This window comes from Cupriavidus phytorum (assembly GCF_003254285.1).
Classification (GTDB): domain Bacteria; phylum Pseudomonadota; class Gammaproteobacteria; order Burkholderiales; family Burkholderiaceae; genus Cupriavidus; species Cupriavidus phytorum.
Window position 1 is genome coordinate 1 of sequence record NZ_QKZN01000012.1, and the last position, 55211, is coordinate 55211.

The following is a 55211-nucleotide window of genomic DNA, read 5'->3' on the forward strand; positions in this document are numbered from 1 at the left end:
ACTCATGGTGTCTCGGGCGCTCCACGGCATGGTTCGTTCTCCCGGGCAGATATCTGCCCGGGAGTGTCAACCATGTCCTCGCACACCTGTCACCTATGTCCCCGGTCCATACAGCGGGAGAGGGGTTGGGGGAGAGGGCCGGCGCCAGCAAGAACGAAATGCTCGACTCCGTAGTGGCTCCCGCCCTCTCCCCCGCCCCTCTCCCGCAGGCGGGAGAGGGAAGAAAACCAGCAGCGGTTTTTACTCTGCCTTCTTGCTCGGACGCTTGCGCGTCTTGCGCGCCGGTGCCGGTGCCGGAGCGGTTTCCGCTTCGGCAGCGGACGGTTGCGGCTCCGCTTCCACCGTCGCCGTCAGCACGGTCGTGCCCGGCGCCGCGAACACCGACTGGTCGATCGGCCACGGCGTCTCGCTCAGAGTCACCTCGGGCCGGCGCGCCGCGCGCTTGCGCGCGCCGGTGCGGCTGCCCGCCTTCGGCTCGGGATCCGGCTGCGGCGCGGCTTCCAGCGGCGGCACCGGTTGCGGCTCGGGCTCTGACTGCACCGCGTCGGCCGCGACAAAGGGCGGCTCGGCTTGCGCAGGCGCCTCGGGTTCGGGAGCAACCGTCTCCGGCGTCGGCAGCGGCTCGACCCCGCGGGCCGGCTCCGGCGCTTGCGCCGGCGCGGGAGCGGGCTGGCGCCGCGCCGGCTCGGCATGCTGGGCCGGCGGCTGCGGCGGTCGCTGCTGAGGCTCGCCGCCCTTGGCGCGCTTCTTCAGCCGCACCCAGATGGTCTTGTTGTTGCCGCCGTTGCGGGTTTCGACCTCGAACAGGCCGGTCGCCACGACCAGCTCCGACAGCTTGCCGTAGCCATAGTTGCGCGAGTCGAATTCCGGCGCCTGCTTGGCGATGTGGTTGCCCATGCTGCCCAGCGTCAGCCAGCCGTCTTCGTCCGACACCGCCTGCGCCGCGTTCTGCAGCAGGCGCACCAGGCGCGAGTCCTGGCGCAGCTCGCCGGTGCTGCGCTTGCGCGTGGGCGCGGCGGCGCCGTCGGCACCGTCCGCGCCGTCGGTGTCGACCTCGGCGCGCAGCACGTCGGAGTAGATGAACTTGTCGCAGGCGGTGACGAACGGCTTGGGCGTCTTGCGCTCGCCAAAGCCGTACACGATCAGACCCTGCTCGCGGATGCGCGAGGCCAGCCGGGTGAAGTCGCTGTCGCTGGAAACAATGCAGAAGCCATCGAAGCGCCCGGTGTAGAGCAGGTCCATGGCGTCGATGATCATCGCGCTGTCGGTCGCGTTCTTGCCGACGGTGTAGCGGAACTGCTGGATCGGCTGGATCGAGTGCGACAGCAGCCGCTCCTTCCAGCCGGCCAGGTTGGGCCGGGTCCAGTCGCCGTAGATGCGCTTGACGGCGGCCACGCCGTACTTGGCGACCTCGGCCAGCAGGCCTTCGACGATGGCGGGCGCCGCGTTGTCGGCGTCGATCAGCACGGCCAGGGTCGCGGTGCCCTGGCGGGGGGAATTGGTCATGTTCGGATATTCGCTGGCAAGCCGCGCACCGGCGCGGGCGGACTAGGGATCGGGTTGCACCTGGATGGCAACGCAGATATGACGCACAAGAGACCGCCCGGCTTCGACGCGGGCGGTCTCGATGCAACGCAGTGTACACGCCAGGCCCTGTCGATACGGGAAATCACGGCCATGACCGGCACGCTTTGTGCTGCATTGCAAGGTACCGCCGCTTTTGTGGCGGTGCTACCATGCCGCGCAGAGACACAGCCACCCGGCGCCTTCACAAGAGGCGACCAGGCGGTTGCCCACAACTGCAGGTTTCGGTGATCCCGACAGCACGCCCATAGAGGAGCACGCATGAATGCCCCCCTGACCTCGCCGGTCAGCGACGCCATCCGCCAGGCGCTCGCCAACGTTTCCCTCGAAGACAAATACACGCTCGAACGCGGCCGCATCTATATCAGCGGCACGCAGGCGCTGGTGCGCCTGCCGATGCTGCAGCAGGAGCGCGACCACGCCGCCGGGCTGAACACCGCCGGCTTTATCTCCGGCTACCGCGGCTCGCCGCTGGGCGCGCTCGACCAGTCGCTGTGGAAGGCCAAGAAGCACCTGGCCGCGCACAACATCGTGTTCCAGGCCGGCCTGAACGAAGACCTCGCCGCGACCTCGGTATGGGGCTCGCAGCAGGTCAACATGTACCCCGACGCGAAGTTCGACGGCGTCTTCGGCATGTGGTACGGCAAGGGGCCGGGCGTGGACCGCACCGGCGACGTGTTCAAGCACGCCAACTCGGCGGGCTCCTCGCAGCACGGCGGCGTGCTGGTGCTGGCCGGCGACGACCACTCGGCCAAGTCGTCGACGCTGGCGCACCAGTCCGAGCACATCTTCAAGGCCTGCGGCCTGCCGGTGCTGTATCCGTCCAACGTGCAGGAGTACCTGGACTACGGCCTGCACGGCTGGGCCATGAGCCGCTACTCCGGGCTGTGGGTGGCGATGAAGTGCGTGACCGACGTGGTCGAATCGTCGGCCTCGGTCGAGCTCGACCCGCATCGCGTGCAGATCGCGCTGCCGGACGACTTCATCATGCCGCCGGGCGGCCTCAACATCCGCTGGCCCGATCCGCCGCTGGAGCAGGAAGCGCGGCTGCTCGACTACAAGTGGTACGCCGGGCTGGCCTATGTGCGCGCCAACAAGCTGGACCGCATCGAGATCGACTCGCCGCACGCGCGCTTCGGCATCATGACCGGCGGCAAGGCCTACCTGGACACGCGCCAGGCGCTGGCCGACCTGGGCCTGGACGACGCCACCTGCGCGCAGATCGGCATCCGGCTGTACAAGGTGGGATGCGTGTGGCCGCTCGAGGCGCACGGCGCGCGCGCCTTTGCCGAAGGCCTGCAGGAAATCCTGGTGGTCGAGGAGAAGCGCCAGATCATGGAGTACGCGCTCAAGGAAGAGCTGTACAACTGGCGCGACGATGTCCGCCCCAAGGTCTACGGCAAGTTCGACGAGAAAGACAACGCCGGCGGCGAATGGTCGATCCCGCAAAGCAACTGGCTGCTGCCGGCGCACTACGAGCTGTCGCCGGCGATCATCGCCAAGGCCATCGCCACGCGGCTGGACAAGTTCGACCTGCCGGTGGACGTGCGCGCGCGCATCACCGCGCGCCTGGCCATTATCGAGGCCAAGGAAAAGGCGCTGGCCACGCCGCGCGTGGTGGGCCAGGGCAAGGACCAGCCGAAGGCCGAGCGCAAGCCGTGGTTCTGCTCGGGCTGCCCGCACAACACCTCGACCAACGTGCCCGAGGGCTCGCGCGCGCTGGCCGGCATCGGCTGCCACTACATGACGGTGTGGATGGACCGCAGCACCAGCACCTTCAGCCAGATGGGCGGCGAAGGCGTGGCGTGGATCGGCCAGGCGCCGTTTGCCGGCGACAAGCATGTGTTCGCCAACCTCGGCGACGGCACCTACTTCCATTCCGGGCTGCTGGCGATCCGCGCGTCGATCGCCGCGGGCGTCAACATCACCTACAAGATCCTGTACAACGACGCGGTGGCGATGACCGGCGGCCAGCCGGTCGACGGCCAGCTGTCGGTGCAGGACATCGCCTGGCAGGTGCACAGCGAGGGCGCGAAGCAGATCGTCATCGTCAGCGACCAGCCCGAGAAATACAACGCGGCGATCAAGCTGCCGGCAGGCATCGACATCCACCACCGCGACCAGCTCGACCGCGTGCAGCGCGAATTGCGCGAGGTGCCGGGCTGCACCATCCTGATCTACGACCAGACCTGCGCCACCGAGAAGCGCCGCCGCCGCAAGCGCGGCACGATGGAAGACCCGCCGCGCCGCGCCTTTATCAACGACGCGGTCTGCGAAGGTTGCGGCGACTGCTCGGTCAAGTCCAACTGCCTGTCGGTGGAACCGCTGGAAACCGAGTTCGGCACCAAGCGCCAGATCAACCAGTCGTCGTGCAACAAGGACTTCTCGTGCGTGAACGGCTTCTGCCCCAGCTTCGTCACGGCCGAGGGCGCGCAGGTGCGCAAGCCCGAGCAGCATGGCGTGTCGATGGACAGCCTGCCGCCGCTGCCTGAGCCGCAACTGCCGGCGATCCGCCGCGCCTACGGCATCCTCGTGACCGGCGTCGGCGGCACCGGCGTGGTGACCATCGGCGGCTTGCTCGGCATGGCCGCTCACCTGGAGAACAAGGGCGTCACCGTGCTCGACATGGCTGGGCTGGCGCAGAAGGGTGGCGCGGTGCTGTCGCACGTGCAGCTAGCCGCGCGCCCCGAAGACCTGCATGCCACCCGTATCGCCATGGGCGAGGCCGACCTGGTGATCGGCTGCGACGCCATCGTGTCGGCCTCCGACGAGGTCATCTCCAAGACCCAGGCCGGCCGCACCCGCGCCGTGGTCAACACCGCGCAAACCCCGACCGCCGACTTCATCAAGAACCCGAAGTGGCAATTCCCGGGTCTGTCGGCCGAGCAGGACGTGCGCAATGCGGTGGGCGAGAAGTGCGACTTCATCAATGCCTCTGGGCTGGCCGTGGCGCTGCTGGGCGATGCCATCTACACCAACCCGCTGGTGCTGGGCTACGCCTGGCAGAAGGGCTGGATCCCGCTGACGCTGCAGGCGCTGGAGCGCGCCATCGAGCTGAACGGGGTGGCGGTGGAAAAGAACAAGGCCGCGTTCGACTGGGGCCGCCATATGGCGCACGACCCGGAGCACGTGCTGTCGCTGAGCGGCAAGCTCAGGAGCACCGCCGAAGGGGCAGCCGTGGTCAAGCTGCCGGCGTCGACCGGCGCCTTGCTCGACAAGCTGATCGCGCGCCGCGTGGAACACCTGACTGCGTACCAGGATGCGGCTTATGCCAGCCGCTACCGCGAAGCGATCGAGCGCGTGCGCGCGGCCGAGAGCGCGCTGCTGGGCAGCGGCAAGGCCCTGCCGCTGACCGAGGCGGCGGCGCGCAACCTGGCCAAGCTGATGGCGTACAAGGACGAGTACGAAGTGGCGCGTCTTTATACGGACCCGGCCTTCCTGGACAAGCTGCGGGCGCAGTTCGAGGGCGAGCCAGGGCGCGACTACCAGCTCAACTTCTGGCTGGCGCCGCCGCTGAACGCGAAGCGCGACGACAAGGGACAGCTGGTCAAGCGCAAGTTCGGCTCGTCGACGATGAAGCTGTTCCGCGTGCTGGCAAAGATGAAGGGGCTGCGCGGCGGCATCTTCGACATCTTCGGCAAGACCGAAGAGCGCCGCACCGAGCGCGCGCTGATCGGCGAGTACCGCGCCCTGCTGGATGAACTGGTGGCGGGCCTCAATGCCACCAACCACGGCACCGCGGTGGCGCTGGCCAACCTGCCCGACGATATCCGCGGCTTCGGCCACGTGAAGGAAAACAACCTGAAGGCGGTGCGGGCGCGCTGGGCGAAGCTGCTGGAGCAGTTCCGGCATCCGGAGACGGCACAGCGGGCGGCTTGAGGCTCAAGCTTTTGCAGATCCCGCTGTTTGCTCCCCTCTCCCGCTTGCGGGAGAGGGGCCGGGGGAGAGGGCCGGCGTTTCTCGATGCGTGGCCCCTAGCCAAACCACCCCTCACCCTGCCCTCTCCCCATGCGGGGAGAGGGAACACCATCGGTACGGGTGTGTCGTCGCCTTATGCCTGCGCCAGCGTCGTTTCCCCGGGCTTCACATACATCGAGTGCTTTGGCTGCGATAGCACCCGGCGCACCATCGGCTCGAAGAACGACAGCGGCAGCGTGTCGTAGTCGGTCATGAAGGCGGCGGCGTCGTACTTGCGGCAGAACTCCGCGGTGCGCTCGAACAGTTCGGGCTGGCTGCGGTATTGCTCGCGCAGGTTGCGATCGAGGCCGAGATGATGGAAGAAGTAGTAGCCCTGGAATACGCCGTGCTTTTCCACCATCCACAGGTTCTCGGCGCTGACGAAGGGCTTGAGGATGGCGGCGGCGATGTCGGGATGGTTGAAGCTGCCCAGCGTATCGCCGATATCGTGCAGCAGCGCGCAGACCACGTATTCCTCGTCCTGGCCGTCGCGGTGCGCCAGCGTCGCGGTCTGCAAGGAATGCGTGAGCCGGTCCACCGGGAAGCCGCCGCAGTCGCCGTCGAGCAGGCGCAGGTGCGCCAGCACCCGGTCAGGCAGCGCACGTGCGAACGGCATGAACTCGGCGGAGATGGCGGCCCAGTCCTCGCGGGTGCCGTGTTCCATATGGCTGAAGCTGGCGCGTGCCGGCGCGTGGGTGTCGCTCATGCGGGTCTCCTTTGATGGGATGGGGCGCGGTGGCCGCGCGTGTCGTTGTCTTTTGCCGGCATTGTGGCACCCGTGGCCGGACTACACTGTCAAAAACCAAACAATGTGCCGGCATATTGCGGCGCAGCAGCGTTGCTGTGATCCCGGGTCGAACGGACCCTGTCGCAAGGAGAATGACATGACCTTCAACGGAAGCTGCCATTGCGGCAACATCGCCTTCGCGGTCGAGGCCGACAGCATCCCCAGCGTGAACCGCTGCAACTGCTCGATCTGCCGGCGGCGCGGCCACCTGCTGTGGTTCGTGCCGCGCGCGTCCTTCAAGCTGGACACGCCCGAGAGCAACGCCTCCACCTACCGCTTCAACACCATGAAGATCGCGCACCGCTTCTGCCCGGTGTGCGGCTGCGGCCCGTATGCGGACGGGCAGGACAAGGACGGCAAGCCGATGGCCGCGGTCAATGTGCGCTGCCTGGACAATGTCGACCTGGATAACCTCAAGATCATCGACTATGACGGACTGCACCACTGACGCGACGTTCCGCATCCTCGGCATCGACCACCTGGTGTTGCGCAGCGCCGATGTGGCCGCGCTGCGGCGCTTCTATGTCGACGTGCTCGGCTGCAGCGTCGAGCGCGAGCAGGCCGACCTGGGCCTGACCCAGCTGCGCGCCGGTGCCAGCCTGATCGACCTGGTCACGCTCGATGGTCCGCTGGGCCGCGCGGGTGGCGCCGGGCCGGGCGCGCAGGGCCGCAACCTCGACCATTTCTGCCTGCGCATCGAGCCGTTCGACGCGCAGGCGCTGCGCGCGCTCCTGGCGCGGCATGGCGTCGACGCGGGCGAGGTGGCGCAGCGCTTCGGCGCCGAAGGCAAGGGACCGTCGCTCTATGTGCAGGACCCGGACGGCAACGTGGTCGAGCTGAAGGGACCTCCGACGCCGGTGACCGCACAGTAACGCGCGTCGCGGCCAGTACGCCGCGAGCAGCCGGCGCGCAGCATCGCTACAATTTCCGACTGGCCCAAGGCGCGCCGCTTCCGTGGCGGCCATCCCCCGCCGGGCCCGCCATGACCACACTCGAAGCCAGCCCCGGCACGGAAGCTGCCGACTCCGATCCTGACGCCAGCCCAGCCCGCGCCGGGCCCGCGCAGCCCGCCACGCCGCCGCGCCGGCTGGTGTGGATCCTCGGCCTGACCGAGACCATCTCCTGGGGCACGCTGTTCTTCGCCTTCACCGTCTTCATCGACCCGATGATCCGCAGCCTGGGCTGGTCCAAGCCTTTCCTGGCGGGCGGCTATTCGCTGGGGCTGCTGGTGTGGGCGCTGTGCTCGTTCGCGGTCGGGCGGCTGCTGGACCGCGCGCCGGCGCGCAAGGTGATGGGCACGGGCTCGGTGCTGGCCGGGCTGGGCCTGCTGCTGTGGGCGTGGACGCCGTCGCAGTCCGTGTTCCTGCTGATGTGGGTGCCGCTCGGGCTGGCCATGGCGACCACGCTGTACGAGCCCGCCTTCGTGGTGCTGCGCCAGGCCTATGGCGACCAGTACCAGAAGCCGATCGTCGCGGTCACGCTGATGGCCGGCTTTGCCAGCACGATCTTCGTGCCGCTGGCGCAATGGCTGGTGCTGCATGTCGGCTGGCGCCCGACGCTGGTCGGCTTTGCCTTGCTGAACCTGCTGGTCTGCGCGCCGCTGCATGCGCGCATGCGCTACGCCCTGCATCCCTCTTACTCCGGCGCCGGCGCCGGCACGACTCCCGCCGGCGGCCGCGACATTGCCCGCGCCACGCTGCGCCAGCCGGTGTTCTGGGCGGTGGTGCTGGCCTTTACCGCGACCGCGGTGGTGGCGTCGCTGCTGGGTGCGCACCTGATCCCGATGCTGACCGAGAAAGGCATGCCGGTGGCGCAGCAGCTGGCGGTCGCGGCGCTGATCGGTCCGGCCCAGGTGGCGGGCCGCATGCTGATGATGCGCGCCGGCGTGCGCCACCCGGTGCGGCTGTCGCTGCCGGTCTATGCGCTGATGAGCGTCGGCCTGCTGTGCTTCGCGCTGGGACATGGCGCCTGGCTGATGGTGGCGGCCGTGCTGTACGGCTGCGCCAACGGCGTCAACACCATGCTGCGCGCGATGGCGATGCCGGAGCTGATCTCGCGCCACCACTACGCCACCCTCAACGGTCTGATGATGACGCCGGTGCTGCTGATGCAGGCGGCGGCGCCATGGCTGGGCGCGCTGCTGTGGCGCGCGGCCGGGGGCTACTGGCTGATGCTATGGGTGATGCTGGCACTGGCGCTGGGTGCGCTGCTGGCGTTCGGCTACGCGCTGCACCGGCGCGGGCTGCTGCGCGTGGAGGCGGGCCGCCCATGACCGGCTTGCCGGCGTCCGCCGCGGCGCTGCCTGCCGGCCAGGTTGCGCGCGCCACGCGCGGCACCATGGCGCTGTTCTTCGTCAATGGCGCTACCTTCGCCACCTGGGGCGTGCATATCCCCACCATCAAGGCGCGCTTCGGGCTGTCCGACGCGATGCTGTCGCTGGCGATGCTGGCGGTGGCGGGCGGCGCCATCGTGGCAATGGGCCCGGTCGGCCGCTGGGTGGCGCGCGCCGGCAGCGCGCGCGCCTCGATGGCCGGCGGGCTGCTGTTCGCGCTGGCCACGGTAGCGATCCTGGCGATGCCGTCGTTCTGGCTGCTGCTGCCCGCGCTGCTGGTCTTCGGCATGACCAACGCGGCGTTCGATGTCGCCATGAACGCGCAGGCCGCCACGGTCGAGGCCAGCCGCACGCGGCCGGTGATGTCGTCGCTGCACGGCATGTTCAGCCTGGGCGGGATGGCAGGCGCGGGCTTTGGCGGCGTGATGCTGGCCTGGGACGTGCCGCCGCTGGCGCATGCGGCCATGATGGCCGGCGTGACCGCCGTGGTAGCGGTGGCCACGCTGCCGGGGCTGCTGGCCGACCACCCGGTGCCGCCTTCCGCGCCCCACCATCGCGACCATGCGGTGCGGGCGCTATGGCTGCTGGGGCTGCTGGCCTTTCTCGGGCTGATCGGCGAAGGCGCGATGTACGACTGGACCAGCGTCTACATGCGCGACGTGGCACGCGCGCCCGACGGCTGGGTCAGCCTGGGCTATGCCGCGTTCTCGGGCGGCATGGCGTGCGGGCGCTTCGGCGGCGACCGCCTACGCGCGCGCCTGGGCGACAGCGCCACGCTGACCGGCAGCGCCTGGCTGGGCTTTGCCGGCATTGCGCTGGCGCTGGCCGTGCCGCTGCCGCTGGCCGCGCTGGCAGGCTTTGCGCTGATGGGGCTGGGCGCGGCCAATATGGTGCCGATCTTCTTTGTCGCCGCGTCGCGGCTGCCCGGCGTGGCGCCGGCGGAAGCGATTGCGCGCGTGGCGCGCTTCGCCTACGTCGGGCTGCTGCTGGGCCCGGTGCTGATCGGCGGCGTGGCGCACCTGGCCAGCCTGCGCGCCGGCCTGGCGCTGGTAGCGCTGACCATGGGCTGGATCGCAGTGGCGGGAGCGCGCTCGGCGCGGCGCTACCTGCCGCCGCGCGCGCTGTCGCGCCGGTAAGCCTTCAGGCCGCGGCGCGCAGCGGCGCCCCGGCACCCATGCCTTCGAACACGAAGCTGTCCATCGCCAGCACGCCATAGGTGACCTCGTCCGCCACCCGGGACACCGTGGCCGGCTCCGGCAAGGCCGGGCCCATACCCTCCGGGCCGAGCGCCGCGCCCAGCGCCACATAGAACGGCAGCAGGTGCTCGTCGGTCGGATGTGCCCGGCGCGCATAGGGCGCCTGGGCCCGGTAGTCGGCAATCAGGCGGGTGTCGCCGGTGGCCAGCGCCTGGTCCAGCGCGTCGGCCATCCATTTGCGGAACGCCTCGACGTACGGCTCGGCCTGCGGGCCGTGCTGTTCGCGCCGGCCGCCGCCAAACACTTCCTGCAGGTTATGGGTAAAGCTGCCCGAGGCCAGCACCAGCACGCCTTCGTCGCGCAGCGGCGCCAGCGCCCGCCCGATCGCGATCTGCGTCGCGGGCGGCAGGTAGGGATTCAGCGCCAGCTGTACTACCGGCATGTCGGCATCGGGGAAGAAGTGGCGCATCGGCATCCAGGCGCCATGGTCGAGCGGACGCTCGTCGTCGTGGCCGACAAAGCCCGCGCCGGGAATCGCCGCCGACTCGACCAGCGCCTTCACCCGCGCCGCCAGTTCCGGCGAACCCGGGGCGTCGTAGCGCAAGGCATACAGCTCGCGCGGAAAGCCGCCGAAATCGTGCCAGGCCTCCTGGCGTTCGCGGCTGGTGACGGCCAGCGTGCTGTAGATCCAGTGCGCCGAAATCACCAGCACCGCGCGCGGGCGCTGCGCGCGCAGCCGGGCGCCCAGCGCCTCGAACGCGGCGCCGGTGGGGCCGGGATCGATGGCCAGCATCGGCGAGCCGTGGGAGATATAGAGCGAGGGAAGCATGGCAATACCGCCTTCAAACGGTTTGTGTACTGGCTTCCAGTTTGGCAAAGAACGGCGGCGCTCGCGGACGCCGTTTGCGGACACTTCATGCAAAAAAATTGAATCCGGGGGCCGATCCGTGGCGCGGCCCACATAACCCGCGCCGAGCCCGCACCGCGGCGGATGCAAGGGACTTATGCTGCAGCCGGAAGCCCCTCATGCGGGCGCTCCGCAGGAAATTCCGCAACAGGAGACTAGGGTGGCATCGCGCAATCCGCGCCGCACCGGACGGCACAGCCGCATTCCCGGCCAATGGTGGCAGCCGGGCGTCTACGGCAGCCTACCCGCCGTCGCGCTGTGGATCCTGGCGCGGTTGCCGGCCGGCCTGCTGCTGTCCGTGACCGGCATGCCGGCCGCGTCAACCTGGCTGAACCGGGCCGGGGACACCGTGTTCGTCGCCGGCTGGGTCGCCAGCGCCGTGCTGCTGTGGCTCACCCGCCACCGCCCTGCCCCTGCCGTGGATGCCGCCCCGGCTTCGCAGGCCCCCGTCGAAGCTGCCCCAGGCCAGGCGCAGCCCAGGCCATCGGATGCCTGAAACCGCACGCCACAACTGAGTTGCGCCGCTGGCGCCGAGGTCCGGGATTAAGGAATCGCTTAATATGGCGGTTTCCCCGCATGACCAACGCTTCATGACCGCGACTACCGCCCCCGTTCCAGAACTGACCAACGCCACCCGACGCAAGGCGATCATCGCCGCCACCATCGGCAATGGCCTGGAGTGGTTCGACTTCACCGTCTACAGCTTCTTTGCCGTCATCATCGCCAAGCTGTTCTTTCCCACCGGCAATGACCTGACCTCGTTCCTGCTTACCGTCGCCACCTTCGGCGTGGGCTTCTTCATGCGCCCGGTCGGCGCCATCGTGCTGGGCGTCTATGCCGACCGCGTCGGCCGCAAGGCGGCGCTGACGCTGACCATCCTGCTGATGGCGCTGGGCACGGCCATCATCGGCCTGGCCCCGACCTACGACCAGATCGGCCTGTGGGCGCCGGCACTGATCGTGGTCGCGCGGCTGATCCAGGGCTTTTCCGCCGGCGGCGAAGTCGGCGGCGCCACCGCCTTCCTGATCGAGCACGCGCCCGACGCCGAGCGCGGCGCCTACGCCAGCTGGCAGCAGGCCAGCCAGGGCATCTCGTTCATGCTGGGCGCGGCCATGGGCGCGCTGGTCACCAACAGCCTGTCGCCGGAGCAGATCGACGCCTGGGGCTGGCGCATCCCGTTCCTGTTCGGCCTGCTGATCGGCCCGGTGGGCATGTATATCCGCTCGCACCTGCACGAGCCGCCCGAGTTCGAGGCGCGCCAGGCCGCCCGCAAGGCCGCGCAGGTGAAGTTCTCGCCGTTGTCGCAGGTGCTGCGCGACCACCCGCGCGAAGTGCTGGCGGGCCTCGGCGTGACCATCCTGTGGACGGTCTGCACCTATGTGCTGGTGTTCTACATGCCGTCGTACGCCAAGCAGCAGCTGGGCCTGCCGCTGGGCGCCACATTCCAGTCGACCGCGCTGTGCGGCGCCATCATCCTGGTGCTGTGCCCGCTGATGGGCATGCTGTCGGACCGCGTCGGGCGCAAGCGCATGCTGGGCGTGGTGGCGCTGCTGATCGGCGTGCTCGCCTATCCGCTGTTCCACTGGCTCAACGTGGCGCCGACCACGCAGACGCTGCTGCAGGTGCAGATCGTGCTGGGCATCCTGCTCGCGGCGTTTACCGGCCCGGCCCCGGCGGTGCTGGCCGAGCAGTTCCCGACCGAAGTGCGCTCCACCGGCCTGTCGCTGGCCTATAACTTCGCCGTGACCATCTTCGGCGGCTTCGCCCCGCTGATCGTGACCTGGCTGATCGAGTCGACCCAGAACAAGCTGGCGCCGGCCTACTATGTGATCGCCGCCGCCGTGGTCAGCTTTGTCGCGCTGGTGTTCATGCACGACCGGACCGGCAAGCGGCTGGCCTGAGCGCGCCGCGCGTGTCCATCGAAAAAGCCAGCCGCGAGGCTGGCTTTTTTGTGGCCGGCGGCTGGTCGCGCAAATACGGCTCAGGCGTCCTCGTCCCCTTCCCGATAGATATGGATGACGTGCCGGGCCTCGAAACACAGCGGCATGCCGGGCTTCATCTCGTCGGTGCAGTACGGCTGGTTGTCGAGTTCGCCGGTATAGAAGGCGCCTTCGCGCCCGGTCACATTGACCCACATCCGCTCGACGTGGACTTCCTCGTTGCCATCCTCGTCGGCGACCAGGATGCGGAAGATCAGCTTGACCTGCTGGCCGGCGGCAAGCGCGTCGCGTTCGGCGCGCGGCGGCATCCAGAAGGTGTCGGGGTGGGCGGCGGCAATGGGCTCGGCGTCGTCGAGCTCCCATCCGTCCTCGTCCAGGGTAGTCAATCGCATGTCCATTTTCAGCCTTCCGCTATCTCTCAGGTGCGGGCATGATCGCAGCAAATGCGCCGGCCGGCGAGAGCCCGAGCGGCGCCCCCTTCATTCAATACTGGAAAGGTACGCATGACGAGCAACAAGGAAGCGCTGGCCGCGCCGGTGCGCTGCGGCTGGTGCGGCACGCTGGAGGACTATTGCCACTACCACGACACCGAGTGGGGCTTTCCGGTCGCCGACGACCGCCGGCTGTTCGAGAAACTGTGCCTGGAAGGGTTCCAGTCCGGCCTCAGCTGGCTGACCATCCTGCGCAAGCGCGAAGCCTTCCGCAAGGCGTTTGCCAATTTCGACATCGAGAAAGTCGCGCGCTTCACCGAGCGCGATATCGCGCGCCTGCTGGGCGATGCCGGCATCGTGCGCCATCGCGGCAAGATCGAGGCCGCGATCAACAATGCCCAGCGGGCCCGCGAACTGCTGGAATCGGAGTCCTCGCTGGCGGCCTACTTCTGGCGCTTCGAGCCCGATCCGGCCAGCCGGCCGAAGGTGCTGACGCCCGAGGTACTGCGCACCATGGCCATTTCGCCCGAGTCCACCGCGCTGTCCAAGGACCTGAAGAAGCGCGGCTGGCGCTTTGTCGGGCCCACCACGATGTATGCGCTGATGCAGGCCATGGGCCTGGTCAACGACCACCAGGAGGGCTGCGCCACGCGCGCGCAGGTGCTGGCGGCGCGCAAGGCGTTCAAGGTGCCGCGCTAGGCGGTATACGGACCGCCGCGTATACGTCGTGCAAGCCAACGTGCCAACCAGGCACCATCGTCTGGCGCAAAGGTCCTGGCTGTCGTCTTTATATTGTTTACGTATGTAAACATAGTAGTAGTAGGTAAACCGGGCTCCGGGCCGTGGATAAGTCACCTTTTCCCTTGCGGGTCAGTGACTTGCAGCAAAGATAACGGCTCCGGGATAACCCTGATTTGCCGGGACAAGACGGCGGCAACGTATACATCTACCGCGCGCCCCCGCGAGTTGTTCGTATACGTCCCACAACGCGTCCCCAGGCGCGGCACAGCTTGTCCGGCCGGTTATCCCCAGGCTTGGGCCAGGCTGTCCACAGCCCCGGCTCAGCCATCGGCAGTGGTTGCGCCCACGTATACCGGGTCGACGTGCGTCATCACGTTGAGCACATGGTGGTGTTCCAGCGTGCGGCGCCGCGCTTCCACCGCGATGGCATGACCCTGCGCCACGGTCAGGGTGGCGTCGATCTCGAGATGCACGTCGACCAGCACCTGGTCGCCCATCTTGCGCGTGCGCAGTTCGTGCAGGCCGAGCACGCCGGGCGTGGCCAGCATGGTGGCGCGGATCGCGGCGACGGTCTCCTCGTCGGCGGCGCGGTCCATCAGGTCGTTGAGCGCGTCCCAGCCGAAGCGCAGCCCCATGCGCGCCACCATCAGCCCGACCACGATCGCCGCGATCGGGTCGAGCACGTGATAGCCCAGCAGATTGCCGCCGATGCCGAGCGCCACCACCAGCGACGACGCCGCATCCGAGCGCGCATGCCAGGCGTTGGCCACCAGCATGCTCGACCGCACCCGCCGCGCCACGGCCAGCATGTACCGGAACAGCAGTTCCTTGGACGCCAGCGTGGCCAGCGCCACCCACAGCGCCACGGGCTGCACCGCCTGCGCGCCGCCCGCGGACTGCAGCTTGCCCAGCGCCGCCCACAGCATGCCGGCCCCCACCGTCAGCAGCAGCACGCCAAGGGCCAGCGAGGCGGCGGTCTCGAAGCGCAGGTGGCCGTACTGGTGGTCGGCATCCGGGTCCTTGCGGCTCTGCCAGCCGGCGGCCAGCACGACGAAGTCCGAAAGCAGGTCGGACAGCGAATGCGCGGCGTCGGCGATCAGGGCCTGCGAGCCGGAGATCACTCCCGCCACCCCCTGCACCGCGGTCAGGCCGATATTGACTGCGACGCTGACCAGCGTGCTGTTCCGGCCGGCGCGATGGCGCACCTCGGCTTGCGCGGCGGGAGTGGCGGCGTCGTCGGGCAGACTGCCCGGTTTTGCGCGCATGCGGGACGGGTGCGAATCCATCGGGTGACTATAGCCGAACCTGCGGGCAGCGCGGCGCGGCAGCGGGCTGCGGTCGGGCCGCGCCACCGTGCCGATTTCGTAACAGCGCTGGCTAACTTATTGCGCCGCCTTTACCGTAGAAAGGACGGGCACCGCACGAAGCGTGCGGACCAGCGCCAGCGGGCGCACCCGGTCTTTGCAAGGAGGGCTCTCACGATGGCGATCCGTTCGCTAGCCTCGCACAGCACATCCCAGCTACGCCGCCTGGTCGGACAGATGCAGGCGGAAGTCGACGCACTCGAAAACCTTTCCACCCCCGATGCCGATGCGCAAAGCCGCCTGGGCTATGCCACCGGCCGCCTGCGCGACGGCATCGAAGCGGTCGAGGATGCCCTGCAGTCACTGCGCGCGCTGCAACAGGTACGCCCGTCCGCGATGAAGGCCAGGCGGCCGACGCGCGTGGCCTAGCCCGCCTTTGGTGGCCTAAGCGCCTGCCAGGGCCGCAGCCGGCGAATCCGCCGGTCCCTGGCGCGGCGCCAGGCCGAGGGCCCGGGCCAGCGCTTCGCATGCGGCCGGGATCGGCCCGATCACGGGTACGGCGAAGCGCTGTTCCAGCGCCCGCGCGGCCTCGCCCAGCGGCCCGCCGCCGATGATCACGGCCTGCGCGCCATCGTCGATGCACGCCTGCACCGCGCCCGCGAGCCGTTCCTCTTGTTGCTGCGGCGCGCTGCCCAGCGCGCGCGGGTCGCCATCGGTGAAGCGCGCGCCGGTAAACCAGGCCTCCAGCCCGTGCCGGCGCACGCCGGATTCGATCGACGCCGCCAGCCGCGGCGTGGTGGTGGCGATGCCGAAGCGCCGCTCGCCCGCCGCGGCGGCGCGCATCGCGGCCTCGCCGATGCCCACTACCGGCACTGCCAGCTGAGCGCGCAGGACTTCCAGGCCCGGATCCCCGAAGGCGCCGACGATCACGCCCCCGGCAAGGCCAGCCAGGCGCACCATGTCCGCGTCATTGACCGCGCCGGCGGCCACCGCCAGATCGTTATCGTCGACGATCATCGGCGCACCGCGCGCCACCGTCGCGCCGACCACGGCCGGCGGCGCGGCCAGGCGCTGCGCCAGCCAGGCGCGGGCGATGCCGACCATCATCTGCGTGGTGGCGCTGGAAGTATTCGGGTTGATCAGCAGAATATGGCTCATTCACGTCTCGGGATTCAGGAGTGCTGGCTGGCGGCGGGCTGGCCTGCCGGATGCCGCGAGGCGTTGCCGGGCTCGCCGCCGGGCTCATCGTCGGCGCCGTCCAGCGCCCGGCCGAAGGTCTCGGGGGCGAACTGCAGCACCAGCGCGAACACCGCGTACATGCCGGCCATCATCCCGAACATGCCGCCGATGCCGTACTGGTCGAACACGCGCCCGGCGACCAGCGGCATGGCCGCGCCGGCCATGGTGCCGAGCGCGAGGATGAAGGCGGTGCCGAAGGCGCGCACGCGGGTCGGATACAGCTCCGGCGCGTAGATCCAGATCGAGGTGTTCAGCAGCAGCACGCAGAACTGGAAGGCCGCGCCGAACAGCAGCACCAGCGCGGCGGAGCTGGACAGGAAGCCGAAGCACAGCCCGATCACGCAGCCCAGCAGCGCGCCCAATGTGAGCACACGCTTGCGCGGAAAACGGTAACCGAAGTACGACGCCGCCACCGCACCCAGCAGGCTGCCGGACTGCATCACGATGGTGAAGGCAAAGCTTTTGGTCAGGGTATAGCCCTGCGCCATCAGGATCGTCGGCATCAGCGTCAGTACCGAGATCTGCGCGCCGTAGGTCATGCACACGGCGATCCCCACCGCGATCGTGCGGCGTGCCAGGCGACCGGTGAAGACCTCGCTCAGACGGACCTTTTCCGGCGGGATATCGCCCTCGCGCGCGGCACTCAGGTATTCCGTCGACTGCGCCGTGCGCCGCGACAGCTTGCCCGAGGCGAGGATATTGAGCACGTGGTTGGCCTCGTCGACGCACCCCTTGGACAGCAGGAAGCGCGGCGTCTCCGGGATAAAGCGCCGGTACAGCAGCACGAAAAACGCCGGCAGCACCAGGCAGCCGAACAGCCAGCGCCAGCTGTCCGGGCCGGGAAACAAGGCGAACACCGCCAGCCCGAAGGCCGGCGCCAGCATATTGCCCAGCCCGCCGCCCGCCACGTTGATGGCGCCGACCGCCACGCCGCGGAAACGCGACGAGCAGAACTCGGCCAGCATGGTCACCGCGATCGAGATTTCGCCGCCCAGCCCGAAGCCGACAATGAAACGCCCCGCGGCCAGCACCGCGTAATTCGGCGCCAGCGCGCAGATCAGCGCACCCAGCGTGAACAGCATCAGGTTGATGCTCAGCATCGCGCGGCGCCCATACCGGTCGGCGATATAGCCGGAACCCAGCCGGCCCAGCGCCGCCGCGCCGAAGGTCAGGGTGTTGAGAAAGCCGATTTCCGCCGCCGACACGCCCCAGTGTTCCCGCAGCAGCGGCCCCACCAGGCCCACGGCATTCTGCTCGAACACGTCGAACAGCACGCCGAACAAAATCAGCGCCAGGATTTTCTTGTGCGACGGAGTGACGCCGATATCGTCCAGCGCCCGTTCGAGTTGCTGCAGCCGCGGCTGCGTCGAAGAAACCATGACTTCCGCACCCATGCCTTGCCTCCATGCGCACGCCGGCGCTTTTTTTACCGGCCGGGATTCAGCCGCTCCCGACGTAATGTTTTGATTTTTTCATATGATAAATATTTGAAAATAATTTTTCATACGGGTTTATACCGACGTGTGGCGGCTGCGTGCGGCCGCATGCCGCTTTTCGGTCGGCCGGCAACACGGCGGAACGTCGGAATCGGGATGGCATCGCGCCGCCGGCGGCTGGCGCTGGCGCTCAGAGTTCGTCGAGCGCGTCGTGGAATGCCTCGACCAGGCCAAGATGCCGCCGGCCCGGCGTCCCGGCCAGTTCCATTACCTGGGTGACGATCAGGTGGCACAGGCCGATTACGGCGGCATGGTTGTCCAGCACGCCGGGGGCCTGCACGTCGCAGCGCAGCACCCACCGGGCCGGCACCTTGGCGGTCGCGCCCTGCTCGGTGATGTAGAGCAGCCTGGGACAAGCCTTCGCCGCCTGCGCCACCACCGACGGCAGTTCGCGCACGCGCCGGCGCAAGGCCAGCACGATCACCATGTCGTCCTCGGCCATGCCGGCGAGGTGTTCGCCCATGGTCTCGCCCGCACCCGGCACCGCCTGCGCGCTCGGCACGATCTGCAGCAGCTGCCAGCGCAGGTACATGGCCAGCGGCTGGCTCGAGCGAAAACCGACGATCCACACCTTGCGCGCATTCAGGATGGCCTGGGCGATTTCCCGCAGCTGCGCCTCGGACAGGCGCCGGTAAGTGGCGCCGAGGTTGGCCAGGCCCTGCTGCAGGTGCGCGCCGAGCGAGCCGGAATCGGTCGCGCCGGGCGCGCCAGACGCGCTTTCGGTGCCGGCCAGCAGCAGCGGCGAGCCTGCGCTCTTTTCCGAGCGCACATGCTTGCGCGCGTCGTCATACGAGGCATAGCCCATGCGCCGCACGAAGCGCGTCACGGTGGCATTCGACACATTGGCCAGCCCGGCCAGTTCCGAGGCGGTATAGCCCGCGAGATCGCCGGGGAAATCCAGCGCGAACTCCGCCAGCCGGCGCTCCGAGGGCGACAACTGGTCCAGCTGTTCGCGGATGCGTCCGACGAACGATTTCCTGGTGGCTTGCATGGGACGAGGCGGCTTCGGTGCGCACGGTCGGTCGATTAATCCCGGCGCGCGCGCGGGGCTCCAAGGGGCTCAACGATAACGTATGGCGCGGCCCGAAGCGAGTCGCTGGCGCCGGCCTGCCCGACCGCCGCACGTGGCGCTTAACGCCGCGCGCGGCTGGCATTCATGTGGAATTCAGGTGGCATTAACCATCGCCTTGCTGGCGTTGCGCCGGCATTAAATGCCCGCCCTGGCCTCCTCCACACCCCGCCAATTAGCAGTTCTTCTAGCCCCGAAAATCGCGCGCGATGATATTGGCGCGTACGGAAGACTGTCCACAAATCGAACAAATCCTTACATGTGATCCACGGTCGAGTAATCGTTACGCCGCAACCGCGCACCGCAATAGTGCACAGGTGCCCCGCCCGGAAATCACACGTAACCCATTGTTACCAGCCTGTACGGTGTCGGATGGGTACCCCTAGTATCGCCGCTGCCGGGTTTTCCAAGGGGTTAACCCGATCCGCTTTTTATGCCACTGCAATTGGTCGTGCACACTGCAAACCGGCACAAGAACGGGCGTGGTGATGTTTATTCACTTTCATCTTTTATCCATTCACTTAAAAATCAATGACTGGGAAAAATCTACCTCGCGATAACCCATCCGACCTGCGCCGAGCGCGCAATTCTTACATTCTGCCGAGCCTGAACTTCCTGGCTGCTGCCTGCGCCGCTGTGGTGCTTACGGCATGCGGCGGCGGTGGCGACGGCAGCGATGCAACCACCTCCGGTAGCACCTCGTCGAGCGAAGCCTCGCGCAGCCCGACCACCCCGGCCGAATCCACCCAGGTTGCCGACGAGATTTTCGATGGCTCTGGCAATTTGAATGCCGACGAATATGTCGCCATTGCCTCGGATTATTCCGGCGAAAAAGCCATGGCTTATCGCTACGGCCCGAGTAATTCCGCCGCCGCAGCAGTTGGTACGGTCTGGAAACCCGAGGACAAGACCTTTTACCCGCACGGCAATACCTGTTTCCAGCAGGATTACCCGGGCGCCACGATGGATACCAGCACCAACGTGATCTATCAGCTGGGTAATATCGACTGCGCCCGCAACGACTACGGCAGCAACATGGGCGACGTGATTTTCCGCGCGGACTCCGCTTCGGACTCCGGCGTCACGCCGCTGCTGACGCTGGCGCTGAGCGCCGGCACCATTGCCGAAAAGCCGCAGACCCCGTGGTTCTGGGGCCATACCACCACCAATCCGCTGCTGAAGGAACACGTCACGGCCAACGGTGGCGCGATGCCGACGCAGCCGATCGCCATGGGCCGCTGCAGCGAGCACGATTGTGCACAATCGCTGGTGGCTTTCCAGAACGGCCTGATTGCCTCGGTCGGCATGAATACGGCTTCGCACTCGGCTTCGGTGAAGCTGCCGGAGGGCAAGGTGCCCACCGCCATCGCCATTACGTCGAATTCCGAATTTGCCCTGGTGACCATCTGGGACACCAAGAACCTGAAGGGCCAGGTGGCGGTGATTGCGCTGGGCAGCCTCGCCGACGGCAGCCAGGTGGGCGGTCCGTATGACTCCAGCGATATGTCGTGGCATGGCCTCTATCCGGGCTTCCGCAACATGTCGAACTTCGTCTTCATGAAGCTGCTGGGCTTCGTTGACCTGCCGGATATGAAGGCCCCGACGGAGATTTCCGCCGTGACCGACTTCAGCGTCATGCAGGACAACACCACCCAGGGCTGGATGCGTGACCCGGTGGGTGACCGCGGCGCGAGCCTGGGTCGCGACGAAGCGACGCCTGGCCTGAGCGAAGCCAACCAGAAGAGCTACGCCGTGGGTGGCGTCAACGCCGACCTGATCTCCCGTGCCGGCGTGGCCGCAGTGATCTCGAAGTCGGAAAAGAAGGTGGTGTTCCTGGACCTGAAGCCGCTGTTCGACAAGGTCAACAACACCTACTTCGAAGGCAGCTTCAGCGATCTGCAGAACACCCTGAACAATACCGGCCTGGAAGACTCGCAATGGCCGCAGACGTTCTCGGTGGACAACTACGCTCCGACCATCGTCAAGACCATGAGCCTGGCCGAAAAGCCGACCGCGGTGAGGGTCTCGTTGCTGGCCAACCCCGGCCAGGCCTGGGTGGCGACGGAAGACGGCGTGATCCACGCGATCTCGGTGGCTGGCGTGCAGTCGGGTACCAACCTCGATCCGGAACTGATCAAGGAAGTGACCAGCCTGCAAGTGGGCAAGAATCCGACCAGCATGATCCACCAGGTGAATCGCGAGAGCTTCGGCAACTCGAACACCAAGCTGTGGGTGGTGTCGCGTGGCGAGCAGAAGGTCCAGCTGGTCGACATGGCAACGCTGACGGTCGAAAAGACGCTGCAGGATTCGCGTATGATCGATCCGATCACGGTGTCTGAAACCCAGCAAAGCCCGCTGCTGACCAGCGTGTTCTCGGTGACCGACTATGCCGGCAAGCAGGTGCTGAACTATCGCTATGCCCCGATCAACCTCCAGGGCGGAAACACCCCGCTGTATATCGGCGTGGGCCAGTCGGGCAATGACGAGTTCGAGTTCGGCGGTTCCTATGCGGTGGCCGGCAAGCCGTTCAACTTCACCCAGAGCAATGTACCCTGAGCGCCATGTCAGCCTGAAGCGCGCCGGTTGATCCCGGCAAGCTTCTCCCCCTGATAGCGCTTGTTCGAGGCCCGCACGGTTCGCCGTGCGGGCCTTTTCCATTTGGGCCGACGCCGCCCGCGCCGTGACGCGGCGTGCGCTGGAGCACAGATTGCCTGCCCGGGGACATGACAACCTCGCCATATGCGCAAGGAGCACTGTCCCATGCCGAATCCGTCCGCCTACGACCCGACCGCCCGCGGCACCGGCGCCCCGATCACCCTGGTCGCGCCCGGCGAAGGTGGCGTCAGGGACTATGCCGCGACGCTCAACGGGCTGCTGCAGGGGCAGCTGGTCGAAGCCACGCCCGACCTGCAAGCCACCGCGCTGGCCGGTGCCGACGTGATCCTCCATTACGTCGGCTACGGCTACGCCCGGCGCGGCACGCCGCTGTGGCTGCTGCGGCGCCTGCGCGAGGCCCGGCCGCACATGCGCCGCCTCGGCATCTTCTTCCACGAACTGTATGCCGACGGCGCGCCATGGCGCTCGGCGTTCTGGCTCTCACCGGTGCAGCGCTACATTGCCGCCGAACTCGCATCGCTGGCGGACTTCTGGGTCACCAACCGCGAGGGGTCGGCGCACTGGCTCAACGCCCATGCGCCAGCCCGGCCGTACCGGGTGCTGCCGGTGTGCTCCAACCTGGGCGAAAGCGGCGCGCAGCAGCGGGAGCGGCAGGCGGCCGTGGTGGTGCTGGGTGGCTCCGCGCTGCGCGCCCTGACTTACCAGGAGGCGGGCGAGGCGCTGTTCGACTGGGTCGCCCGTGCCGGCTTCACGCTGCATGACGTCGGGCCGCCGCTGGGCGATACCGGCCTCGCCGCCCGCATCGCACGGCGTGGCGCGGTGGTGCACGGCCGCCTCGACGCCGCCGAAGCGGCGCGGCTGCTGTCGGTGTCGACCTACGGCGTGCTGGCCTACCCGGTCGACTATGCGGCCAAGAGCGGGGTCTTCGCCGCGTACTGCGCCCACGCGGTCTGCCCCGTGCTGCTGTCCCGCAGCAGCGGCGTGCACGATGGCATCACGCCCGCGCACTACCTGCCTTCGATCGAGGCCATGACGCCGGACCTGGACGCGGCCTGGCGCATCGGCCGGTCGGCCAACGCCTGGTATGCGCCGCATGCGCTGCGGCATCACGAGGCCGGGTTCAGAGAGTTGCTGGGGCTGGAAACGCTGCCGGTGCAGGTCGCTGCGGCATTGTGAGGAGGGACCGCGGCAACGCCGCCAACAAAAAACCCCGGCAGCCTGGCGGCTCCGGGGTATTCGTTCGAATGACGGGATCTTGCGAAGAATTCTGGTGGACCGAAGGAGGATCGAACTCCCGACCTCTGCATTGCGAACGCAGCGCTCTCCCAGCTGAGCTATCGGCCCGTCGCGGAGGATTGTAGCGTACTTGGGTGGCGCGCTTCAATCCTCCGCGCCCCCATGCGTGCTGTTTGCCACATCACGCCGCGATGCCGGCATTGCCGTCCATGCCGCGCACGCGCGGCAGGTTCAGCGGGCGCGCGCTGACTTCGCGGGTGCTGCGCAGCCACTGCGCCATCACGTCCCAGACCGGCGCCCCGCCGGATTCGCGCGCTTCCTCCGCCACCGGTGCCCAGCCGGCCACCTTGTAGGTCTTGCCGGCCTCGAGCGGCTTGCCCGCCAGGCGCATGTCGGTGATGCGCTTGCCCATGCCGGCGGCGGGATCGATGGTGTACTGCAGGCCGCCGACGCGCACCATGTCGCCGCCCTGCTGATAGTACGGATCGGGATTGAACAGGTTGTCGGCGACGTCTTCGAGGATGGTCTTGATGGTCTCGCCGCTCATCTGCGTCACCGTGGTGTACGGGTAGGTGATGGCGGTCTGATCCATCAGGTGTTCCATGGTGATGGCCTGCCCCGGCAGCAGCGTGGTGCCCCAGCGGAAACCGGGCGAGAACGCGATCTGTGCGCCCTGCACCTGCATCAGGCCGTCGAGGATCAGCTGGTCGAAGGTGCCGTTGAAATTGCCGCGACGGTACAGCAGGCCACGGTTGACGGCGAGGACTTCGGACAGCTTCTTTTCATACGGCGCCCGTACCTTGTGGATGAGCGCATCCATGGCCGGGTCGGCCGGCAGGTAGTTGGCGAATACCGGCAGCAGCCGGTAGCGGAAGTCCGCCACCTTGCCGTTCCTGACGTCGAAATCGAGCACGCCGAGGAACTTGCCATTGGAGCCGGCATTGGTCACCAGCGTGGTGCCGCCGGCGTTCTTCACCGCCACCGGCGCGGGCACGCCGTCATGGGTGTGGCCGCCGAGGATGGCGTCGAGCCCGCGCACGCGCGAGGCCAGTTTCAGGTCGACGTCCATGCCGTTGTGCGACAGCAGCACCACCGCCTGCGCGCCCTTGCCGCGCGCAGCGTCGATGACCTGCTGCAGGTTCTCCTCCTGGATGCCGAAGGTCCAGTCCGGCACGAAATAGCGCGGGTTGGCGATCGGCGTGTAGGGGAACGCCTGGCCGATGATGGCCACCGGCACGCCGTTGATCTCGCGGATCACGTAAGGATCGAACACCGGGTCGCCGAAATCGTTGGTCTTGATGTTCTGCGCCAGGAACGCGACCTTGCCCTTGAAGTCCTTGTCGACGATCTCCTTGACGCGCTCGGCGCCCAGCGTCATCTCCCAGTGCGGCGTCATCACGTCCACGCCCAGCGCCAGCGCGGCATCGACCATGTCCTGACCCCTGGTCCACAGCGCCGTGGCCGAGCCTTGCCAGGTATCGCCGCCGTCGAGCAGCAGCGCGCCCGGCCGGCCCGCCTTGAGCCGCTTGACCAGCGTCGCCAGGTGCGCAAACCCGCCGACCTTGCCATAGCGTCGCGCCGCCTCGTTGAAATCGAGATAGGTGAACGCATGCGCCTGCGGCGTGCCGGGGCGGATGCCGTAATGGCGCAGCAGCGCCTCGCCGACCAGATGCGGCGGCTTGCCGGCATAGTCGCCGATGCCGAGGTTGACGTTGGGCTCGCGGAAGTACACCGGCCGCAGCTGCGCATGGCAGTCGGTGAAGTGCAGCAGGTGGACGTTGCCGAAGCGCGGCAGGTCGTACATGGCCTCGGCGGCCTGCGCGGCGTGCGCATCCTGGTGGGGGAACGTCATGCCGCCGGCGCCGGCGATGGCCAGCACCTGCAGGAACTCGCGTCGGTTCATGTCTCTTCCTGTGGATAAGTGCGTGCCGGTGGGCGCTGGGCTTCCGGCATCGGTTGGCTATGGCGTGGCTATGGCGTGGCTATGGCGTGGCGTAGCGCTCCAGCGCGGCCACGTCTTCTTCGAGCATTTCGCCCACTTCCTTCTGCACCACGCGGCCGCGCGCGTCGATCACGTACAGTTCCGGCAGCCCCTTGCGCTTGCCGAACACCGCCTGCAGCGCGGGCGAGTCCATGGTCGCGGCGAAGGTGTAGCCGCGCTTCTTCATGTAGTCGGCGGCCTCGCGCGGGTCCTTGTCGATGCTGATGGCCAGCACCTGCAGCGGCGTGCCGCGCGTGCGCTCGTACAGCTTCTGCAGGCGCGGGTTCTGCATCGCGCAGAACGGGCACCAGGTGGCCCAGTATTCGACCACCAGCGGCTTGCCGGCCAGCGCGGCCGCGCTCAGCGTGCGGCCGTCGAGAGTGCGGACCTCGGGCAGGCGCACGGTGTCGCCCACCTCCAGCGCGGCGGCGCCGGCCGCGGCCAGCATCAGGCTCGCGGCCAGCAGCGCGCGCAGCAGCATGGCGGGCGCGCGCATCGGCGTTACTGGTTGACCGGCGAGGCCGGGTCGAGCAGCAGCGCCATCACGTCGCGGATCTGGGCCTCGGTCAGGATGCCCTTGTGGCCGAAGCGCGGCATGTTGGAGCAGGCCGCGTAGGCACTGGAATCCCAGATCTTGCCCCAGGTGTACTTGATGACCTCCTGGGAGTTGCCACGCAGCTTGCCGTACTGGTACAGCGACGGACCGATATTGCCGAACGAGATCTCGGCCTTGGTCATCTGGTGGCAGGCGTAGCAGTTGCCGCCGTTGGTGCCGCCGACCTGGTCGGTGAACTGCATGCCGCGGCCGTTCTGGGCGACCTTCTCGCCTTCCTTCCAGTCGCCCAGCCATTTGTCGTCGGTTGGGTACTTGACCTGCTTCAGCTCGGCGGCCTCGATCTTCTTTGCCAGCTTGGCCGGCACCCGGGTGCGGTCGGGATACTGGCTGCAGGCCTGCTGCATGCCGTCCTGGTTCAGCACGCCCTCGACCGTGACCGGGCCGCGCGAAGAGAACGAGTCTTCGATCAGCTGCTTCATGTCGGCGCCGCTGACGGCGGCGGGCTTGCCCTTGACGGTGCGGGCCTTCCCGCTGTCTTGCGCATACGCGCCGGTTGCCAGCAGGGCGGACAGGGCCGCGACGGCCACTGCCTTGGTATGTCGTTGCATGGTGTCTCTCCCGTACTGGTCAGCGCTTCATCGCCGGGCCGTCGTAGGTGCCGCCGTTGGCGTTTTTCGCCAGGAACATGGTCAGCGCGGTGATCACGTCCGAGCCATAGGCGGGTTCGGGAAAGCGCTGCTGGCGCAGGCAGTCGTACAGGCGGTGCTGCATGGTGCGGACCTCGCCCTGCGACACGCGGTACGCCGGCCAGGTGGTGTAGGCCGCCTGCGCGCCCTTGTCGGTCAGCAGGTTGGGCAGGTCCTGCAGGCGGATGCGCTGGCCGTCCACCGCATGGCAGGTGGCACAGGCAAAGTCGTAGGCGCCGCCGCGGTAGAAGAACATCTTCTCGCCCAGCGCATAGGTGCGCTTCTCTTCCGGATGGCCGAGCTGCACGTTCATCTTCACGCCGCGCGACTCGCCGGTCAGGTAGGCCACCAGGCGTTCGATCTCGGACGGCTTGCCCGACGACGAGAACGGGTTCTTGGTGGCCTCTTCCTTGCTCAGCCCCTGCAGCGTCATGCGGCAGTGGGCCAGCCGCTGCTCCAGGTCCATCACCTTGTTGGTGTCCTTGAAGTAGCGCGGCAGCTCGGCGTAGGCGCCCTTGGTCACGCCCGGGCCCTTGCCCAGGTCGCATTGCTCGAGCGACGCGTTCTTCGGCCCCGCGGGCTTTTTCCACAGCTCTTCGCCAGCGGCTTCCCACAGCTCGGCGGGATTGCCTTCGGCCAGCATCTGGCGGTATTTGGCGATTTCGTCGGCGGTGCTGCCCTGCGCGTGCACGGCGGCGGCGCCCGCGGCCGCCGCGGTGGCGGCCAGCGCCAGCGCTGCGCGCCGGGCCAGGCTTGGGATCGGTTTCATGGGGCTTCCTCCTCGCGGCCGCGCCTTGCGGGACGGGCCACTCTTTTCTCGATTCTTCTCTCTTGTCTTGCCGTCAGGCCGCGCCAGCCCGGCTCAGGGCTTGATGTACGCGTAGCCTTCCTCGGCCTGCAGGCGGGCGATCTCGACCACGCCGGCCTGGACCACCTTGGCTTCCATCAACAGCTGCGATTCACTGATCTTGCGCGCGGTCAGCGTATTGCGGCAGACGCGGAACTCCACGCCTTCGGCGGCCAGCGCGCCCACCGGGCTCTCGAAGCTGTTGCCGCGCGAGTCCTTGGCGCCTTCCACCAGGAAGTCGACGCCGTAGCCGAACGCGACCACCACGATCCTGGTGCCGGGGGCGCCATTCAGGTGGTTGCGCAGGTTGCCCATCGCGCGCACCGCCTGGTCGATGCCTTCCGACAACTGGTACACCACCTTCACGCGCCCGCCCTTGCCCGCCCCGGCCGGCCCTGACTGGCCGGACTGTGCCGAGGCCTTCGCCGCCAGGCCGATGGCGGCCAGCGCCGCCGATGCTCGAATAAATGCTCGCCGCATAATGCTCCTTCGGGCCGGGTCGGTCCCGGCATTCCGCCCCGAACCTTAGCAGAGGACGGCGCGGCGTGCCGGCGGCCTGCCAGCGTGGCGCGCGGCCTCAGGCGATGGTGGCCTCGTCGGTGCGCTTGTCGCCCTTGTTGTCGGTCCAGGTCACGGCGACCTTGTCGCCCTTGGCGCCGCCCTTGAACTTGAAGTTCAGGAACGGGTCCTTGGACACCGCCGGCCCGAACTGGGCGCGGAACACTTCCTTGCCCTTGCACTGGGCGCTCACGGTCTGGATATGCCAGGCCGGGACGACCTTGCCGGACGCATCCTTGCGCTGGCCGGTCTCCATGTCGTGCTTCATCAGAATCTTGACGTCCACCACGCCGCCGTTTTCGGTGGCGCGTACGCGCATCGGGTCTGCCATGTGTTTCTCCTGTTGCAGTTTGGCGGGAATCTCGGTCCGGGGTCCGGGGCGCGGCGTCAGCCGCCGCAGCCGCCCAGCGTGACCTTGATTTCCTTCGATGCCACGTACCACTTGCCGCCGGCCTTGACCGCGGCGTGCACCACCGAAGTCTGGCCCATCTTCACGCGCGTGGAGACGAACGGCTCGGTGCCGGCCGGGATGATGAAGTCGGCGGCCAGGGTGTTGGGGTTCTTTTCCACCAGGATCGCGATCTGCTCGGTATCCGGCAGGGTGCTGGTCACGGCCACCGGCACCACGGCACCGTTCTCGGCGATATCGGGGGCGGTGAAGGTGATGGCGGTGCTTTTCTCGGTGCCGCTGCCGCCGAGGGCCTTGATCACGTCGGCAACGCTCTTGCCGTCAAAGGCGTTCTTGTTCCACTCGGCCGCCTGCGCTTCGCTGATCAGGCCGGTGGCGGCCATCAGCGACAGGACAGCGGTGACCCGCAGCACTTCTCGTCGTTTGGAATTCATTGCTTGCTCTCCGGCTACTCCGTTCCAGTCGGTCGTGGACCGTTTCAGGGGTGTTGCATGCGGCCGGTACATGGCCGGCCGCTGGTTGTCCCAGGCCGCGCGGCATTCACCGCCCGGCCCGGTGCATCGGCGGACTGCCCGCGATGGCAGTCGGTCTTACTTGGCGGGGGCGCCTGCCAGCACCCACTCGACCACGGTCTTCAGGTCGGCGTCGCTGATGGCGGCGTTGGCCGGCATCGGCACCGGACCCCAGACGCCCGAGCCACCGCTCTTGACCTTCTTGCTCAGGGTCGCCAGGGCGTTCTTGTCGCCCTTGTACTTGGCCGCCACTTCCTTGTAGGACGGGCCGACCAGCTTCTTGTCGACCTGGTGGCAACCCATGCAGGCGTTCTTGTTGGCGATCTCCTGTGCCTTGGCGGCATCGACCGCGTGGGCCGATGCGGCGGCGCCGAGCATCAGCGCTGCGATGACAAACTGCTTCATTGTTAAGCTCTCCAAGCTCTGTAAAGCCGTGGGGACGGCAAAGGCCGCGCGGCCGTGCTGCAATGGCCTGGCGGCACACACCGGCCGCCGCCTGGGGGCACTGCGGCGGCCAGTCCGCTATTTTGCCTCAAGAATCCAGCCCACCATGGCCTGCACGTCCGAATCCGGGATTTGCGGCTGCGGCGGCATCGGCACCGCGCCCCAGGCGCCCTGCCCACCCGCCTTGACCTTGCGCGCCAGTGCCGCATGCGCATCCTGTCCCTTGTACTTGCCCGCGATGTCGGCGAACGACGGCCCCACCAGCTTGCGGTCCATCGCGTGGCAGGCCACGCACTGGTACTGGCTGGCCAGGCGCGCGCCCGGCGCAGGCGCCGCCGCGGCCACGGCAGCGCCGCCTGGCCTGGCCGCGCCGGCGGCCGCGATGCCGCGCACCGGGCCGAACGCGCGCTGCTGCTGTGCCAGGTCGCCATGGGCGTCGCGGGCGTAGTCCGGCATCGACGAAGCGATCGTGACCTGCTCCGCGCAGCGCGACATGCATGCGGTGTTGCCGGTATCCGGCCGGCCGCGCCCCGGCCACAGGCCGTGGTCGGTGGTCATGCCGGCGCGGTTGGGCATGCGCCGCTGGACCTCGGCGATATTGGTGTCGGACAGCGCAAAATCGGCCGGCACGATTTCGCCCAGGTGTAGCAGGTAGGCAGTGACCGCATAGACCTCGTTCGCGCTCAGGCTCTTGGGCGCGTTCCACGGCATCGCGCGGTGGATGTAGTCCCACAGCGTGCTGACGGTGCTGACCTTCATCAGCGTGGTGCGGTACGGCTGGTTGCCGGTCATGCCGGCGACACGACCGCGCTTGATGTCCTCGGCGGTGGTGCCGCCGACCAGCGGCGTGAACACCTCGTTGGATTCGCCGAAGTCGCCGTGGCACGACGCGCACTTGCCGTCCCAAACCTTCTGCCCCTGCGGCACCGTGCCGCTGCCCTTGGGCAGGCCCTTGAAGTCCGGACGCACGTCGATGTCCCACGCGGCCAGCTCTGCCGGCGTGGCGGTGCGGCCAAGTGCCGCACGCGCTTCACTCGTGCCGGCTGCCGCCGCGGATGGCGGCACGGCGCACCCGGCCGCCAGCAGCAGCGCCGCCGCGACCCTGAGCTCAGCCCACATGGACATTGGTCACCTCGCCGCCGGCCGCGACCTGCCAGCTTTGGATCGCGTTGTTGTGATAGATCGAGCGCGTGCCGCGCACCGCGCGCAACTGCCCCAGCTTCGGCTGCACGTAGCCGGTCTCGTCGATGGCGCGGCTTTGCAGGATGGCCGGGCCGCTGTCCCCTCCATCCCAGACCCAGTCCAGGTTGAAGCGCGTCAGGCATTTGGACAGCACCGGCGCCTCCAGCCGCGCGGTGCGCCAGTTGCGCCCGCCGTCGGTCGAGACATCGACCCGCTTGATACGTCCGCGCCCCGACCACGCCAGGCCGCTGATGTTGTAGAAGCCCTTGCCCACCAGTTGCTGGCCGCCCGACGGCGTGGTGATGACCGACTTGCACTCCTGGATCGAGGTGTACTGGCGCAGCTTGCCGTCGGGCATCATGTCGACGTAGTGGATGGTCTCGTCCTTGGCGTTCCAGGGCTGGTCGCCCAGCTCCAGCCGGCGCAGCCACTTGACCCACGACACGCCCTGCACGCCAGGCACCACCAGCCGCAGCGGGTAGCCGTTCTCGGGACGCAGCATCTCGCCGTTCATGCCCCAGGCGACGATGATCTCGTCGGCCAGCTCCATCGGGATGGTGCGCGTCATCGACGAGCCGTCGCCGCCCTCGGCCAGCAGGTAGCGGCCGCGGCGCAGGTCGGCGCCGGCGTCGTCCAGCAGCACCCGCAGCGGCACCCCGGTGAATTCGCAGCACGACAGCATGCCGTGGGTGTACTGCACCGTCGGCACCGCGACGTTGCCCCACTCCATGCCGGTATTGGCGCCGCATTCGATGAAATGCATGCGCGACACCGCCGGCAGGCGCATCAGGTCGTCCATGGTGTAGACCCGCGGCGTGCGCACCAGGCCGTTGATCATCAGCCGGTGGCGGGCCGGGTCGATATCGTGCCAGCCCTGGTGGTGGCGCTCGAAGTGCAGGCCGTTGGGGGTGATGATGCCGAAGAAGCCCTGCAGCGGCGCGAACGCCACCGAGGCCGCCGACACCCGGGTCAGGCCGGGCGACTCGCGCCGGATCAGGTTTTTCTCATGGACCGAGGGCTGGCCGTAGGGGCGCGCCGCGACCGGCTGTCCCAGCGACGTGGCCCACGGCTGCGGCTGCAGGATGGCCGGATCGCCATTCGCGCCGTCCGCGGCCAGCGCGTGCCGGCCCGCCGCCGCCGTGGCAATGCCCGCGGCGGCCCCCAGGAAGCTCTTGCGCAGGAAGTCGCGCCGCGGCGCGTCCAGGCCGTGCCGGCCGATGTCCTGCTGCAGCGATGCGCTGACGAAGTGCTCGGGCGCGGGCACGATGCGCCCGGGCCGGTTCCGTTCCTGCAATGCGGTCTCCTCCGGCGCGCTCGCCCCGGTCGGTCAGACCGGTCGGCGTGCCTGTTGTACCGGGCGCCGCAACGGGTGCGGCGCCGCCGTTTGCTGCCGGAAGAGTGGTGGCGCGGCTAGCCTGCGGTGCGCCGCCGGCGCGCCGGGGCTTCCGGCGCCGGCTGTGCCATGAAGCGGTCGACCACGCCGGAGGGCAAGGCGTTGTCCTCCAGCCGGCTCGCCACCTGCACGCAGACCGTGCGGCACAGCTCGATCACGCTTTCGTCCGCAATGGCGTAGAACACCAGGTTCGCCTCCTTGCGGCGCGACAGCACGCCCGAGCGGTACATCGCGTTGAGATGCCGCGACACGTTGGTCTGCGACGAACCCACCGTCTCGACCACCGTGCTGACCGGCTTCTCGCCATCGCACAAGGCGTGCAGGATCTTCAGCCGCGTCGGCTCCGCCAGCAGGCTGAAGTAACCCGATACCTTTTCGAACACGCGATCCAGCTCTTCCATGCCGTCCAATATATTCGTATATGCGTGAATGCGCATATAGTGTTTACCCATTGATGCAGCACAACATGCTGCCTCCCTGCACCCCTTGCGCCGGCTCAGCGGCGCGCCAGCGCCCTGCCCGCCCACAGGCGCTGGCCGAACACGTTGAGCAGCAGCCCCGCCATCACCACCGCGGCGCCGATCCACTGCAGGCCGGACAGGTCTTCGCCCAGCAGCACGTGCGCCGACAACAGCCCCACCACCGGCACCAGCAGCGTCAGCGGCGCCACCTGGCTGGCCGGATAGCGCGTCAGCAGCCGGCCCCACATGGTGTAGCCGAACACCGTCGCCGCGAATGCCAGGTACACCACCGCAAACACCGCCATGCCGGACACCTGCGTCACGCTTTGCACGATGCGCGCCGGCCCCTCGAACCACAGCGACAGCAGCGCGAACGGCACGATCGGCACCAGCGCGCCCCAGATTACCAGCCCGAGCAGGTCCACGGGGCCGATCTTCTTGCTGACGATATTGCCGCTGGCCCAGCAGAACGCCGCGCACAGCGTCAGCACGAAGCCCGCCGCGCTCATGCCGCCCATGCTACCCGCGCCGGCACCGGCGCCGATCAGGGCCAGCCCGCCGGCCGCCACCGCCATGCCGGCGAAGTTGTGCCAGCGCACCGGCTCGCCCAGCCACAGCGCGGCGATCGCCAGCGTGAAGAAGGCCTGCGACTGCAGCACCAGCGACGCCAGGCCGGCCGGCATGCCGACCGCCATGGCGTAGAACAGGAAGGCAAACTGGCCCAGGCTGATGGTGGCGCCATAGGCCAGCAGCAGCCGCCACGGCACACGCGGGCGCGGCATGAAGAAGATGGCCGGGAACGCCACCAGCAGGAAGCGCAGCGCCCCCAGCAGCATCGGCGGCATGCCCGCCAGCCCGACCTTGATCACAACGAAGTTGACGCCCCAGACGCAGACGATGGCGAGGGCGAGGAGACGGTCTCTGGCTTGCATGGGGGATGCCGGGCGCGGGCGCGAGTTCGATCGGGACGCCTAGCGTAGCAGCGCAGGCGCGCGCGGCATTGCACGTTCTTGCGGTTTTGTGCGGGCAGCCGTGCCGCCGGCAGCGCAGGCAGCGCCGCCACCGTCAGGCCAGCATCTCCGCCCAGATTCCCCGCGCCCAGGCGAGCGCGTAGTCACCTTCCAGCACCGTCGGCGCCGGCGACAGCCCACCCGAGCCCGGCACCGTGACCATGGTCTTCTGCGCCGCGTCGTAGCGATGCACGCTGGACACATGCACCGCCTCGCGGTCGGAGGTGAAGCTGTAGCAGGTGTTGTTGTACAGCGGCTCCGGGTCCGGGGCGCGGTCCGACAGCAGCGCCACCAGCGCCGCCGCCGCGACCTTGCCGTGCTGGTTGGCCATATGGCCGGACTTGGGCATCAGCGGCGCGATCTGAATGGCGTCGCCGATCACATGGATATTTGCCGCGGCGCGCGACTCGAAGCTGAGGAAGTCCACCTCGCACCACTTGCCATTGGCCGTGGCCAGCCCGGCCGACACCGCGATGGCGCCGGCCCGCTGCGGCGGCAGGACGTTGAGCACGTCGGCGCGCACATCGTCCTGCACCTCGAACTTGAGCGTGCGCGTGGCGGGGTCGACATCGGCCACCTCGTGCTGCGGCCGGTATTCCACCATGCCCGGGTATTGCGTGGCCCACACCTGGCGGAACAGCGCGGCCTTGGAGGTGATGTCGGCATTGGCGTCCAGGATCAGCACCTTGCTGCGCGGCTTGTGCTGCCTGAAATAGTGCGCGACCTGGCAGGCGCGCTCGTACGGGCCGGGCGGGCAGCGGTACGGCGCCAGCGGCACGCTGATGGCATAGGTGCCGCCGTCGGGCATCGCCTCCAGCTGGCGGCGCAGCGCGACGGTCTCGGGGCCGGCCTTCCAGGCATGCAGGATCTGCTCGCCGCCGGGCCGCTTCAGCCCCGGCAGCGCGTCGCGCATCATCTCGACGCCAGGCGACAGCAGCAGGCGGTCATAGGGCAGCACGCTGCCGCCCGCGAGGCGCACGGTCCGCCGGGCCGGGTCGATGGCGACCGCGGTGTCGCGCGCAAGCCGCACGCCGTGGCGGCGCACCAGCGCGTCGTACGGCAGCGTCAGGTCGCCGAGCTGGCGGCTGCCGCCCAGCACCAGGTTCGACAGCGGGCACGAGACAAAGGCCGGATTCGGTTCGACCAGCGTCACCTCGATCGCCTGCCCGCTCCATTCGCGCAGGTAGCGCGCCGCCGTGGCGCCGCCATAGCCGCCGCCGACCACCACCACCCGAGCGCGGGCCGCGGCGCGTGCCGGCCGGATCCCGGCCGTACCCAGTACTGCGGCGCCCGCGGCGCCGAGGAAGCTTCGTCTGTGCATGGCTCGCTCCTGTCAGCGCACGGCGGCAAACCACGCCGCGATCGCGGCGATCTGGTCGTCGCTGTAACCCTTGGCAATCTGGTGCATCACGGTGGCCGGGCGCGTGCCGGCCTTGAAGGCCTGCATCTGCGCGGCCAGCTCCGCCTGCGGGCGGCCGGCCAGCGGCGGGATCGTGCTGCCAGCCGGGGCCCGGCCGGCCGGGCCGTGGCAGCTGGTGCAGGCGGCGGCCTGGCTGCGCGCGCGCAGCGCGGCATCGGTGGCCTGGGTGGGAGCACCGGCGGGTTCAGCCGACAGCGCCGGCTGGGCGCACAGCATCGCTGCGAGCAGCGCCAGTCGGCGCGGTATATGCCAGGCAGGCCGGGGGATCGTTGTTGTCATGGTCTCGCTCCGTCTGGGGGCCGGCGCAGCGCTATCGCAGTCAGCGCACTCAGCGCAATCCGCCAGCGTGGCAACCGTAGCACATCGGCCGGGCCCGGTGTGCGTTGCAAACCGCAGAACGAAAAACGGCGCCCGCATATGCGGGCGCCGTCCTGACCGGCCGAAGCCGGGCGAGCGCTGCGCGCTTCAGGGCAGGTTGCGGCCGGGCGGCAGCGCCACCGGCGAAGTGACCGGGGCCGCGACCGGCGCGGTGGTGGCGCCCGCGCTGCCGGCGGTACCCGGTGCCGCACCCGCCGGCGCATCGATCGGCCCGCCCACGCCCGGCACCGACTGCACCGGCGCCGGCGTGCCGACGCTGCCGTCGAACGACGGGTTCTCCGAGGTCGAGGCCGCGTCCAGGCGCGCGCGCTCGGTGTCGTTGACGTAGTCGAAGGCCTTGACCACCTTGGTCACGCCCGAGGCATTGCGCGCCACGTCGGTGGCGCGGTCGCCCTCGGCGCTGGTGACCACGCCAAGCAGGTAGACCACGCTCTTTTCCGTGGTGACCTTGATCGAGTTGGACGGCACGCCTTCGGCGGTCATCAGCAGCGTCTTGACCTTGCTGGTCAGGTAGGCGTCCTGGCTCTGGGTCATGAAGCCGGGCGAGTTGACCACCTCGAGCTCGTTGATCACCACGCGCGCATTCTGCAGGCCGCGCACGTACTGCTCGATCTGTTGCTTGACGCTGTCGTTCCTGGCCTCGCCGGTCAGCAGCACCTTGCGGTTGAAGACGGTCACGTTGACGCGCGCCTGGCCGCTGTAGCGCGAGTTGATGGTGCTCTCGGCCTCCAGCTGCAGGCCGCGGTCGACGGTCTGGGTGGCGGCCGGGCGGCGGTCGGTGGCCATGGCCACGCCGGTGCCCATGGCGCCGGCGATCACCGGGAAGCAGCCGGCCAGCTGCGTGGCGCACACCATCGCGGCCGCGGCCAGGCCGGCGCGGCCCAGGCCAGAGCCAGCCAGGGGGCGGGAAGGATGGCGCGCGGCCGCGCCGTTCCGGGGAGCTTGCGTAGTGGGCAGATGGGTCATGCGGTCCTTGCTGTGTCGGGATATTGGGAATGGGAGGGTCGGCGGATGCCCGGCATCACGCCTCGCCGAGCAGTGCCTCGTCGATGCCGTTGCACAGGCAGTGCAGCGTCAGCAGGTGCACTTCCTGGATGCGCGCGGTGCGCTCGCTCGGCACGCACAGGTGGATGTCGAATTCATCGAGCAGGCCGGCGGTGGCCCCGCCGCCCTTGCCGGTCAGCGCCACCACCGCCATCTCGCGCTGGCGCGCGGCGGCGACGGCGGCCATCACGTTGTCCGAGTTGCCCGACGTGGAAATCGCCAGCAGGATGTCGCCGGGCTGGCCGAGCGCCTCGACCTGCTTGGCGAACACCTTGCTGAAGTCGTAGTCGTTGCCGATCGCGGTCAGGATCGAGCCGTCGGTGCTCAGCGCGATCGCGGCCAGGCCGGGCCGTTCGCGCTCGAAGCGCCCGACCAGCTCGGCGGCGAAATGCTGCGCCTGCGCCGCCGAGCCGCCATTGCCGCACGCCAGGATCTTGTTGCCGCTGGTCAGCGCGCCGACCATGCGTTCCACCGCGGCGTCGATATAGGGGGCCATCACCGCCGCGGCCTGTCGCTTGGCTTCGGCACTGTCTAGGAACTGTTGCTGGATACTGTCGATACTCATGGCTCTGGGGCCGGTTTGTTGCGATGGCGATCCGCGAATCGCCTCTCATGTTTGCCGCTCATGTCTGCCGTGCATTATGACCCAGCCCCGGCGGCATCCAGGTCAAAGGCGTGCTGCAGCCACTCCAGCCGGCCGGGCTCCAGCGCCACCACGTCGAAGCGGCATGGCGGCACCCGGGCCAGCGTGGCCAGGTAGTGCCCGGCGGCCAGCAGCACGCGTCGCTGCTTGGCCGGCGTGACGCTGGCCGCGGCGCCGCCGAAGCCGCGCCCGCTACGCTGGCGCACCTCGACGAACACCAGCGTGCCATCGGGCGCGCGCATTACCAGGTCGATCTCGCCGCCTTTGCAGCGATAATTGCGCACCACGGGCTCCAGGCCCTGGCGCCGCAAATGGGCCAGGGCCCGGTCCTCTGCCTGCGCCCCGCGTGCCTGGCGGCTTGGCGCCTGCCTGAGCGGGGCCTGCCTGAGCGGCACCTGCGTGGTGGATTTGAATGATGGCATCAACGGAAGTTCTCAAGCATGAGTGACTGGATCTCCCTGGCGGCAAGCCAGTCGTACCCGGCCGGCACGCTCTATGTCGTGGCCACGCCCATCGGCAATGTCGCCGACCTGTCGCTGCGCGCGCTGCATGTGCTGGGACTGGCCGACGCGGTGGCCTGCGAAGACACCCGCAACACCGGCCAGCTGCTGTCGCGCGTCGGCCTGCAGCGCCCGCTGGTGGCAGTGCACGAGCACAACGAGCGCGAGGCCGCGGGTCGCATCGCCGAACGCCTGGCGGCGGGCGAGCGCATCGCCTACGTCTCGGACGCCGGCACGCCCGGTATCTCCGACCCCGGCGCGCGGCTGGTCGAGGCGGTGCGCGCCGCCGGCCATCCGGTGGTGCCCCTGCCCGGTCCCAGTGCGGCGGTGGCGGCGCTGTCGGTGGCGGGCGACCTGCTCGATGCCGGCGCGGGCCGCTTCACCTTTGCCGGCTTCCTGCCGCCCAAAACCAAGGCGCGCGCCGAGGCCATCTCTCGCCTGGCGGCACTGGACCACGCCTGGGTCTGCTACGAGGCGCCGCACCGCATCGCCGATACACTTGCGGCGCTTGCCGCGGGCCTGCCGGGCGAGCGCCGGCTGCTGGTCGGGCGTGAACTGACCAAGCTGTTCGAGGACATCGCCGTGATGCCGGTGGCGCAGGCGCCGGCCTGGCTCGCGGCCGACCCGAACCGGGCCAAGGGGGAATTCGTGCTGGTGGTGGAAGGTGCCGGCAGCGCGGCCGCCGAGGGCCTGCCGGATGCCGAAGCGCAGCGCGTGCTGGCGCTGCTGCTGGCGGAGTTGCCGGCCAAGCGCGCCGCCAAGCTGGCGGCCGCGATCACCGGCGCGGACACCGGCGCGCTGTATCAGCTGGCGCTGGCGCAGCGTGCCGGCGACGATTGATGCCATGGCCCGCGCGCGGGCCTGCAGGTCAGAATGTAAGGAGGAAGTGTCAGCGCGCGGCGGCATGCGGCGGCGCTGGCGCGCTCAGCGGCGCTTGCGCTTGACGGTCTTGCCGCTGGCCTTGGACGCCTTGCCCGCCTTGGCGGGCGCGAGCGAATTGGCCAGTTCCGGCACGGACACGTCGTCGTCGCCGCTGCCGTCGCCGGCCTCGGTGCCGCCGGCATCGACCTGCGGGCCCAGCGCGGCGACTTCGGTGCGGGTCAGGCGGCGGATCTCGACGTTGGTGGCGCCGCGCTCGACAAAGCCCAGGCGGCGCGCGGCGCCGTAGGACACATCCAGCACGCGGTTGCCGTGGTACGGGCCGCGGTCATTGATGCGCAGCACCGCGACCTTGTTGTTACGCAGGTTGCGCACCAGCACCCAGCTGTCCAGCGGCAGCGACGGATGCGCCGCGGTCATGGCGCGCATGTCGAAGCGTTCGCCGTTGGCGGTCTTGCGGCCATGGAAGCCCTTGCCGTACCACGAGGCCACGCCGCGCTGCTCGAACGTGCCGATGTCGGCGCGCAGGCCTTCGAGCGAGTTGCCGCTGCGGCCTTCGTCGGGGTCATAGCCGAACAGGTTCCAGCTGCCGGTGTCGGGCGTGCGCGTGGCGGGCCTGGTCTCGGCGCGTTCGGTCCGGGCCGGCTTGCCGTTTCTTGCCGCGCGCGTGGGCACGGCATCGCCGGCGTCGGTGCCGGCGGTATCGCTTTCGGGCGGCGTGGCACAAGCGGCCAGCACCACGGCGCATGCGGTGCATGCGCCGAGCTTGGCCAGCCGTTGCCAGCGCTTGGTGAGAGCGGAGATCCGTAACATGGGCGGCAGTCTAACATTGACTGTTTGGGACTATCTCTTTCAATTTGTTACGAAATCTGTGCGATTTCGCACGATCGGGGCCTAATTGGCTGGAATCCCGCTTGTGGCAAGGGATTCGGCCCGATGCAGCGCTGCCTGCGATTGGTACTCCATTGATCACATCGAAGCCGCCGGGCGTGTCCAACGTCCCCGGCGCTACAATGCTGGGCACCGCCGCCGATCGCGCCGCCAGGAAGCCGGTTCCGGTACCCGCCGGCCACCTAAGACCTCCATGAAAGCCCTGCTCATTCCCGTCACGCCCTTCCAGCAGAACTGTTCCTTGCTGATCGATGAAAGCACCGGCGCTGCCGCGGTCTGCGATCCCGGCGGCGACCTCGACCGCATCCGCGCGGCGGTGAAAGAGCAAGGCGTCACGCTGGAAAAGATCTTTCTGACGCACGGCCACGTCGACCATTGCGCCGGCGCCGCGGCACTGTCGCGCGAACTCGGCATCCCGATCGAAGGCCCGCAGCAGGACGAGCGCTTCTGGATCGAGCAACTGCCCGAGCAGACCCGCCGCTTCGGCTTCGGCCACGCCGAGAGCTTCGAGCCCGACCGCTGGCTCGAGAACGGCGACACCGTCCAGTTCGGCAACGAAACCCTGGAGGTCTACCACTGCCCCGGCCACACCCCGGGCCACGTGGTGTTCTTCTCGCGTCCCAACCGGCTGGCCGTGGTCGGCGACGTGCTGTTCGCCGGGTCGATCGGCCGCACCGACTTCCCGCGCGGCAACCACGCCGACCTGATCCGCTCGATCCGCACGCGGCTGTGGCCGCTGGGCGAGGACGTGACCTTTATCCCCGGGCACGGCCCGGTCTCGACCTTCGGCGAGGAGCGCCGCAACAACCCGTTCGTCGCCGATCACCTGGTCGAAGCGGGCTGAGGCCATGGCCAAGCGACAGGCGCCCGACACCCGTCCCGAGATCTACGTCAGCACCGACGTCGAGGCCGATGGCCCGATTCCGGGCCCGCACTCGATGCTGTCCTTCGCCTCGGTGGCGATGCTGGCGGACAAGACCGTGCTTGGCACCTTCTCGGCCAATCTCGAAACCCTGCCGGGCGCCGCCGGCCATCCGGTGCAGATGCAGTGGTGGCAAACCCAGCCCGAGGCCTGGAGCGCCTGCCGGCGCGACCTGCAGCGCCCCGAGGACGCCATGGTGCGCTATGTCGAATGGGTCGAGGCGCTGCCCGGCAAGCCGGTCTTCGTCGCCTTTCCGGCGGGCTTCGATTTCACCTGGATGTTCTGGTACATGATGCGCTTCGCCGGGCGCTCGCCGTTCGGCTGGGCCGCGCTCGACGTCAAGACGCTGGGCTTCGCGCTGACCGGGCGGCCCTATCGCAAGACCGTCAAGGCGGCCTTCCCGGCCGGATGGATGGATCCGCTGCCGCACACCCACGTGGCGCTCGACGATGCGATGGAACAGGGCGCGCTGTTCTGCAACATGCTGGCGACGCTGCGCGAGCGCGAAGCGGCGCTGGCGGCGCTCCCGCCAGAAGAGGGAGCCAGCGCAAGCGTGCCCTCACCTCCACCAAACCAGGCCTGATCGCCATTTTGCGCCGCGTCAAGCGCGGCGGCATGTCCCTTGCAGGCCGCCGCTCGCATCTGGCGCCAGCCCGGCTATAGTAGAAGCGGATATGGCGTTACCGGGCGAAACGAGCCATGACTAACCGGCGCACTTGCGCAGCCACGCCATATGACGTTTGAGCCATCCTGCCCGGACCGCGCGGCGCCTGCCGAGGAGGTGTCGATCATGCGTTTCCCTACCGACCTGCACTTGAGAGACTTGGCCGGCCGGATCCATTGGCCGCATGCCACGCGGGACGCCACGCCCATTACCCATCGCCACACCTCGGACGAGGACGCCGAAGTCGCCAAGGCCACGCTCTACATCAGCACCGTGACGCTGGTGGTGCTGCTGGTGGTGCTGGCGGCCATCGCTTTCGGTCAGGAGGCCATGCACTGGCTGGGTGTTCATTAGACGACCCTGCCTGAAGCAGACTGCCTCGCAGACCGGCCGGCCCCCACACATCGTGGGGGCCGGTTCTATTTCAGGCCAGCAGCGGCGCCACGTTCTCGGGCGGCCGGCCGATCGCGGCGCGGCGGTTGCGCACCACCACCGGACGCTGCAGCAGGACCGGGTTGTCGGCCACCGCCGCCAGCAACTCGGCATCGGTCAGGCCGGGGTCGGCCAGGCCGAGTTCGGCATAGGGGGCTTCGTTGTCGCGCAGCATCTCGCGCACCGGCACGCCCAGCAGGGTGTGCAACTGGCGCAGCGTCGACAGCGACGGCGGATCCTTCAGGTACTCCACGATCTCCACCGGCTCTCCCAGCCGCTCGGCGGCAGCCTGGACCAGGGCGAGGGTCTCGCGCGACTTCGAGCAACGGGGGTTGTGGTAGATCGTGATCATGGCAGTTCCTTTCTTGTCATGGCCGCGCCCCGTGGCGGGGCGTCGGCACTAATGCGGTGCAAATCCACCCGCACTATATACAAGACCGCGGCCAGCGCGCAGCATCATGCGGTGCATCGCCACCGGCACGCATCCTGCGTTGCACCGGTTCTTGCCACAGGCGCCATTTCCGATGACCTCCATTCCTGCTTCCATTACCGCACCACGCGACCCTGGCATGCGCCGGCCCTTTACGCTGCGCGACGCCACCCGCGCCGACATTGCCGCCATCCACGCGATCTACGCCCACCACGTGCTGCACGGCCGCGCCTCGTTCGAGGAAGTGCCGCCGAGCCTCGACGAGCTGCAGCTGCGCCTGGCCGAAGTGCACCGCAAGGGCCTGCCCTACCTGGTCGCGGAGCGCGACGGCGAGGTGCTGGGCTACGCCTATGCCTCGGCCTACCGTGCGCGCAGCGCCTACCGCTTCGCCATCGAGGACTCGATCTACATCGACCACCGCCGCGTCGGCGAAGGCCTCGGCCAGGCGCTGCTGGCCGCGCTGATCACCCGCTGCGAAACCGGCCCGTGGCGCCAGATGGTCGCCGTGATCGCGTGCACCGCCGCCGGCGAAGGCGCGGGCTCGCTGGCCGTGCACGAACGGCTGGGCTTCCGCACCGTCGGCCGGCTGGAGGCGGTGGGGTTCAAGCACGGGCAGTGGATCGATACGGTGCTGATGCAGCGGATGCTTGGTGCGGGGGCGGCAACGCTGCCGGTATAGGCGGAATCGGCTGCAGCAAGTTCAGACGGGTCTTATCGCCGTGCAGGTGTCCTGGTAACGACAATGCCTATACTTTGTCATTACGAGGACACCGGAAATGCTTGTGTCGGAAGAAACCAAATTCACATTCACGCTGGACGCCCGGCTGCATGACGCGTTCATTGCCGAAGCCACGGCACAGGGACTTACGCCATCGGAAGCGCTTCAGGACCTGGTGCGCGATTTCCTCGACCATAGCGCCCGAAAGCGCGACTACGAGGTTTTCCTGCGCAACAAGGTGGAAGCTTCCCGCGCCTCGCTGCGCGAAGCGGGCGGCATCCCTGCGGAACAGATCGAAGCGGAGTTTGCAGCCTGGCGCGCTGCGGCCCGGCGGCGGGCTTGAGGGCGGTCTGGACCGCACTGGCCCGGCGCGATCGCACACTGATCTTCGAGTTCATCGCCCAGGATGACGTCGAAGCCGCTGCCCGCCTGGATGAACGGTTTTTCCAGGCAGCGGAGCGATTGTGCGCGTTTCCCGTGCTGGCGCCGGCCGGCAGCGTACAAGGCACGCGCGAACTGGTGGTTCACGAACACTATCGCCTGATTTACGAGATCGAAGGCGATACGGTACTGGTGCTGGCATTGGTGCACACGTCGCGCTGTTGGCCGCCGGTCGAAGACCGGACCTGACCGCATGGGACCGGATTGCCCCTAAAAAAAACGCCACGGATGGCCCCGTGGCGTCTTTCCATCAAAGCCAAGCGCCTGCGGCGCGCAGCCTTACTTCATCAGATCCGACAGCGCCAGGGCCACCACCTTGGTGGCACGGTTCAGGTCGTTCAGGCGCAGGTTCTCGTCCGAGTTGTGGCCGCGCGCTTCCATCAGCGTGCGCGGGCCGGCGCCGTACAGCACGGTGGGGATGCCGCGCTTGGTGTAGTGGCGGGCGTCGGTGTACAGCGGCACGCCCTGCACCGGGATCTCGACGCCGAAGACGGACTCGGCACGGCTCTTCAGCGCGCCGATCAGCTTTTCCACGCCCGGCAGTTCCGACAGCGGCTCGGCCAGGATGATGCGCTCGACCTTCACTTCGATGCCCGGGCGGTCCTTGGCGGCCTTCTCGACCACGGCGCGGATCTCGCCCTCGGCGTCGAAGCCGATTTCCTCGGGGATCATGCGGCGGTCGACGCGGAAGGTCACCAGGTCGGGCACCACGTTGGTGTTGATGCCACCCTTGATCAGGCCGACGTTCAGCGTCGCGGTGTCGATGCCCGGCACCTTCGACTTGCGCGTGGCCAGTTCCGCGCGCAGTCCGTAGATGGCCTGCAGGATGTGGGTGGCGGCCTCGATCGCGTCGACGCCGGTGTGCGGCATGGCGGCGTGGCCCTGCTTGCCCTTGACCGTCACCTCGACGTGCAGGCAGCCGTTGTGCGACGAGGTGATGCCGTACGAGAAGCCCGCCGAGATCGCGTAGTCGGCCTTGCTCAGGTTGTTGTCCAGCAGGAACTTCGGGCCGATGTCGCCGCCGGTTTCCTCGTCATAGGTGAACTGCAGCTCGACCGCGCCGTTGATCTTGGCGCCCTGCTTCTCGGCTTCCATCAGCGCCAGCACCGCGTAGGTGTAAGTGGCGAAGTCCGACTTGGACACCGCCACGCCGCGGCCGTACATGACCGGGCCGTGCTCGCTGTCGGCGCTATCGACAATCTCGCCGCCGTACGGGTCCTTGGTCCAGCCCAGGCCGGGGGGCACCACGTCCCCGTGGGCGTTCATGGCGATGACCGGACCGCCCGTGCCGAACTGCTTGCGCACGATCAGGTTGGTGGCGCTGATCATGCCGGCGGCCTTGACCTGCTCGTCGGGCACCTTGTGGGCCTCCACCGTGAAGCCCAGGCCCTCCAGCAGTTCCTTGGCGCGCTTGCCGTGCGCGTCGCAATCGCCGGCCGGGTTGTCCGACGGCACCTTGACCAGCTCGGCCAGGAAGGCTTCCTGCTGCGGACGGTGCTGGTCGATGAACTGCGTCAGCGTGGTTTCGATGGGGTTCATATTGTCTCGTGCGGTCATGACTTGTTCTCGTAACAACTGAAGGAGGTTCGGGTGGGGCTTCCGGGCGCGCTGGCTTACTGCGGCAGCCGGAAGTGCTCGACGAAATCGCTGAACACGCGCGCGGACAGTGCGGCATCCTCGGCGGTCATGGTTTCGGTGGGATGGTGGCTGATGCCGCCGTTGCCGCAGCGCACGAACAGCATGGCGACATCGGCGATGGCGGCAATGGCCATGGCGTCGTGGCCAGCGCCCGACGGCAGGTGGCGCACCGGCACGCCCTGGCGGGCGATGGCGGCGGCCCATTGCTCTTGCAGCCACGGGGCGCAAGGGACGCTGCTGGCCTCGTGGGTCTTGCGGATCTGTGCGCGCACGTTGCGGCGCGCGCAGACGCGCTCGATCTCGGCCAGCACGTCGTTGACGGCGGCCTCGCGCTCGGCGTCCTCGCCGGCGCGGATGTCGATGGAGAACACGGCGCGGCCCGGCACCACGTTGGTGGCGCCGTTGGGCACGTTGAACTGGCCCACGGTGCCGACCAGGCCCGGCTTGCCGCCGCAGCGCTTCTCGATATACAGGCCGATTTCGGCGCCGGCCATGGCGGCATCGCGGCGCATGTCCATCGGCACGGTGCCGGCATGCCCGGCCAGGCCTTCGAGTTCGACCAGGAAGCGGGTCGCACCGGAAATCGCGGTCACCACGCCCACCGGCAGGCCCTCGTTCAGCAGCACCGGGCCCTGCTCGATATGCACCTCGATAAAGGCCGCGACCTTGCTGCGGTCATGCTTGGCCGCAGGCAGCGCGGCGGCGTCGAAGCCAGCCTCGCGCATCACTTCGCGCATGGTCTTGCCGCTGTCGTCGAGGTTGTCCAGCACGTTGTTGTCGAAGGTGCCGGCAATGGCGCGGCTGCCCAGCAGCGTGGCCTTGAAGCGCACCCCCTCTTCCTCGGCGAAGCCTACCACCTCGAGCGCGAACGGGAAGCGCTTGCCCTGGCGGTTCCATTCCGCCACGCAGGCGATCGGCAGGATCACGCCCAGGTTGCCGTCATAGCGGCCGGCGTCGCGCACGGTGTCGAAATGCGACCCGGTCAACAGCGCCGGCGCGTCGGGCGTGGTGCCCTCGTAGCGGCCGATCACGTTGCCGGCGGCATCGCGGCGCACCGTCATGCCGGCCTGCTGCATCCACTCGGTCAGCTGGGCGGCGGCGCCGTGGTGGGCCTCGGTCAGGTAGGTGCGGGTGAGCATGCCGGGCTGCTCGGTGTGGACGGCCAGGGCGTCGGCCCAGGCCATGATGCGCGTGCCAGTCTCTGCGGCGGACGGCGACGGATTTGCTGCCATGCGTGTCTCCTGCTGGAAGTGCGTGAAAGCCGCGGCGGCGTGGCTGGCGGGGCGCCAGTGCGGGCGGGACGCCCATGGCCGAAGCTCTATTCTGTGCGATTCATGGTAGCACAGTGAATTCAAAAATTGCATACAAAAATGATATGCACTATATTCGGTTCCACGTTCAGACAATCCGCCGCGGACAATCCGGTCCGGACAGCGGATGGCGTGGGATCCGTCCCAACAGGGGGGCTGCCCACGCGGTGCGTACTCCCGACCCGGAGTCCCGCCCGGAACGTAAGGCCGGCAGCCCAACCCAGCCGTCAGAGCAGCACGGGGCCGCCGGTGATTCCTGGATCGAAATGGGCCGGCCAGCGCACAGGGACCGGCCCCGCACGGAGACAACCATGCAGCACGCAGTTCCCTCGCAGCAGCGCCCGGGCAGCCCCCGCCTGCACACCCGCTTTACCCGCTCGCTGTTCGGCCAGGTGCTGATCGCCCTGGTGATCGGCACGGCGCTCGGCCTCGCCTTCCCCGAGTTCGCCGCCAAGCTCAAGCCGCTCGGCGATGCCTTTATCAAGCTGATCAAGATGCTGATCGGCCCGATCGTGTTCTGCGTGGTGGTGGCCGGCATCTGCGGCGCCGGCGAGCTGAAGAAGGTGGGCCGCGTCGGCATCAAGGCGGTGGTGTACTTCGAGGTCGTCACCACCATCGCGCTGGCGCTGGGCATCCTGCTGGCCTATGTGTTCCAGCCGGGCGTGGGCATGAACGTCGATCCCCGTTCGCTCGACGCCTCGGCCATCGCCGGCTTTATCGACAACGCGACCAAGGTCAAGGACCAGGGCACGGTCGACTTCCTGCTCAAGCTGATTCCCAATACCGTGTTCGGCGCCTTCGCCAACGGCGACGTGCTGCAGGTGCTGGTGGTGTCGATCCTGTTCGGCTGCGCGCTGTCGCTGGTGGGCGAGCCGGGCCGGCCGCTGGTCAGCCTGATCGATACCTTCTCGCACACGCTGTTCAAGATGATGGGCTTCATCATCAAGCTGGCGCCGCTGGGCGTGCTGGGCGCGGTGGCGTTCACGGTCGGCAAGTACGGCATCGGCTCGCTCAAGCAGCTGGGCTTCCTGGTGCTGCTGTTCTACGGTGCGGTGATCGTGTTCGTGCTGGTGGTGCTGGGCGGCATCATGCGCGCTTGCGGTTTCTCGGTGATCAAGCTGATCCGCTACCTGCGCGCCGAGCTGCTGGTGGTGCTGGGCACCGCCTCGTCCGACAGCGTGCTGCCGCAGGTGATGAAGAAGCTCGAGTTCATGGGCGTGAAGAAGTCGGTGGTGGGCCTGGTGATCCCGACCGGCTACTCGTTCAACCTCGACGCGTTCTCGATCTACCTGACGCTGGCCGCGGTGTTTATCGCGCAGGCGACCAACACGCCGCTGGCGATGGCCGACCTGCTCGGCATCCTGGCGGTGGCGCTGATCACCTCCAAGGGCGCGCACGGCATTCCCGGCTCGGCCATCGTGATCCTGGCCGCGACGCTGTCGGCACACCCGGCGATCCCGGCGATCGGCCTGGTGCTGGTGCTGTCGGTGGACTGGTTCATCGGCATCGCGCGCGCGCTCGGCAACCTGATCGGCAACTGCGTCGCCACCGTGGTGGTGGCCGCATGGGAGAAGGACATCGACCGCGCCCGGGCCCATGGCGTGCTGAACGGCACCATCGAGGCCACCGACCTGGATGCCGGCCTGGCGGCGATGGCGCAGGACGCCGCCGCCCCGGCGATCGTGCCGGGCCCGGTCGCAGGGCGCTAGAATCACGCATCTCCCCAACCGCGCAGCCTCTGCGCAAGTGCGCTGCCATGCCCGAGCATATCGATCCTGACATGACTGCCGAAGCGATCGCCGACGACATCGTCGCGGCGATCGTTTCGCACCGCCTGCCGCCCGGCACCAAGCTGCGCGAGGAGGCGCTGGCCAGCGTCTACCGCGTCAGCCGCACCAAGGTGCGCGCGGCGCTGCTGATGCTGTCCAAGGACAAGGTCATCCAGATCGTGCCGGACAAAGGGGCGTTCGTGGCCAAGCCCAGCGCCGAGGAAGCGCGCGAGGTGTTCGCCGTGCGCCGCATCCTCGAAGCCGCGCTGGCGCGCGAATTCGTCGCCAAGGCCACCGCCGCCGACTACAAGCGCATCGACCGCCACCTGGCGGCCGAGCGCAAGTCGCTGGCGGGCAACGATGCCCAGGTGCGCACCCGGCTGCTGGGCGACTTCCATATCGTGCTGGCCGAGGTGGTCGGCAACGGTGTGCTGACCGAGATGATGCGCGAGCTGTCGGCGCGCAGCGCGGTCATCACCATGCTGTACCAGTCTCGCCGCGACGCGGCCTGCTCGTCGGACGAGCACCGCGAGTTTATCGAGGCGGCGCGTGCCGGCGATGTCGAGCGCGCCGTCACGCTGATGGTGGACCACCTGGGCCACGTCGAAGGGGCGCTGCATTTCGAGGAAACCGCGCCGGTGGCGCGCGGCAAGGATCTCGTGGCCGCACTGCTGGCCTAGGCGCCGCCCCCTTTTACCGACTCTCCTTCCCGGGTGCCGGCCGCTTGACGTGAGTCAAAGCACCCCGGGCCGCCCGCGCGCAAACTTCATCTCGCCATGAAGACGCGGGGGCGCACTTCATGAGCACTTGCCTGCCGGCACCTCATCGTCGGCAGGCTGCCCGCACGCTGCAACGGTGTGCGGGCTTTCTTTTTTCTGAGGACGGGGTTCCGCCGCGCCGAATGGCGGGCTACCCCGCGGCCTTCAACCCGTGCCGTCCCGCACCGGTTTTTCCCTTTTCCGCCAGCAGGTTGCGGCGCCCCGCGCGGGCTCCGGATACCGGCGCGCTCGCGTCGATCGCGATTCCGGCGCGCTGGCGGGGGCGGCCAGCGTGAAAAGCGAATCGCGCCTTCGGGTTAGGATGCCGCAGGCCCTGCCAGAGGCTCGCGCCGTCCCGCCACGCCGCGGTGGCGGCCGCACACGATAACGATCACAGGGAGACCGCCATGCGCCATCGCGCGATACCTGCCGTGCCGGCGCTAGCCCTCGCCTGAATCCGCCCTGCTTCCCGATCGAAAAAGGACTTCCCATGCCCAGCGCCTTCCGCCCCGACGCCTTTGCCGGCAAGACCGTATTCGTCGCCGGCGCCTCCTCCGGCATCAACCTTGGCATCGCACACGGCTTTGCGCGCGCCGGCGCGCGGCTGGCGCTGATCAGCCGCACCGCCGAGCGCATCCAGGCCGCCGCCGACACCATCACCGCGGCCGGCGGCACCGCCATCGGCATGGCCGCCGACGTGCGCGACTACGCCGCGGTCGAAGCGGCCTTTGCGCGTGCGCAAGACGAACTGGGTCCGATCGACGTGGTCATCTCCGGCGCCGCCGGCAATTTCCTCGCGCCCGTGGTCGGCATGTCGGCCAACGCCTTCAAGACCGTGGTCGATATCGACCTGCTCGGCACCTTCAACGTGTTCCGCGCCAGCTTCGACCACCTCAACAAGCCGGGCGCGTCGCTGATTGCGATCACCGCGCCGCAGGCGGTCAACGCGATGATGTTCCAGGCCCATGCCTGCGCCGCCAAGGCCGGCATCAACATGCTGATCAAGTGTCTGGCGATGGAATGGGGCCCGGCCGGCGTGCGCGTGAACGGCATCTCGCCCGGCCCGATCGCCGACACCGAAGGCATGGCGCGGCTGGCCCCTACGCCCGAGATGGAAGCCCGCTACAAGGCGCGCCTGGCGCTGCGCGACTACGGCACCAAGGACGACATCGCCGATGCCGCGATGTACCTGAGCAGCGACAACGCCCGCTATGTCACCGGCACCATCCTCGACTGCGACGGCGGCAGCAAGCTCGGCGACGCCTCGGCCGACGCGCTGAAGAAGCCGCAATAGATCGACACCGATATCCGCACCGCAACGACCCAGAACACCAGGAGAACCACCATGACTTCAACCGTCCTCTACCAAGCCAGCGAAGGCGTGGCCACGCTGACCCTGAACCGCCCGGACGTGCTCAATGCACTGAACGCCGACATCCTGCGCGAACTGCGCGAGGCCGTGGACCGCGCCGCGGCCGATGCCGAGGTGCGCGCCGTGCTGCTGACCGGCGCCGGCCGCGGCTTCTGTGCCGGCGCCGACCTGGCCGCGCGCCAGGGCGGCGGCGTGTCCGATTCCGGCACGCTGCTGCGCGAGCGCTACCACCCGATCATCATGGCGCTGCGCGAGATGCCCAAGCCGGTCATCACCGCCGTCAACGGTGTCGCCGCCGGTGCCGGCATGAGCCTGGCGCTGGCGGGCGACGTGGTGCTGGCGGCGCGCTCGGCCAGCTTCCTGCAGGCGTTCTCCAAGATCGGCCTGATCCCGGATGCCGGCAGCACCTACTTCCTGCCGCGCTACGCCGGCGAGATGCGCGCCCGCGCGCTGGCCATCCTGGCCGAGAAGATCGACGCCGAAGAAGCCCACCGCATCGGCCTGGTGTGGAAGGTCCATGACGACGCCGCGCTGCAGGACGAGGCCGGCAAGCTGGCCCGCCACCTCGCGACCATGCCAACCATGGCCTACGCCATGATCAAGCAGGCCCTCAACCAGAGCCTCGGCAACGACCTCGCCGCGCAACTCGAGGTGGAAGCCACGCTGCAGTCGCGCGCCAGCCGCAGCGAAGACTGCCAGGAAGGCGTGGCCGCCTTCGTCGAGAAGCGCAAGCCGCAGTTCAAGGGCCGCTGAGCGCGGCGACCGCCACTACCGCCACTTCCAGGGAGCCCGCATGAGCGCCAGCAATGAACGTATCCTCGTGACGATCGAAGGCGGCGTCGCCGACGTCCGCCTGAACCGCCCCGACAAGATGAACGCGCTCGACCAGGCCATGTTCGATGCCTTGATCGAGACCGGCGAACAGCTTGCGCGCCTGCCGGACCTGCGCGCGGTGGTGCTGTCCGGCGCAGGCCGCGCCTTCTGCGCGGGGCTGGACATGGGCCGCATGGCGGGCATGTTGTCCGACGGTGGCGGCGAATCGCACGACGACAGCATCGGCGCCGGCCGCCTCGGCAAGCGCACCCACGGCCTCTCCAATCGCCCGCAATACGCTTGCATGGTCTGGCGCGAGCTGCCGGTGCCGGTGTTCGCCGCGGTGCATGGCGTGGCCTTCGGCGGCGGCCTGCAGGTGGCGCTGGGCGCCGATGTCCGCTACGTCGCGCCGGATGCCAGGCTGTCCGTGATGGAGCTGAAGTGGGGGCTGGTGCCCGACATGGCGGGCATGGTGCTGACGCGCGGGCTGGTGCGCCCCGATGTGCTGCGCGAGCTGATCTACAGCGCGCGCGTGCTGAGCGGCACTGAGGCCTGCGAGCTGGGCCTGGGCACCTACCTCGCCGACGACCCGCGCTCCGCGGCGCTGGCCGCCGCGCGCGAAGTCGCGCAGAAGAATCCGGAGGCGATCCGCGCGGCCAAGCGGCTGATGGCGGTGGCCGAGCGCGGCGACCACGCCGCCATCCTGCAGGCCGAGTCCGACGAGCAGGATCGCCTGGTGGGCTCGCCCAACCAGCGCGAGGCGGTGCTGGCCAACCTGGAGAAACGCGCGCCGCGCTTCACGCCGGCAAGCTGAAAACAGCTCTCAGTGGTGGCGCCGCCGGCGCCACCACAGGGCATAGATCGCGACGTTCACCACCAGCACCACCAGGCCCAGCCACAGCTGCACCGCGGGCGTCAGCCCCGCCGGATAGATCAGCGGCAACAGGTAGCGCTCGACAAAGCCGCCGCTGTAGCCGGCCTGCCCGGCGGCCTGGCGCAGCGTGTTTTCCAGCGGCGTCAGCGGGCAGATCCAGCCGGCCCATTCGATCAGCACGCCCCACACCGCGGCGGGCAGGTGCACCCATGCGGCACGCGGCCAGCGCAATACCAGCAGGCCGCCCGCCACCACGAACACGATGAACAGCGCGTGCAAGATGACGACGAGGTCGGCCAGCCAGGCGGCGATCGGCATCGGTATCGGTATCGGTATGCGCGGCGGCGGCGGCCTCAGTTGCCGCCCGCCGTGTCCATCCAGTAGCCCGGGCGCGCGAACTGCGCCTTCAGGTGCTCGATGAAGAAGCGGATCTTGGCCGGCACCGGACGCTGCTGCGGGTACACGGCGAGGATGTCGTAGGCGGGCAGCGCGTATTCGTCCAGCACCGTGATCAGCTCGCCGCTCTCCAGCTGCGGCAGGATTTCCCAGGTGGAACGCCAGCCCAGGCCCAGTCCTTCGCCGGTCCAGCGGTGCAGCAGCTCGCCGTCGTTGCAGTCCAGGTTGCCGTTGACGCGCACAGTCACCGTCTTGCCGTTCTGGCTGAAGTACCAGCCGCGTTGCTGGCCGCCCTGCAGGTTGAACGCCAGGCAGTTGTGCTGCGCCAGGTCGTCCAGCGTCTGCGGCACGCCGTACTTGGCGAAGTACGCCGGCGTGCCGCATACCACGCGCTTGTTCGACGCCAGCTTGATCGCGACGAAGTTCGGATCGATGGCGCCGCCGATGCGGATGCCGACGTCATAGCCCTCGCGCACCAGGTCGACCACGCGGTCGGTCAGGTTGAACGAGATCTGCACTTCGGGGTTGCTGGCCAGGAACGCCGGCGCGTGCGGCGCCACGTGCTTGCGCCCGAACGCCGCCGGCGCCGACACGATCAGGTGGCCGGTGGCCTTGTGCTTGCCCTCCGCGATCAGCATCTCGGCGCGGTCCAGGTCGGCCAGCGCCTTCTTGCACTGCTCCATGAATACCGCGCCCTGCTCGGTCACGGCGATGCGGCGCGTGGACCGGTGCAGCAGCTTGACGCCGATGCGGGCTTCGAGCGCGTTGATGCGGCGGCCGATCATCACCGGCGTGACGTTCTGGGTCAGCGCCGCGGCCGCCATGCTGCCGTGCTCCACCACGGCGATAAAGGCTTCGATTTGCTTGAGTTTGTCCATCGGATATTGGTCTCCCGGGCGCCATTGTGCGGCATCGCCGGGGTTGTGGCATCCCTGCGCGGCTGATGGACCGGATCGAGGCCACCGCATAAGGGCCGCTGCGGGGGCCCGCCACGGGCACGCCGCGGCACCCGGTGCGCGGCTACGTTCAGCCCGCGCCAGCCGCGCGCTTGCCAAGCTGCGCGTTCAGTTCGGCCGCCTCGCCCAGCACATGGGCCAGGCGCCGCAGCGGCCGGCTGCATTGCAGATGCAGGTACAGGTAGCAGGCGGCGCCGGTCACCACCATCACGCCGTAGAGCCACAGCAGCGTGCCGGCCACGGCCTGCTGGCGCGGCAGCGCGGCCAGCACCGCGGCGGCCGGCGCCAGCGCCAGCAACACCGCCAGCGTGCGCGCCGCGCCCTCCCACAGCCGCAGCTGCAGCGCCACGCGCCGCTGGCGCGCCTGCAGCTGCTGCGGTGGGATCCGCGCCAGCCGGCGCAGCAGCGCGTCTTCGGCAGCGCTGTCGCGGTCCAGCTCGGCGGCCTGCCAGCGCAGCGGATGGCGCAGCCGCGCCAGCACCGTGCCGGCACGGGCCAAACCGGCGCCGACATAGCACGCGGCCGCCAGCGCCAGCAGGGCCTCGAAGCCGCGCAGCGACCACAGCGGCACGGCCTGCTTCAGCCCCAGGCGCCAGACCGCCAGGCCGGCACCGCACAGGATGGTCGCGGTCAGTGCCGCGACAAAGCCTAGCCACAACGCGCGTCCGAGCCGGCTGTCCGGCGCGGGCGCGCGCACGGACGCAGCCTCGGGCGCGGCGGCGGCAAGCGCTTCCAGCAGTTCATAGGTGGATGGCAGCCTGGAATACATGGTCGGCCCGGATGGCAGGAAATGCCGCCATTTTGCCGCAGCGCGCCGCGGCGACACGCGGGCGCGCCGGCGTACCCGGCGCTGCGCTGCGTGTCCGTACCGTCACACCACATATCCAATGGCATGCATCGGCGTACCTGCGCCGGCCGTCCGACGTGGCTTTCCAGCCCATATTGCGTACTACAGGTATCGAATCAACTGATCGCTCTTCTGTTTATCCCAACCGCCCTGCGGGAATAGGATCGACTCCAACGAAATTCCCACCATTACCGGAGACAAGATCATGGCAAAGATGAGAGCAATCGACGCGGCAATCGCCGTGCTGGAGAAGGAAGGCGTGACCACCGCGTTCGGCGTGCCGGGCGCGGCCATCAACCCGTTCTACTCGGCGATGCGCAAGTCGGGCAACATCAACCACGTGCTGGCCCGCCACGTCGAGGGCGCCTCGCACATGGCCGAAGGCTACACCCGCGCCGAGCCGGGCAATATCGGCATCTGCGTCGGCACCTCGGGCCCCGCCGGCACCGACATGATCACCGGCCTGTACTCGGCCTGGGCGGACTCGATCCCCATCCTCTGCATCACCGGCCAGGCCCCGCGCGCGCGCCTGTACAAGGAAGACTTCCAGGCCGTCGACATCGAGTCGATCGCCAAGCCCGTGACCAAGTGGGCCGTGACCGTGCGCGAGCCGGCACTGGTGCCGCAGGTGTTCCAGCAGGCCTTCCACATCATGCGCTCGGGCCGCCCGGGCCCGGTGCTGATCGACCTGCCGTTCGACGTGCAGGTTGCCGAGATCGAATTCGATCCGGAGACGTACCAGTCGCTGCAGCCGTACAAGCCGGCCGCCTCGCGCGCCCAGATCGAGAAGGCCATCGCCATGCTGAACGCGGCCGAGCGCCCGCTGATCGTGTGCGGCGGCGGCGTGATCAACGCCGATGCCTCGGAACTGCTGGTCGAGTTCGCCGAGCTGGTCAACGTGCCGGTGGTGCCGACCCTGATGGGCTGGGGCGTGCTGGCCGACGACCACCCGCTGCAAGCCGGCATGGTCGGCCTGCAGACCTCGCACCGCTACGGCAACGCCACGCTGCTGGCCTCGGACTTCGTGATGGGCATCGGCAACCGCTGGGCCAACCGCCACACCGGCAGCGTCGATGTCTACACCAAGGGCCGCAAGTTCGTGCACGTCGATATCGAACCGACCCAGATCGGCCGCGTGTTCGGCCCGGACCTGGGCATCGTCTCCGACGCCAAGGCCGCGCTGGAGCTGTTCGTCGAAGTCGCCCGCGAAATGAAGATGGCCGGCCGCCTGCCGTGCCGCAAGAGCTGGGTCGCCGACGTGCAGAAGCGCCGCCGCACCATGCAGCGCAAGAGCGACTTCGACAACGTGCCGGTCAAGCCGCAGCGCGTGTACCGCGAGATGAACCAGTACTTCCCGCGCGACGTGCGCTACGTCAGCACCATCGGCCTGTCGCAAATCGCCGCGGCCCAGTTCCTGTCGGTCAACCAGCCGCGCCACTGGATCAACTGCGGCCAGGCCGGCCCGCTGGGCTGGACCATCCCGGCCGCGATCGGCGTGAAGACCGCCTCGCCGGATTCGGACGTGGTGGCGATCTCGGGCGACTACGACTTCCAGTTCATGATCGAAGAGCTGGCCGTGGCCGCACAGTTCAAGGTGCCGTACATCCACGTGGTGGTGAACAACTCCTACCTCGGCCTGATCCGCCAGGCGCAGCGCAATTTCGAGATGGACTACTGCGTGCAGCTCGCCTTCGACAACGTCAACGCGCCTGAACTGAACGGCTATGGCGTGGATCACGTCAAGGTGGTCGAGGGCCTGGGCTGCAAGGCGATCCGTGTGTTCAAGCCGGAAGACATCGCCCCGGCCTTCGCCGAAGCGCGCGACCTGATGGCCGAGTTCTCGGTGCCGGTGGTGGTCGAGGTGATCCTGGAGCGCGTGACCAATATCGCGATGGGCACCGAGATCGACAACATCAACGAGTTCGAGCCGATCGAAGACCTCGAGGACATCGAGGAAGCGATCCTGAAGGAAGAAGTGGAAACGGCGTAAGCCACGACACTCAAACATGGAAAGCGCGGGCTACGGCCCGCGCCAGTCCAGCGTCCCCGCATCACCGGTTCTGCACCGGCAGAACGACAACACAATTAAACCGGAGAGACTCATGACTAAACTTGCGGCCAACCTCACCATGCTGTTCAACGAAGCGGGCTTTCTCGACCGCTTCGAAGCCGCCGCGCGCGCGGGCTTCCGCGGCGTGGAATTCCTGTTTCCCTACGCGTTCCATGCGGACCAGATCGCTGA

The 55211-nt window shown here is 68.6% G+C and carries 57 protein-coding genes and 1 tRNA gene (1 of these 58 running past the window's edge); 25 read left to right on the forward strand and 33 right to left on the reverse strand.

Features of this window, described 5'->3' with window-relative positions; genetic code table 11:
• Positions 1-240: 240 nt before the first annotated feature.
• A complete protein-coding gene (locus tag C7416_RS23710) occupies positions 241-1506 on the reverse strand; it encodes an NYN domain-containing protein (protein WP_111521209.1) in 1266 nt (421 codons plus the stop codon).
• 339 nt (positions 1507-1845) lie between these two features.
• Here C7416_RS23710 and C7416_RS23715 point away from each other — a divergent pair, with 339 nt between their 5' ends.
• On the forward strand, positions 1846-5463 hold the full coding sequence (locus C7416_RS23715) for an indolepyruvate ferredoxin oxidoreductase family protein (protein ID WP_111521210.1): 3618 nt from the start codon (positions 1846-1848) through the stop codon (positions 5461-5463).
• A gap of 172 nt (positions 5464-5635) precedes the next feature.
• On the opposite strand, the gene C7416_RS23720 is transcribed toward C7416_RS23715, so the two are convergent.
• Entirely contained in the window at positions 5636-6247 is a 612-nt protein-coding gene (locus C7416_RS23720) for an HD domain-containing protein (RefSeq protein ID WP_111521211.1), read from the reverse strand.
• A 178-nt stretch (positions 6248-6425) separates the two neighbouring features.
• On the opposite strand from C7416_RS23720, the gene C7416_RS23725 reads away from it, so the two are divergent.
• From C7416_RS23725 to C7416_RS23740, 4 genes are all read left to right on the forward strand, one after another.
• The gene (locus tag C7416_RS23725; protein WP_111521212.1) at positions 6426-6776 is read left to right on the forward strand and encodes a GFA family protein; all 351 of its coding nucleotides are present in this window, start codon (positions 6426-6428) and stop codon (positions 6774-6776) included.
• Positions 6757-7200: a VOC family protein gene (locus C7416_RS23730; protein WP_111521213.1), complete on the forward strand. Its 444-nt coding sequence runs from the start codon at positions 6757-6759 to the stop codon at positions 7198-7200. Before C7416_RS23725 ends, C7416_RS23730 begins: the two co-directional genes overlap by 20 nt.
• A 110-nt stretch (positions 7201-7310) precedes the next feature.
• A complete protein-coding gene (locus C7416_RS23735; RefSeq protein ID WP_111521214.1) occupies positions 7311-8600 on the forward strand; it encodes an MFS transporter in 1290 nt (429 codons plus the stop codon).
• The gene (locus C7416_RS23740; protein ID WP_111521215.1) at positions 8597-9796 is read left to right on the forward strand and encodes an MFS transporter; all 1200 of its coding nucleotides are present in this window, start codon (positions 8597-8599) and stop codon (positions 9794-9796) included. The genes C7416_RS23735 and C7416_RS23740 overlap by 4 nt, the downstream gene beginning before the upstream one ends.
• Positions 9797-9800: 4 nt before the next feature.
• On the opposite strand, the gene C7416_RS23745 is transcribed toward C7416_RS23740, so the two are convergent.
• Positions 9801-10685 carry a DODA-type extradiol aromatic ring-opening family dioxygenase gene (locus C7416_RS23745; RefSeq protein WP_111521216.1) on the reverse strand — a complete coding sequence of 295 codons (885 nt, stop codon included), beginning with the start codon at positions 10683-10685 and terminating at the stop codon, positions 9801-9803.
• A 238-nt stretch (positions 10686-10923) separates the two neighbouring features.
• Between C7416_RS23745 and C7416_RS23750 the strand changes: the two genes are divergently transcribed.
• Both C7416_RS23750 and C7416_RS23755 read left to right on the forward strand, forming a co-directional pair.
• A complete protein-coding gene (locus C7416_RS23750) occupies positions 10924-11259 on the forward strand; it encodes a hypothetical protein (protein ID WP_181461309.1) in 336 nt (111 codons plus the stop codon).
• 94 nt (positions 11260-11353) lie between these two features.
• A complete protein-coding gene (locus tag C7416_RS23755; protein ID WP_111521303.1) occupies positions 11354-12664 on the forward strand; it encodes an MFS transporter in 1311 nt (436 codons plus the stop codon).
• An 80-nt stretch (positions 12665-12744) separates the two neighbouring features.
• Here C7416_RS23755 and C7416_RS23760 read toward each other — a convergent pair whose 3' ends face one another.
• Positions 12745-13101, reverse strand: a complete 357-nt coding sequence (locus C7416_RS23760) for a DUF2314 domain-containing protein (RefSeq protein WP_111521218.1) — start codon at positions 13099-13101, stop codon at positions 12745-12747.
• 105 nt (positions 13102-13206) lie between these two features.
• On the opposite strand from C7416_RS23760, the gene C7416_RS23765 reads away from it, so the two are divergent.
• Positions 13207-13833 carry a DNA-3-methyladenine glycosylase I gene (locus C7416_RS23765; RefSeq protein WP_111521219.1) on the forward strand — a complete coding sequence of 209 codons (627 nt, stop codon included), beginning with the start codon at positions 13207-13209 and terminating at the stop codon, positions 13831-13833.
• Positions 13834-14195: 362 nt separating this feature from the next.
• Here C7416_RS23765 and C7416_RS23770 read toward each other — a convergent pair whose 3' ends face one another.
• A complete protein-coding gene (locus tag C7416_RS23770) occupies positions 14196-15140 on the reverse strand; it encodes a cation diffusion facilitator family transporter (protein WP_111521304.1) in 945 nt (314 codons plus the stop codon).
• Positions 15141-15356: 216 nt separating this feature from the next.
• Here C7416_RS23770 and C7416_RS23775 point away from each other — a divergent pair, with 216 nt between their 5' ends.
• Positions 15357-15608, forward strand: a complete 252-nt coding sequence (locus C7416_RS23775) for a hypothetical protein (RefSeq protein WP_018006124.1) — start codon at positions 15357-15359, stop codon at positions 15606-15608.
• Between the two features lie 15 nt (positions 15609-15623).
• Here C7416_RS23775 and C7416_RS23780 read toward each other — a convergent pair whose 3' ends face one another.
• The 3 genes from C7416_RS23780 to C7416_RS23790 all read right to left on the reverse strand — a co-directional run bounded on the left by C7416_RS23780 (position 15624) and on the right by C7416_RS23790 (position 18905).
• A complete protein-coding gene (locus tag C7416_RS23780; protein WP_111521220.1) occupies positions 15624-16337 on the reverse strand; it encodes an aspartate/glutamate racemase family protein in 714 nt (237 codons plus the stop codon).
• A 14-nt stretch (positions 16338-16351) separates the two neighbouring features.
• A complete protein-coding gene (locus tag C7416_RS23785) occupies positions 16352-17812 on the reverse strand; it encodes an MFS transporter (protein ID WP_111521221.1) in 1461 nt (486 codons plus the stop codon).
• 232 nt (positions 17813-18044) lie between these two features.
• A complete protein-coding gene (locus C7416_RS23790) occupies positions 18045-18905 on the reverse strand; it encodes a MurR/RpiR family transcriptional regulator (protein WP_111521222.1) in 861 nt (286 codons plus the stop codon).
• A gap of 717 nt (positions 18906-19622) precedes the next feature.
• Here C7416_RS23790 and C7416_RS23795 point away from each other — a divergent pair.
• Complete coding sequence (locus C7416_RS23795) at positions 19623-21539, forward strand: hypothetical protein (RefSeq protein WP_240988123.1); 1917 nt, start codon at positions 19623-19625, stop codon at positions 21537-21539.
• A gap of 204 nt (positions 21540-21743) precedes the next feature.
• The gene (locus C7416_RS23800; RefSeq protein ID WP_111521224.1) at positions 21744-22775 is read left to right on the forward strand and encodes a hypothetical protein; all 1032 of its coding nucleotides are present in this window, start codon (positions 21744-21746) and stop codon (positions 22773-22775) included.
• A 92-nt stretch (positions 22776-22867) separates the two neighbouring features.
• On the opposite strand, the gene C7416_RS23805 is transcribed toward C7416_RS23800, so the two are convergent.
• From C7416_RS23805 to C7416_RS23890, 18 genes are all read right to left on the reverse strand, one after another.
• Positions 22868-22943 (reverse strand) — tRNA-Ala (locus C7416_RS23805).
• Positions 22944-23016: 73 nt separating this feature from the next.
• The gene (gene soxB / locus C7416_RS23810; RefSeq protein ID WP_111521225.1) at positions 23017-24738 is read right to left on the reverse strand and encodes a thiosulfohydrolase SoxB; all 1722 of its coding nucleotides are present in this window, start codon (positions 24736-24738) and stop codon (positions 23017-23019) included.
• A 79-nt stretch (positions 24739-24817) separates the two neighbouring features.
• Complete coding sequence (locus tag C7416_RS23815) at positions 24818-25312, reverse strand: TlpA family protein disulfide reductase (RefSeq protein ID WP_111521226.1); 495 nt, start codon at positions 25310-25312, stop codon at positions 24818-24820.
• Between the two features lie 5 nt (positions 25313-25317).
• A complete protein-coding gene (soxX, locus tag C7416_RS23820) occupies positions 25318-25980 on the reverse strand; it encodes a sulfur oxidation c-type cytochrome SoxX (RefSeq protein WP_111521227.1) in 663 nt (220 codons plus the stop codon).
• Positions 25981-25999: 19 nt separating this feature from the next.
• A complete protein-coding gene (gene soxA / locus C7416_RS23825; RefSeq protein ID WP_111521228.1) occupies positions 26000-26827 on the reverse strand; it encodes a sulfur oxidation c-type cytochrome SoxA in 828 nt (275 codons plus the stop codon).
• 93 nt (positions 26828-26920) lie between these two features.
• Positions 26921-27385, reverse strand: coding sequence for a DsrE family protein (locus tag C7416_RS23830; protein WP_111521229.1), 465 nt, complete (start codon positions 27383-27385; stop codon positions 26921-26923).
• Positions 27386-27482: 97 nt separating this feature from the next.
• Positions 27483-27794 carry a thiosulfate oxidation carrier complex protein SoxZ gene (soxZ, locus tag C7416_RS23835; protein ID WP_111521230.1) on the reverse strand — a complete coding sequence of 104 codons (312 nt, stop codon included), beginning with the start codon at positions 27792-27794 and terminating at the stop codon, positions 27483-27485.
• Positions 27795-27850: 56 nt separating this feature from the next.
• Positions 27851-28306, reverse strand: a complete 456-nt coding sequence (gene soxY / locus C7416_RS23840; RefSeq protein ID WP_018006136.1) for a thiosulfate oxidation carrier protein SoxY — start codon at positions 28304-28306, stop codon at positions 27851-27853.
• Positions 28307-28462: 156 nt separating this feature from the next.
• Entirely contained in the window at positions 28463-28789 is a 327-nt protein-coding gene (locus tag C7416_RS23845) for a c-type cytochrome (RefSeq protein WP_018006137.1), read from the reverse strand.
• Between the two features lie 117 nt (positions 28790-28906).
• The gene (locus C7416_RS23850) at positions 28907-29953 is read right to left on the reverse strand and encodes a c-type cytochrome (RefSeq protein WP_111521231.1); all 1047 of its coding nucleotides are present in this window, start codon (positions 29951-29953) and stop codon (positions 28907-28909) included.
• Positions 29937-31304, reverse strand: a complete 1368-nt coding sequence (gene soxC, locus C7416_RS23855) for a sulfite dehydrogenase (RefSeq protein ID WP_111521232.1) — start codon at positions 31302-31304, stop codon at positions 29937-29939. The genes C7416_RS23850 and soxC overlap by 17 nt, the downstream gene beginning before the upstream one ends.
• 116 nt (positions 31305-31420) lie before the next feature.
• Complete coding sequence (locus C7416_RS23860) at positions 31421-31840, reverse strand: ArsR/SmtB family transcription factor (protein ID WP_111521233.1); 420 nt, start codon at positions 31838-31840, stop codon at positions 31421-31423.
• 59 nt (positions 31841-31899) lie between these two features.
• Positions 31900-32796 (reverse strand): EamA family transporter, encoded by an 897-nt coding sequence (locus C7416_RS23865; protein ID WP_111521234.1) that lies wholly within the window; start codon positions 32794-32796, stop codon positions 31900-31902.
• Between the two features lie 133 nt (positions 32797-32929).
• Positions 32930-34195 (reverse strand): NAD(P)/FAD-dependent oxidoreductase, encoded by a 1266-nt coding sequence (locus C7416_RS23870; RefSeq protein WP_111521235.1) that lies wholly within the window; start codon positions 34193-34195, stop codon positions 32930-32932.
• Between the two features lie 12 nt (positions 34196-34207).
• Positions 34208-34573, reverse strand: coding sequence for a c-type cytochrome (locus C7416_RS23875; RefSeq protein ID WP_111521236.1), 366 nt, complete (start codon positions 34571-34573; stop codon positions 34208-34210).
• Positions 34574-34759: 186 nt separating this feature from the next.
• Positions 34760-35638 (reverse strand): BON domain-containing protein, encoded by an 879-nt coding sequence (locus C7416_RS23880; RefSeq protein ID WP_111521237.1) that lies wholly within the window; start codon positions 35636-35638, stop codon positions 34760-34762.
• A 55-nt stretch (positions 35639-35693) separates the two neighbouring features.
• Positions 35694-36281: a phosphoheptose isomerase gene (locus C7416_RS23885; RefSeq protein ID WP_111521238.1), complete on the reverse strand. Its 588-nt coding sequence runs from the start codon at positions 36279-36281 to the stop codon at positions 35694-35696.
• 74 nt (positions 36282-36355) lie between these two features.
• Positions 36356-36781 (reverse strand): YraN family protein, encoded by a 426-nt coding sequence (locus tag C7416_RS23890; RefSeq protein WP_111521239.1) that lies wholly within the window; start codon positions 36779-36781, stop codon positions 36356-36358.
• An 18-nt stretch (positions 36782-36799) separates the two neighbouring features.
• On the opposite strand from C7416_RS23890, the gene rsmI reads away from it, so the two are divergent.
• Positions 36800-37699 carry a 16S rRNA (cytidine(1402)-2'-O)-methyltransferase gene (rsmI, locus tag C7416_RS23895; RefSeq protein ID WP_111521240.1) on the forward strand — a complete coding sequence of 300 codons (900 nt, stop codon included), beginning with the start codon at positions 36800-36802 and terminating at the stop codon, positions 37697-37699.
• Positions 37700-37783: 84 nt separating this feature from the next.
• Here rsmI and C7416_RS23900 read toward each other — a convergent pair whose 3' ends face one another.
• Positions 37784-38551, reverse strand: a complete 768-nt coding sequence (locus C7416_RS23900; protein ID WP_111521241.1) for a septal ring lytic transglycosylase RlpA family protein — start codon at positions 38549-38551, stop codon at positions 37784-37786.
• 271 nt (positions 38552-38822) lie between these two features.
• Between C7416_RS23900 and C7416_RS23905 the strand changes: the two genes are divergently transcribed.
• From C7416_RS23905 to C7416_RS23915, 3 genes are all read left to right on the forward strand, one after another.
• Positions 38823-39473 carry an MBL fold metallo-hydrolase gene (locus C7416_RS23905; RefSeq protein WP_111521242.1) on the forward strand — a complete coding sequence of 217 codons (651 nt, stop codon included), beginning with the start codon at positions 38823-38825 and terminating at the stop codon, positions 39471-39473.
• 4 nt (positions 39474-39477) lie between these two features.
• Complete coding sequence (locus C7416_RS23910; protein ID WP_111521243.1) at positions 39478-40134, forward strand: 3'-5' exonuclease family protein; 657 nt, start codon at positions 39478-39480, stop codon at positions 40132-40134.
• Between the two features lie 207 nt (positions 40135-40341).
• On the forward strand, positions 40342-40569 hold the full coding sequence (locus tag C7416_RS23915) for a hypothetical protein (RefSeq protein WP_111521305.1): 228 nt from the start codon (positions 40342-40344) through the stop codon (positions 40567-40569).
• A gap of 70 nt (positions 40570-40639) precedes the next feature.
• On the opposite strand, the gene arsC is transcribed toward C7416_RS23915, so the two are convergent.
• A complete protein-coding gene (arsC, locus tag C7416_RS23920; RefSeq protein ID WP_111521244.1) occupies positions 40640-40999 on the reverse strand; it encodes an arsenate reductase (glutaredoxin) in 360 nt (119 codons plus the stop codon).
• Positions 41000-41171: 172 nt separating this feature from the next.
• Between arsC and C7416_RS23925 the strand changes: the two genes are divergently transcribed.
• The 3 genes from C7416_RS23925 (at position 41172) to C7416_RS23935 (ending at position 42425) form a co-directional block, all read left to right on the forward strand.
• The gene (locus C7416_RS23925) at positions 41172-41756 is read left to right on the forward strand and encodes a GNAT family N-acetyltransferase (protein ID WP_111521245.1); all 585 of its coding nucleotides are present in this window, start codon (positions 41172-41174) and stop codon (positions 41754-41756) included.
• A gap of 97 nt (positions 41757-41853) precedes the next feature.
• Positions 41854-42138: an antitoxin of toxin-antitoxin stability system gene (locus C7416_RS23930; RefSeq protein WP_111521246.1), complete on the forward strand. Its 285-nt coding sequence runs from the start codon at positions 41854-41856 to the stop codon at positions 42136-42138.
• The gene (locus tag C7416_RS23935) at positions 42135-42425 is read left to right on the forward strand and encodes a type II toxin-antitoxin system RelE/ParE family toxin (protein WP_111521247.1); all 291 of its coding nucleotides are present in this window, start codon (positions 42135-42137) and stop codon (positions 42423-42425) included. Before C7416_RS23930 ends, C7416_RS23935 begins: the two co-directional genes overlap by 4 nt.
• Positions 42426-42515: 90 nt before the next feature.
• On the opposite strand, the gene C7416_RS23940 is transcribed toward C7416_RS23935, so the two are convergent.
• Both C7416_RS23940 and C7416_RS23945 read right to left on the reverse strand, forming a co-directional pair.
• Positions 42516-43793: a M20/M25/M40 family metallo-hydrolase gene (locus C7416_RS23940; protein ID WP_111521248.1), complete on the reverse strand. Its 1278-nt coding sequence runs from the start codon at positions 43791-43793 to the stop codon at positions 42516-42518.
• Positions 43794-43849: 56 nt separating this feature from the next.
• Entirely contained in the window at positions 43850-45106 is a 1257-nt protein-coding gene (locus C7416_RS23945; protein ID WP_111521249.1) for an allantoate amidohydrolase, read from the reverse strand.
• Between the two features lie 389 nt (positions 45107-45495).
• Here C7416_RS23945 and C7416_RS23950 point away from each other — a divergent pair, with 389 nt between their 5' ends.
• From C7416_RS23950 to C7416_RS23970, 5 genes are all read left to right on the forward strand, one after another.
• Positions 45496-46893, forward strand: coding sequence for a C4-dicarboxylate transporter DctA (locus tag C7416_RS23950; protein WP_111521250.1), 1398 nt, complete (start codon positions 45496-45498; stop codon positions 46891-46893).
• A gap of 47 nt (positions 46894-46940) precedes the next feature.
• Positions 46941-47633 (forward strand): GntR family transcriptional regulator, encoded by a 693-nt coding sequence (locus C7416_RS23955; protein ID WP_012354232.1) that lies wholly within the window; start codon positions 46941-46943, stop codon positions 47631-47633.
• A gap of 568 nt (positions 47634-48201) precedes the next feature.
• Complete coding sequence (locus C7416_RS23960) at positions 48202-49005, forward strand: SDR family oxidoreductase (RefSeq protein WP_111521251.1); 804 nt, start codon at positions 48202-48204, stop codon at positions 49003-49005.
• A gap of 51 nt (positions 49006-49056) precedes the next feature.
• Complete coding sequence (locus C7416_RS23965) at positions 49057-49836, forward strand: enoyl-CoA hydratase-related protein (RefSeq protein ID WP_111521252.1); 780 nt, start codon at positions 49057-49059, stop codon at positions 49834-49836.
• 40 nt (positions 49837-49876) lie between these two features.
• Positions 49877-50710, forward strand: coding sequence for a crotonase/enoyl-CoA hydratase family protein (locus C7416_RS23970; RefSeq protein ID WP_111521253.1), 834 nt, complete (start codon positions 49877-49879; stop codon positions 50708-50710).
• Positions 50711-50719: 9 nt separating this feature from the next.
• Here the strand turns inward: C7416_RS23970 and C7416_RS23975 are convergent, their stop codons facing one another.
• The 3 genes from C7416_RS23975 to C7416_RS23985 all read right to left on the reverse strand — a co-directional run bounded on the left by C7416_RS23975 (position 50720) and on the right by C7416_RS23985 (position 52891).
• A complete protein-coding gene (locus tag C7416_RS23975; RefSeq protein WP_111521254.1) occupies positions 50720-51088 on the reverse strand; it encodes a DUF2784 domain-containing protein in 369 nt (122 codons plus the stop codon).
• 35 nt (positions 51089-51123) lie between these two features.
• Positions 51124-52044 (reverse strand): LysR family transcriptional regulator, encoded by a 921-nt coding sequence (locus C7416_RS23980; RefSeq protein ID WP_025586057.1) that lies wholly within the window; start codon positions 52042-52044, stop codon positions 51124-51126.
• A gap of 148 nt (positions 52045-52192) precedes the next feature.
• Positions 52193-52891 carry a hypothetical protein gene (locus tag C7416_RS23985; RefSeq protein ID WP_111521255.1) on the reverse strand — a complete coding sequence of 233 codons (699 nt, stop codon included), beginning with the start codon at positions 52889-52891 and terminating at the stop codon, positions 52193-52195.
• A 283-nt stretch (positions 52892-53174) separates the two neighbouring features.
• Here C7416_RS23985 and gcl point away from each other — a divergent pair, with 283 nt between their 5' ends.
• Together gcl and hyi are read left to right on the forward strand one after the other, a co-directional pair.
• Positions 53175-54959 carry a glyoxylate carboligase gene (gene gcl / locus C7416_RS23990; protein ID WP_111521256.1) on the forward strand — a complete coding sequence of 595 codons (1785 nt, stop codon included), beginning with the start codon at positions 53175-53177 and terminating at the stop codon, positions 54957-54959.
• A 112-nt stretch (positions 54960-55071) separates the two neighbouring features.
• Positions 55072-55211, forward strand: the 5' portion of a protein-coding gene (hyi, locus tag C7416_RS23995) for a hydroxypyruvate isomerase (RefSeq protein WP_111521257.1). Its footprint extends 643 nt past the window's final position; only the first 140 of its 783 coding nucleotides appear in the window; it begins with the start codon at positions 55072-55074; its stop codon lies off the right edge, out of view.

Bases quoted from the DNA above. Each gene is read 5' to 3' on its own strand.
- C7416_RS23710 (WP_111521209.1), bottom strand. From the start codon at position 1,506: ATGACCAATTCCCCCCGCCAGGGCACCGCGACCCTGGCCGTGCTGATC.
- C7416_RS23715 (WP_111521210.1), top strand. From the start codon at position 1,846: ATGAATGCCCCCCTGACCTCGCCGGTCAGCGACGCCATCCGCCAGGCG.
- C7416_RS23720 (WP_111521211.1), bottom strand. From the start codon at position 6,247: ATGAGCGACACCCACGCGCCGGCACGCGCCAGCTTCAGCCATATGGAA.
- C7416_RS23725 (WP_111521212.1), top strand. From the start codon at position 6,426: ATGACCTTCAACGGAAGCTGCCATTGCGGCAACATCGCCTTCGCGGTC.
- C7416_RS23730 (WP_111521213.1), top strand. From the start codon at position 6,757: ATGACGGACTGCACCACTGACGCGACGTTCCGCATCCTCGGCATCGAC.
- C7416_RS23735 (WP_111521214.1), top strand. From the start codon at position 7,311: ATGACCACACTCGAAGCCAGCCCCGGCACGGAAGCTGCCGACTCCGAT.
- C7416_RS23740 (WP_111521215.1), top strand. From the start codon at position 8,597: ATGACCGGCTTGCCGGCGTCCGCCGCGGCGCTGCCTGCCGGCCAGGTT.
- C7416_RS23745 (WP_111521216.1), bottom strand. From the start codon at position 10,685: ATGCTTCCCTCGCTCTATATCTCCCACGGCTCGCCGATGCTGGCCATC.
- C7416_RS23755 (WP_111521303.1), top strand. From the start codon at position 11,354: ATGACCGCGACTACCGCCCCCGTTCCAGAACTGACCAACGCCACCCGA.
- C7416_RS23760 (WP_111521218.1), bottom strand. From the start codon at position 13,101: ATGGACATGCGATTGACTACCCTGGACGAGGACGGATGGGAGCTCGAC.
- C7416_RS23765 (WP_111521219.1), top strand. From the start codon at position 13,207: ATGACGAGCAACAAGGAAGCGCTGGCCGCGCCGGTGCGCTGCGGCTGG.
- C7416_RS23770 (WP_111521304.1), bottom strand. From the start codon at position 15,140: ATGCGCGCAAAACCGGGCAGTCTGCCCGACGACGCCGCCACTCCCGCC.
- C7416_RS23775 (WP_018006124.1), top strand. From the start codon at position 15,357: ATGGCGATCCGTTCGCTAGCCTCGCACAGCACATCCCAGCTACGCCGC.
- C7416_RS23780 (WP_111521220.1), bottom strand. From the start codon at position 16,337: ATGAGCCATATTCTGCTGATCAACCCGAATACTTCCAGCGCCACCACG.
- C7416_RS23785 (WP_111521221.1), bottom strand. From the start codon at position 17,812: ATGGGTGCGGAAGTCATGGTTTCTTCGACGCAGCCGCGGCTGCAGCAA.
- C7416_RS23790 (WP_111521222.1), bottom strand. From the start codon at position 18,905: ATGCAAGCCACCAGGAAATCGTTCGTCGGACGCATCCGCGAACAGCTG.
- C7416_RS23800 (WP_111521224.1), top strand. From the start codon at position 21,744: ATGCCGAATCCGTCCGCCTACGACCCGACCGCCCGCGGCACCGGCGCC.
- soxB (WP_111521225.1), bottom strand. From the start codon at position 24,738: ATGAACCGACGCGAGTTCCTGCAGGTGCTGGCCATCGCCGGCGCCGGC.
- C7416_RS23815 (WP_111521226.1), bottom strand. From the start codon at position 25,312: ATGCGCGCGCCCGCCATGCTGCTGCGCGCGCTGCTGGCCGCGAGCCTG.
- soxX (WP_111521227.1), bottom strand. From the start codon at position 25,980: ATGCAACGACATACCAAGGCAGTGGCCGTCGCGGCCCTGTCCGCCCTG.
- soxA (WP_111521228.1), bottom strand. From the start codon at position 26,827: ATGAAACCGATCCCAAGCCTGGCCCGGCGCGCAGCGCTGGCGCTGGCC.
- C7416_RS23830 (WP_111521229.1), bottom strand. From the start codon at position 27,385: ATGCGGCGAGCATTTATTCGAGCATCGGCGGCGCTGGCCGCCATCGGC.
- soxZ (WP_111521230.1), bottom strand. From the start codon at position 27,794: ATGGCAGACCCGATGCGCGTACGCGCCACCGAAAACGGCGGCGTGGTG.
- soxY (WP_018006136.1), bottom strand. From the start codon at position 28,306: ATGAATTCCAAACGACGAGAAGTGCTGCGGGTCACCGCTGTCCTGTCG.
- C7416_RS23845 (WP_018006137.1), bottom strand. From the start codon at position 28,789: ATGAAGCAGTTTGTCATCGCAGCGCTGATGCTCGGCGCCGCCGCATCG.
- C7416_RS23850 (WP_111521231.1), bottom strand. From the start codon at position 29,953: ATGTCCATGTGGGCTGAGCTCAGGGTCGCGGCGGCGCTGCTGCTGGCG.
- C7416_RS23860 (WP_111521233.1), bottom strand. From the start codon at position 31,840: ATGCGCATTCACGCATATACGAATATATTGGACGGCATGGAAGAGCTG.
- C7416_RS23865 (WP_111521234.1), bottom strand. From the start codon at position 32,796: ATGCAAGCCAGAGACCGTCTCCTCGCCCTCGCCATCGTCTGCGTCTGG.
- C7416_RS23870 (WP_111521235.1), bottom strand. From the start codon at position 34,195: ATGCACAGACGAAGCTTCCTCGGCGCCGCGGGCGCCGCAGTACTGGGT.
- C7416_RS23875 (WP_111521236.1), bottom strand. From the start codon at position 34,573: ATGACAACAACGATCCCCCGGCCTGCCTGGCATATACCGCGCCGACTG.
- C7416_RS23880 (WP_111521237.1), bottom strand. From the start codon at position 35,638: ATGACCCATCTGCCCACTACGCAAGCTCCCCGGAACGGCGCGGCCGCG.
- C7416_RS23885 (WP_111521238.1), bottom strand. From the start codon at position 36,281: ATGAGTATCGACAGTATCCAGCAACAGTTCCTAGACAGTGCCGAAGCC.
- C7416_RS23890 (WP_111521239.1), bottom strand. From the start codon at position 36,781: ATGCCATCATTCAAATCCACCACGCAGGTGCCGCTCAGGCAGGCCCCG.
- rsmI (WP_111521240.1), top strand. From the start codon at position 36,800: ATGAGTGACTGGATCTCCCTGGCGGCAAGCCAGTCGTACCCGGCCGGC.
- C7416_RS23900 (WP_111521241.1), bottom strand. From the start codon at position 38,551: ATGTTACGGATCTCCGCTCTCACCAAGCGCTGGCAACGGCTGGCCAAG.
- C7416_RS23905 (WP_111521242.1), top strand. From the start codon at position 38,823: ATGAAAGCCCTGCTCATTCCCGTCACGCCCTTCCAGCAGAACTGTTCC.
- C7416_RS23910 (WP_111521243.1), top strand. From the start codon at position 39,478: ATGGCCAAGCGACAGGCGCCCGACACCCGTCCCGAGATCTACGTCAGC.
- C7416_RS23915 (WP_111521305.1), top strand. From the start codon at position 40,342: ATGCGTTTCCCTACCGACCTGCACTTGAGAGACTTGGCCGGCCGGATC.
- arsC (WP_111521244.1), bottom strand. From the start codon at position 40,999: ATGATCACGATCTACCACAACCCCCGTTGCTCGAAGTCGCGCGAGACC.
- C7416_RS23925 (WP_111521245.1), top strand. From the start codon at position 41,172: ATGACCTCCATTCCTGCTTCCATTACCGCACCACGCGACCCTGGCATG.
- C7416_RS23930 (WP_111521246.1), top strand. From the start codon at position 41,854: ATGCTTGTGTCGGAAGAAACCAAATTCACATTCACGCTGGACGCCCGG.
- C7416_RS23940 (WP_111521248.1), bottom strand. From the start codon at position 43,793: ATGACCGCACGAGACAATATGAACCCCATCGAAACCACGCTGACGCAG.
- C7416_RS23945 (WP_111521249.1), bottom strand. From the start codon at position 45,106: ATGGCAGCAAATCCGTCGCCGTCCGCCGCAGAGACTGGCACGCGCATC.
- C7416_RS23950 (WP_111521250.1), top strand. From the start codon at position 45,496: ATGCAGCACGCAGTTCCCTCGCAGCAGCGCCCGGGCAGCCCCCGCCTG.
- C7416_RS23955 (WP_012354232.1), top strand. From the start codon at position 46,941: ATGCCCGAGCATATCGATCCTGACATGACTGCCGAAGCGATCGCCGAC.
- C7416_RS23960 (WP_111521251.1), top strand. From the start codon at position 48,202: ATGCCCAGCGCCTTCCGCCCCGACGCCTTTGCCGGCAAGACCGTATTC.
- C7416_RS23965 (WP_111521252.1), top strand. From the start codon at position 49,057: ATGACTTCAACCGTCCTCTACCAAGCCAGCGAAGGCGTGGCCACGCTG.
- C7416_RS23970 (WP_111521253.1), top strand. From the start codon at position 49,877: ATGAGCGCCAGCAATGAACGTATCCTCGTGACGATCGAAGGCGGCGTC.
- C7416_RS23975 (WP_111521254.1), bottom strand. From the start codon at position 51,088: ATGCCGATCGCCGCCTGGCTGGCCGACCTCGTCGTCATCTTGCACGCG.
- C7416_RS23980 (WP_025586057.1), bottom strand. From the start codon at position 52,044: ATGGACAAACTCAAGCAAATCGAAGCCTTTATCGCCGTGGTGGAGCAC.
- C7416_RS23985 (WP_111521255.1), bottom strand. From the start codon at position 52,891: ATGTATTCCAGGCTGCCATCCACCTATGAACTGCTGGAAGCGCTTGCC.
- gcl (WP_111521256.1), top strand. From the start codon at position 53,175: ATGGCAAAGATGAGAGCAATCGACGCGGCAATCGCCGTGCTGGAGAAG.